Here is a 57671-nt window from a genome sequence, read left to right as displayed (position 1 = left end):
GGCAGCTCGACCAGTATCATGCCGTCTATTGCGCCGGCGGCCGTGGCCCCGAGTACATCCGCACCGACAAGCGTGTGCAGGCGATGGTTCGCCATTTCCACGAGACCAGGAAGCCGATCTTTACCATCTGCCATGGCGTCCAGATCCTGATCGCCGTCGACGGCGTCGTGCGTGGCAAGAAAGTAGGTGCGCTGGCCGCCTGCGAGCCGGAAGTGACGCTGGCCGGTGGAACCTATATCGACCTGTCGCCGACGGAGGCCTATGTCGACGGAACGATGGTCTCGGCAAAGGGCTGGACCGCACTAGCCGCGTTCATCCGCGAGTGCCTGAAGGTGCTGGGAACGGAAATCCGCCACAGCTGAAGTCAATCGTCCGATGCATTCACGACGGGATGCGTCTTGATGCCAGGTCTGTCGCTGTAGTCAGGGCTCGGCAGGCTTGAGATGCGTCACGGCTGCGTCGGCCGCGTGGCGGCCGCCAGTGCGTCGATGTCGTCGTAGAGCGCCTGGCTGTGATGGTAGAGCTGCTCGAAAACCGGTTGGGTGCGGCTGTAGGTCTCGGCCCATCCGGGGTCCGGCAGGATTTCGGCGTCGTAGCTCACAAAGCGCTCGGCCGCCTGGTCGACGCGCGAGAAGCGGCCTGTCGCCGTCGCGGCCATCGCGGCGCAGCCGACAATGCCGCATTCGGGCTCCCGCGGGACCAGGATCGGAATGTTGAAGGCACTGGCCTTGATCTTCAGCCACAGTTCGGTGCGCGCCCCGCCACCGGCGGCGATGACGCGCTCCAGCGGCCTGTTCGACGCCTGTTCCATGATGCGGATGTGGCGCGTCATGGCAAAGGCGATGCCTTCCAGGATCGAGCGGTGCAGATGCTCCATGCCATGCCCGGCGCCCAATCCGAAGAACTGTGCGCGGGCGTTGCGATGACGCCCCAGGCGTTCCCCGGTGAGAAAGGGCATGAAGAGCAGCGCGTCGCAACCGGCCGGCGCCTCGGCGGCGCGGGCGACGATCTCGTCGTAGGACAGCGCGTTGCCGTGGAAGGCACGGCGTGCCCAGCGCATGCCGTCGCCGCCGGTCTCCAGCAGCACGAATTGCGCCCAGTTGCCTTCGACCGTCGCAACGTTCGAGATTTCCGGGTCAAGCAGCGGCTTCTCCGCGATAACAGTGATGATGGCGCCCGTGCCGGTGCTGTCGGAACCCATTCCCGGGCGACAGGCGCCTGAGCCGAGCAGTGCCACCGGATAGTCGGCGCCACCGACCAGCACCGGGGTTCCAGAGCGCAGGCCGGTGTCGAGGGCCGCCTGTTCGGTGACGTGGCCGACGACATCCAGCGGATTGCGGATCGGCGGCAGCTTGGCGGCATCGAGACCCATGCGCTCGATCATCGCCGACGACCAGTCGAGCCGCTCCGGGTTCATCAGGAAGCTGCAGGACGCGTCGCCTGTATCCATGGCGATCTCGCCGGTCAGCCGGTAGTTGATGTAATCCTTCGGCATGATGGCGACTGCGCTGCGGGCGTATGCGGCGGGATCGTTGTCTCGGACCCATTGCAGTTTGAAGCCCGGCCATGCCGGGGTCGGCGTGTTGCCGCTTTCGGGCAGGTAGCTGTCCGGCTGGTTCGCTTGCTCGAAGCGACGGACGAGATCGACGGTGCGCTTGTCGTTCCAGAGCGGTGCCGTGTCGCGCGTCAGCGCTCCGTGCGCGTCGAGCAGGACCAGCCCGTGCATCTGCCCGCAGACGCAGATGGCAGAGATGTTTTCGCGGGCGCCTTCGATGCGGTCCAGCACCGTCTTGACGCTCGCTCGCGCACCTTCCCACCAGTCGAGCGGCCGCTGTTCGGCCCAGCCGAATTCCGGCACGATCTGGTCGTGCTCGCGCGACGCAAGCTCGAGGATCTTGCCGGCGACATCGATCAGTGCGGCGCGGACGCTGCCGGTGCCGACGTCGATGGCGAGGAAAAGCTCGCCGCTCATTTCGGAAGAGTCCTGAGATGGGCAAACATGTGATCCTCTGTCTATCGGTCAGAGCGAGCGCGGCGTGACGAGACGCACGGCATCAGCCTTTCGCCGCTTCGATGGCGATGCGCGACATCGCGTCGAAATCCGGCCCGGACACCGGGATCGCGATGTCGAAGACCTCTGCGATCACCTGCGTCCAGCCATGCAGGAAATATGTCCAACCATCCTCGATCTGCAACTGCTGTCGGGCCTGCTGCCGCCTTGCCTGGTCGAGGAAGATCAGGTCGCCGCGATAGTTGAGATCCCAGGCAATGCCGCGCTTGGGGAACATGCCGTCACCGGTAATCGGCGAGCCGGGCGCGTCCTTGCCAAGTCCGGTCGCGTTGATCGCCAGCGAGCCTGGTTTCAGCGCCGCCAACGTCTCGTCATTGATCTCGGGTCGGTCTGCCAGGACATATTCGATCTCGACCGTCGACATCATGTCTTTGTGGATGCGCTCGATTTCATCGAGACGCGGCTGCCAACGGTCGCTGACAATGATGCGCGAAGGCAAGTCGGCGCCACGCTGCTTGCGCATCAGGTGCCAGGTGATTGCTATCGTCGATCCGCCGGCGCCCATCGACAGGACTTCCGCGCCGGTGTCCGCAAAATATCCCGCCGGAATGAAACCGTCTATCGCAAGGCCCGAAGAGATCGGATCCTTGGCATGGCAGACGAGTTTTCCGCCCCGCTTCGACAGGCAACTGGTCTCGTGCATCAGGCGGGCGTGCGGATCGATCACATCGAACAGGTCGCGCGCTGCGTTGAAAAGATCGATCTTGTGCGTGGTGACCAGCGCGCCAAGCGACTGCGGGTCGGATTTTATGAAGGAGACGACCTCACGGTAGGCCTCCAGATCAGCATGGAGTGGAAAGTCGATGCCCCTGAGAACCGCATCCTTGAGAACCGCTTCCTTCAGCCCGAGGTGGCGCGCCCATGCGGGGAAAACCCGCATGATCGAGCTGCTCCTCGTCGTGACGCCGATAAAGTAGAATGTCGGCTGGGTGGCCGGCCGATAGCGGCTCATTCGCCATTCTCCCGGATTTTCTCCGCGCGCAGTGCAGCAATGCTAAATGAAGCAGCGATCTCGTAGCGAGCCTTCATGCCGGCGCCGTGCCGGATTGTTGCCCATAGAGGGCAGAGATCAGCTTTGCGTCACGCGGTCGCCAATCCGGGTTGTCGACTTGCCTCCAGCCTCCATCGCCGGCGACCACGCGCGAGCGCATGCCTCCCGATCTCGCGATGATCTCGTAGTCCTGCCCTGAATCGGCGGGGTAGCAGAACAGCATCACCAGATCGCCTTCCCCGACATTGATCGAGCGGTGGATCCAGAACGGCGGAACATAACAGACGGTCTGGGCGTCGATCGGCAGGATGCGAACCTCGCCCTCCGGCGACTCCATCAGCATGAGACCGTGCCCTTTCTGGCCATAGTAGATCTCGGGCCGGTCGGCCTGCCTGTGGATGTGACCGCGCGTCATGAAATATTCATCGCCGACCTTGCCTGGCGCCATGTGCGTGACGCCGAAAATCAGGTCGCCCGACTGCTCGGTCGGTCGGAACTCGGAGACCTCGTAGACGATGCGCTCACCCCATGTCACGCGCATGGCTTCGAACGCCGCGGCGTCAGCATAGAGCCCGTCCAGATCGCGGAAGCGCTTCTGGTAGCTGCCGGTTGCATTTGCCATCGCACCAGTCGACAGGTCGACCTTGCATCCAATGGGCTCAAACAGTCTCGTCAAAGGACTACCTCATACTGCATTGCAGGTGGCGTCGGCGCTGATCTGGCCCGCACCTCCTGCTTTCGACGAGACCACTTGCTTTGCAGGGCACGATTTGCTCTCCCTGTGCAGACCAGCCTGGAGGTTGCTGGATTATGGCAGATTTCGACCACGAAGCACACGACAGTGGGTTGGGCGGCATGCCGCATCCGCTGTCTTAAGCAATCCGGGAGAGCCGCCTTGCTCCTCCAAGTCGCCTTCGACAAGCCTGAACACCTGGCCCTGCTCGCGCAGATGAAGGAATTTGCCGACATTATCGAGATCGGCACGCCATTGCTGAAACGCCTCGGCCTCTCGGCCATCACCACAGCGCGCGAGCTCTGCCCTGAAGTCATGGTGTTGGCTGATACCAAAACCGTCGACGCCGGCCGGTTCGAGGCTGATATGGTATTCGGCGCCGGCGCCGGATTCATGACGGTGCTGTCGTGTGCTTCGTCCGCCACGCATGAGGCGGTCGGAAAACGTGCCGCCGCCTTCGGCGCGACGGTCGTCGTCGACACCATCACCGAGGCGGGCAAGGCAGAATTGCTTCCCTTGAATGCTGTCTTCCCCGAAAGCTTCGGCTACGTCGCGGTCCACTCGCCAACCGATGCGCGACTGGCCGGCAACATTTCCACGTCACATATCGACGCCGTCAGAAAGATGCATGATCGTGGCTTTCTGGTTTCGCTCGCCGGCGGGATCGGCCCCGATACGCTGCAAGCGGTGATCGCAGTCGAGCCCGAAATCCTCGTGGTTGGCAGCGCCATCACGGAATCCGCAAACCCGAAAGAGGTAGCCCGATGGATTCGCGACAGATTGCCCAATCCAGGCCGTGGCTGGCCGTGGGACAGGAGATAGCCGACCTTCTCGGCCGGATCGACGCCAACGCCTTTGCAAGGCTGGTGCAGGCGTTCGATGACCCTGATCAGCGATGGTTCTTTGCCGGGCAGGGACGCTCCGGTCTTGTCGCGCAGATGGGTGCGATGCGCTTCATGCATCTTGGCCGAACGGTGCATTTCGTCGGTGAGGCATCGGCGCCATCGATCCGCAGGGGCGATGCGCTGCTGATCATCTCCGGCTCCGGGGAAACGCCGGTCAGTACAGGCTTTGCCCGCATCGCCAAGGCGGAGGGCGCCAAGGTCGTTACGCTGACGCATCAGCCGGCCGGGACCCTGGCCGGCATTGCCGATGTCACGCTGCATGTCCCTGTGGAGAAATCGAAACAGTTTGGCGGTAGCCTGTTCGAGCAATCCTGCCTCATCCTGCTCGACAGCATTGTGCTCTTCATGGCCCAGCAGATACAAAACGCGCACAGACTGATGTTGCACCGCCACACCAACTTGCAGTGACCATGCCGACGGTGGTGAGCATCGGTCACGGGGATTGTCGATGCGGTGGAATATTCCCCAGGCAAGATCGAGCGGTTTTCTGGCGACTCCGCGCTAAAACCGCTGCGCGTTTTTGGGCGACATGCATTAGCCGGGAAGCCCGCGGGGCAGCTCACCTTCCGTCGCGGCAAGGCACTGGACTCGCTGCGCGATGCCGATATTGTGCTTGGCAAGCGTTGGTGCCGTGCTCTGGCGACGGCAACCGACGGGGAGATACCGGCGGCTTGGTTCGCAGGAACATGTCCCGGTCAACACGGGAGGAAGTCTGATGAGAATTGGGGTCTTTCTGGCCGGCTTTTCGGCTTTTGCCGCGCTGGTTGGCGCGCCTGCCTTTGCCCAGGACAAGCCGTTTGCGGGGGTTACCGTGAACGTCATTACGCAGACCGGTGCGATTCAGGAGCCGCTGCAGCGGCGCGCGCCCGAGTTCGAAGCGCTCACCGGCGCCAAGATCAATGTCATCGCGGTGCCCTTCTCGGATCTCTATCAGAAGATTCTCACCGACTGGGCGAGCGGCACCAACTCGGTCGACGCCGGCGTGTTCGCCCCGCAATGGATGGTCGACTACATTGCCGGCGGCTACCTCGAGGACCTGACGCCGCGGGTCGAGGCCGACAAGGACATCCAGCAGGACGATGTGGGCGCGTTCTTCCGGGACTTCTCCGAGAAGTACAGCGGCAAGACCTACATGATCACGCTCGATGGCGACTTCCACATGATGTACTACCGCAAGGACGTGCTCGAAGCGGCCGGCCTGGCGGTGCCGAAAACCTGGGACGAGTATCTCGAGGTCGCCAAGGCCACGCATGGCAAGGACATGAGCGGCGATGGCACGCCGGATTTCGGCTCCTGCATCGCCAAGAAGCGCAACGCGCAGAGCTATTGGTTCGTCACCGATGTGGTCGGCTCGATGACCCAGTCCAAGGGAACCAGCCAGGGCACCTTCTTCAACACCAAGGACATGACGCCGCTCGTCAACAACGACGCCTTCCGCAAGGCGCTCGACTTCCTGTCTGAATCGACCAAGTACGGCCCGCCGGACGAGCTGAACCTCGACGTCAGCGATACAAGGCCGCTCTTCGCTTCCGGTCGCTGCGCGCTGAACCTCGACTGGGGTGATGTGGGTACGATCTCGATCGATCCGAAGCAGTCCAAGGTGATGGGCAAATGGGGCGCGGCGATCATGCCCGGATCCAAGGAGGTCCTGAACTGGGACACCGGCAAGCTAGAGGCCTGCACGGCAGAAAACTGCCCGCACGCGATCGACGGCGTGAACCATGCGCCATTCGCCGCCTTTGGCGGCTGGGGCGGCGGCATCAACGCGGCGGCCGATCCGAAGGTGAAGGACGCCGCCTATGCCTACTTCTCGTTCATGACGCAGCCGGCACAGTCGAATGCCGACGTCACCGTCGGCGGCACCGGCTTCAACCCGTACCGCACCTCGCAGCTCGGCTACAGCGACCTTTGGAAGAAGGCCGGCATGAGCGAGGAGGAGGCCAAAGTCTACCTGGGCGCGATCAACGACAGCATGAGCAGCCCGAACATGATCCTCGACCTGCGCATCCCACAAAATCAGAAATACCAGCAGGTCGTGCTCGACGAAGCGGTCTCGCGCTTCCTCGCCGGCGAAATCGACAAGGAAGCGACCGTCGCGGCGGTCGAGGAAGGCTGGAATGAGCTGAACGAAGAGGTTGGCAAAGACCAGCAGCTCGAACTTTACAAGGCGACCATCGGCGCCAAATAGGCAGCCAAGCAAACGACCCGGCGTGGCATCGGTCCGCGCCGGGCCTGATGCCTGCCCCACTTTCTCAGGGTATGATGACCGCAACCGACACGATGCCAGACGCTGCCGACCGCCGCAGCTGGGCCGAATGGCTGGACGGTCACTCAGGCCGGATCATGGTGCTGCCAGCCGTCGTCGTGCTTCTCTGCTTCGCGATTTTTCCGCTCATCATCTCGGCCTATCTCGCGCTTTCGCGCTTTGCGCTCGCGTCGGGCGGATTCACGCTGAAATTCATCGGACTTTTGAACTTCCGCAAGCTGCTAGTCGGCTCGCAGCAGTATCACCTGCTCGGTAAGTTTGGCACGTTCGGCTTTGTCCAATTCGCTTTGCTGGCCTTGATCGCGGCAGGGCTGTTTTTCCTCCTCGCCCGCTACTTGTTGCGTGGCAGGCCGACCGTCGTCGGCACTGTTGGTCGGCTTCTGGCGACCTCGATGGCGATGGGCCTGGCGGTTCTTGCGCTGGCCACCATGGCGCCGGGCGGCGTGCCGGGGACTGTCGTCAACACGCTTCTCTACGTGTTCGTCGGCGTGTCCGTGCAGTTCGCACTGGGGCTCGGCCTCGCGCTGCTGTGCGGCCAACCGATCCGTGGCCGGAATTTCTTTCGCGTCCTCTTCTTCATCCCGCTGATGGTAACCCCGGTCGGCATCGCCTACACGTTCCGAATGCTCGCCGACATGCAGAAGGGGCCTTTCGCCCCGCTCGTGCGCGCTTTCGGCATCAGCGAGTGGTCGTGGGCGACAGAGGCCTGGTCGGCGCGCCTGATGGTGTTGGTCGGCGACACCTGGCAGTGGACGCCGTTCATGTTCATCGTGCTGCTGGCGGCCATTGAGAACCAGCCGCGCGATCAGGTCGAGGCAGCGCGGCTCGACGGCGCCAACGGTTTCCAGATTTTTCGCGACATTACCTGGCCAGCGATCGCGCCGATTGCCGCTACCGTCGTGCTGATCCGGCTCATCGAGGCTTTCAAGATCATCGACCTGCCGAACGTGCTCACCGGCGGCGGTCCCGGCCTGGCGACGGAATCGATGACGCTCCATTCCTTCATTTCCTGGCGCACCCAGGATCTCGGCGGCTCGGCCGCTATCGGCTACATGCTGCTCTTCATCTCGACCATCGTATGCGTCTCGTTCTTCAACTTCGTGGTCCGGCCGGCGCGCCGGTTCGAAGCATGAGCACCGAGCCGCGCTCGCTGGCGCGCCGGCTGTTCGAGCCGGCCTCGATCGACAGCCAGGCGCCGGTCGCCAGGGTGGTGACCTATGTGCTGCTGTTCCTGTGGACGCTGGTTGTGGTGATTCCTCTCTACTGGGTGTTCATCACGTCCTTCAAGGGGCCTGGCGAGGTCGACAACGGGCCGTTCTATCTCCCGTTCATCGACTTTGCTCCCTCGCTTCAGGCATGGGACTTCATGCTCGTGCAGAATTATACGCTGCGCCCTTACATGAATTCGGTCGTTGTCGCCGTCGCCAGCACGCTGCTCGCAGTCCTGATCGGCTCGCTGGCAGCCTACGCGCTCGTGCGTATCCGCTTCCAGGTGAAACTCGCCGCCGTTGCAATCTTTCTGATCCTGCTCACCGCAATCATCGTGGCGGTGGCCACTTTCGGCGTGCGGTGGGAGATCGCCATTGTCGTGGCGGCAGCCCTCTTCGTCATTGCGCTGTTCACGCTCGCTGGACGCACGAAGCTTGCGGTCGGCAACAGCGACATTGAGTTCTGGATCATCTCGAACCGCATCATGCCGCCGATCGTCGCCGTATTGCCGATCTACGTGATGTTCCAGCAGATGCGCCTGCTTGACACGCAGGTGGCGCTGATCGCCACCTACACCGCCATCAACCTGCCGATCGTGGTGTGGCTGACGCGCGATTTCTTCGCCGGCATCCCGCTCGACCTCGAGGAGAGCGCACAAATAGACGGCGCCTCCAAGTTCCGCGTTTTCTTCACCATCGCGCTGCCGCTGGTGCGGTCCGGCCTGGTCGCGACCTTCCTGCTGGTGCTGATCCTTGCCTGGAACGAGTATCTGCTGGCCCTCTTCCTCTCCAATGCCGATGCGCAGACCATGCCGGTGCTGGTATCGGCACAGAACACGACCCGCGGGCCGCAATGGTGGAACATGTCGGTGTTGATCACCGTGATGATCGCCCCCGTGATCATCATCTCCAGCATCCTGCAGAAGCACATCGCGCGCGGGCTGCTGGTCGGCGCAGTGAAGGGCTAGTCAATATGCGGGTCACCCTGTCCGATATCTACAAGTCCTTCGGCGCGGTCGAGGTGGTCAAAGGGCTCGACCTGGAGATCGAGGACGGCGAGTTCCTGGTGCTGCTCGGCCCTTCAGGCTGCGGCAAGACGACAGCGCTGCGCATGGTGGCCGGGCTTGAATCGGTGAGTTCCGGCCGCGTCCTCATCGGCGACCGCGACGTCACCCACGTGCTGCCCAAATATCGCGACGTGGCGATGGTGTTCCAGTCCTACGCGCTCTATCCGCACATGACGGTTGCGGAGAACATCGCATATCCGCTGAAGCTTCGTGGCGTGCCGCGCACTGAGCGCGACGCCGCCGTGCGCAGCGCCGCCGTCAAGGTGCATCTCGAGGAGTTCCTCGACCGCTATCCACGGCAGCTTTCCGGCGGTCAGCGGCAACGCATCGCGCTCGCCCGCGCCATGGTGCGGCGGCCGAGCGTGTTCCTGATGGACGAGCCGCTCTCCAATCTCGACGCCAAGCTGCGCGGCCACATGCGCTCGGAACTGAAACGCTTGCAGGCCGATCTGGGCGTGACGACGATCTACGTCACTCACGATCAGATCGAGGCCATGACCCTGGCTCACCGCGTTGCCATCATGAACCGCGGCGTCGTGCAGCAGATCGCGACGCCCCGTCAGATCTACGACGATCCGGCGAACCTGTTCGTCGCCGGCTTCATCGGCTCGCCGCCGATGAATTTTCTCCACGGCGAGCTGGTCGAGGGTAGCTTCGCCTGCGCGGAAGGGCGATTTGCGACCAGCGTTGCCGAAAGCCGGAAAAAGGTCACTGCCGGCCTCCGGCCCGAAGATTGCCGGGTCACGGCGCCATCGGAGGGCAAGATTGCGGCGCGGGTCTATGCCGTGGAACTGATCGGCGATCATACCTTGATCACCTGCCAGTTCGGTGGGGCCACCGTAACCGTCAAGGCCGATAAATTGGCGCACTACGACATGGATGAGCCGATCGGCATCACCTTCCAGGATACCGCCGTCTTTCTGTTCGATGCGGAAACCGGAGCCCGCATCGGCGGCCGCGCCGGTAGACAGGCGGCCGCGTGACTTTTCGCTAATTCTCCTCCACGAACACCTCTTCGCGCTTCTTCTTGACCGCCGGCAGGAAGACGATGACGAGCACGGCGAAGGCGATGAACAGCAGGCCGGCGCTGATCGGCCTCGTCACGAAGGTGGTCGGGTCGCCGCGCGCGAGAATCATGGCGCGGCGCAGGTTTTCCTCGAGCAGCGGGCCGAGCACGAAGCCGAGCAGCAGCGGCGCCGGTTCGCAGCGCAGCTTGGTCAGGAGATAGCCGAGCAAGCCGAAGAAGGCGACGGCGTAGAGATCGTAGATGTTGGTGTTGACGCTGTAAACGCCGATCGAGCAGAACGCCATGATGATCGGGAAGAGCACGTAGTAGGGGATCGTCAGGAGTTTCACCCAAAGCCCGATCAGCGGCAGGTTCAAGATGATCAGCATCAGATTGCCGATCCACATCGAGGCGATGATGCCCCAAAACAGCGCCGGCTGTTCGATCGCGACATTGGGGCCGGGCACGATGCCCTGGATGATCATCGCGCCGATCATCAGCGCCATGACCGGGTTGGCCGGAATGCCGAGCGTCAGCATCGGGATGAAGGAGGTCTGCGCACCGGCATTGTTGGCCGATTCCGGTCCGGCGACGCCTTCGATGGCGCCCTTGCCGAATTCCCCGGGGTTTTTCGAGATGCGTTTTTCGACCGTGTAGGAGGCAAAGGCCGCAAGGATCGCGCCGCCTCCCGGCAGGATGCCGAGCGCCGAACCGATGACGGTTCCGCGCACGATCGGCGCCGCCATGCGGCGAAAGTCGTCGCGGGTCGGCATCAGGCCGGAGACGCTTCGGATCATCACCGAGCGCTCGTGCTCGTTTTCGAGGTTGCGCAGGATCTCGGCGACGCCGAAGACGCCGACCGCCACCGCGACGAAATTCAGCCCGTCGGCATATTCGCGGATGCCGAGCGTGAAGCGCGGCGTGCCGGTGTAGATGTCGGTGCCGACGATGCCGAGCAGCAGGCCAAGCACGACCATCGCCAGCGCCTTGACGATCGAGCCGTGGGCGAGCGCGACGGACGAGACGAGGCCGACGATCATCAGCGAAAAATACTCGGCCGCGCCGAATTCCAGCGCGATCGCCGTCAGCGGCGGGGCAAAGACGGCGACGAGGAAGGTCGACACCGTGCCGGCGAAGAACGAGCCTATCGCTGCGATGGCGAGTGCCGCCCCGGCGCGGCCGTTCTTGGCCATCTGGTAGCCGTCGATGGCGGTGACGGCCGACGAGGATTCGCCGGGCATGTTGATGAGGATGGCGGTGGTCGAGCCGCCATATTGCGCGCCGTAATAGATGCCGGCGAGCATGATAAGGGAGGAAACCGGGTCGCCGATCTGGAAGGTGATCGGCAACAGCATGGCGATGGTGGCGGTGGCGCCGATACCGGGCAAAACGCCGATCAGTGTGCCGAGAAGGACGCCGATCAGGCAGAAACCGAGATTTGCCAGCGACGAGGCCGTCGAAAAACCGAGCGCGAGGTTGTCGAGGAGTTCCATGTTCATCTCCTCAAAACTGCAGCCACGGGCCGAAGCGCCGGAACGGCAGGCCGAGCGCATAGCTGAAGACGAGGAACGCAAACAGCGTCAGGCCGGCGGAGAGCACGAGCGCGGTCAGCGGCCTCATGCGACCGCTGGCAAAGGATGCGATCAGCGCCGTCAGGAAGATCGAGGGGAGGAAGCCGAGGCCGCGCACGGTCAGGCCGAAGAAGATCGGGGCAGGCAGGATGAACAGCATGCCGCGCCAGGCTACATGGCCGATCGGCTCGCTCTCGAAGCGCACCGCTTCGACGAGGATGACGGCGCCAAGCAGGATCAAAACGATTGCCAGGACCAGCGGGAAATAGCCCGGTCCCATGCGGAAGGCGGTGCCGATTTCGAGGTCGAGCGACTGCAGCGCGAAAAATCCGCCGAGGAAGATGAACAGCGCGGCGCATATGCCGTTGGTCGTGTCGATTGTGAAGGGTTTCATGACGTCCTCCCAGGCCCGCGCCGCGGGCGCGCCAATGCCGGTGTGAAAATGGGGCCGGTGTGAAAAAAACGGGGCGCTGGTGGGCGCCCCGTTCAAAATCTCAGTCGGCGTACTGGCCGGCGGCTTCGATGATCGGCTTCCAGCGCGCGATCTCGCCCTCCAGCTTGGCCTTCAGCGCGGCCGGCGTTGCATCAGCTTCAGGCGATGGCTTGGTACCGAGCTCGGCGAAGCGGGCGACGACATTCGGGTCCTTCAGCGCGACCTGAAGCGACTTCGACAGGCGTTCGGTGACCTCGGCCGGCGTGCCCTTGGGCGCGTAGAGGCCGTGCCAGATGCCGACCTGCACCTCCGGGAGACCGGCTTCCGTAGTCGTCGGGACGTCCGGCAGAACATCGAGACGTTCAGCCGAGGTGACGGCGTAAACCTTGATCGTGCCGCCCTGGATCTGCTTGGTGGTGTTGGTCGACTGATCGCACATGATGTCGACCTGGCCGCCGAGAAGATCGGTCATGGCCGGCCCGGTGCCCTTGTAGGGCACGGTGACCAGCGGCGTGCCGATCGCGCTCATGAACAGCATGCCGCACAGATGCGAGGCCGCGCCGATGCCGGCATTGGCGACGGTGACGGTATCCTTGTTGGCCTTGGCGTAGTCGACCAGTCCCTTCAGGTCGGTCGGCTCGAGGTCCTTGCGGCCGACGATGGTCATCGGCACCTCGGTGACGAGGCCGACATATTCGAAGCTGTTCAACGTGTCGTATGCGAGCTTTCGGTACAGCGTGGCGCTGGTTGCCATGCCGATATGATGGAGCAGCAGCGTATAGCCGTCGGCCTCGGCCTGCGCGACGCGCCCGGCGCCCAGCGTGCCGCCCGCGCCGCCGACATTCTCGGTGATGATCTGCTGGCCGAGATCCTTCGACATGGCTTCCGCGACGAGGCGCGTGACCGTGTCGGTCGGGCCGCCGGCCGAAAACGGCACCACCACGGTGATGGTGCGTTCGGGATAGGTTTGCGCGCCCGCGGCGAACGAATAGAGCGTGACGGCGGCGGCGGCGGCCAGAGCGGCGGCGAATCTTCTCATCTCAATTTCCTCCCAGGATATGAATTCCCAACCGCCTCCAGGAGTTCTTCTCAACACCGGCTGCGGGTGGACCAATAACTAGCGTAACCTAGCGGATTGCAATCGGACTCAAGCCGCATGGTGTTATTATACACAAGTCCGCGCAAATGGGTGAAAAGGTGCCGTCAGGCCGGAGGCGGACTGCCGGACGCCCAGCGGTCGAAGATGGCATGTTTAACGAGCACAGGTCGCGGACCGGCCTGTGGCATTTCCCTCTGGATTATGCGGTGTAAGTGGAGATCGGCTCTCCTGATGTCGACCTGCGAATGGCATGTTCGACGCCGCGGAGCTCGGCCAATCCCTTGAGCCGACCGATGGCCGGATAGCCGGGCTGCGCCCCGCGCGTCAGGTCATCGAGGATATCCTGGCCGTGGTCGGGGCGCATCGGGATGATGGCGTCCTGGCGTCCTTCCACTTTGCGCCGCACTTCCTCGCGAAGCAGCGCCGCCACCACCGCCACCATGTCGGTGTCGCCGGCAAGGTGCTCGTCCTCGTGGAACGAGCAGGGGGTGCCGGCCGCTTCCTTGCGCACATTGCGCAGATGGGCGAAATGGATTTTTGGCCCCATCCGCTCGATCATGCCGGGCAGATCATTATCGGGTCTTGCGCCGAGCGATCCGGTGCACAGCGTCGCGCCGTTGGCCGGGCTGTCGACTGCGTCCAGAACGTAGCTGTAGTCGGCCTCAGTCGACATGATGCGCGGCAGGCCGAGCAGCGGAAACGGCGGATCATCGGGGTGGCAGCAGAGTCGCAGGCCGAGGCGTTCGGCCGTGGGCACGACCTCCGCCAGGAAATCGACGAAATGCCGGCGCAGGGTTGTTGCGTCGATGCGGTCATAGTTTGACAGTTGAGCCGCGAGCCCGTCGAGAGACGTGTCTTCGGTCGAGCCGGGCAGGCCGGAATTGACGCTTTTTGCCAGAACCTTGCGTGCATGGTCATCCATTTGCGCATATCGGCGCTCCGCCTCGGCGGCGATCTCCGGTGTGTAGTCGCCGAGCGCCGCCTGGCGTTTCAGGATATGGATGTCGAATGCGGCGAAGTCGATCAGATCGAAGCGCATGGTGGTGCCGCCATGCGGCAGGCGCCAGGCAAGATCGGTGCGGGTCCAATCGAGCACGGGCATGAAATTGTAGCAGATGACCGAAATGCCGGCTCGCGCCAGGTTTTCCAGCGATGTCCTGTAGTTGGCTAGATGGCTGCGCCATTCGCCGACCTGCGTCTTGATCGCTTCGGAAACCGGCAGGCTTTCGACAATCTCCCAGCTCAGTTCGCTTGCGCTTCCATCCGGCAAGGATGCGACTTCGCGCTGACGCCTTTCGATTTCGGCGGGCAGCCAGACGGCGCCGTGAGGAACGTGGTGAAGGGCCGTGACGATGCCTTGCGCCCCGGCTTGACGCGCGTCCGCGATGGTCACCTTGTCGACCGGGCCGAACCAACGCCACACATGTCTCATTCAAGCACTCCGTTAAAAACCGCTGCGCACCCTCGGGTCAGGCCCGGGGCATGCTTTTGGGCGACATGCATTAGAGCAGTGCTTCGTACAGATCGCCGATCTTTTCAACTTCGAAATCCGCTGCCCTGCTTTTCAGGGTGGTGGCAGAAGTGGGGTTGTCCAGCATATCAGCAATCGCCTTTGCCATAGCCGCGGCATTGCCGACCGGCACCAGGGCGCCGAAACGACCGTCACCGAGAATCTCGCGCGGGCCATGTGGCGCATCTGTGGAGACTACCGGGACTCCCGCAGCCATGGCCTCGACCAGCACATTGCCAAAGCCTTCGCTCGTCGAGGAAAGCACGAACAGATCGGCTGCGGCATAACAGGCGGCTGGGTCGTTGACGTAGCCAGCAAAGAGCACGTCCGCGCCGATACCGGTTTCCTCGGCATAGGCGCGCAACTCGGCAGCCAGCGGACCTTCGCCGAAGATGACAAGTCGAGCGCGGCGGCCGGCGCGCAGGATAGCGAAAGCCCGCAGCAGGGTCCGATGGTCCTTGACCGGCACCAGGCGCCCGGCGGTGGCGATGACCGGGCCATCGCTCATCGTCGCCAGCTGTGCCTGCCATGCACGGGAATCTTGTTCGAGCGTCGCAACCGGCGGCAGCGGATTGTTGATGACGACAATTTTGGATTTGGGAAAGCCGCGGGCCGCAATGTCGCGGCCGACACCCGCTGAGACGGCGATGGCTTTGGTTGCGCGCGCTGCAACCAGCGCGGAAAGCCAGACCGCTATTCTCGCGCCGAGACTGCTGGAAGGCAGTGAGGCGGCTGCGTGGAAGCTTGGAAAGAACCGCGCCCGGCTTCGCGCCAGGAGAAGCGCCAGCGCCACGACCAGATTGGCAAATTCCGGGGCGCTGTAGACCGCATGCGGAGCAAGGCGGCTGAACAAACCTGCGCTTCGCACGATGCCTTTCAGCGTCTCCCACTTGCCGTAACCCTCGCCCCGGATGGGAAGGTCGAAATCGACCAGATGCACGGCGGGGGAGCGCAGCGCGGCGTTGGGTCCTTGCGCGTTCCAGGTAAAAAGGGTGACATCGTGCCCACGCGATGCCAATTCGTTTGCCATGAGGACGAAGACACGCTCGGCGCCGCCGCCCCTGAGACTGGCGATGTGAAAGACAATGCGCTTCGCCATGCCTGGATTTCAGGCTCGGCTGACGCCGATGCCTGATCGGTTCGGCGGCTGGCGCATGTCGCGAACGATACCCATGGCAATGGCCAGCAGCATGCCCAGAGCAAAGCCGGCGAAAGCTCCCAGGCCTGCCGTCACAGGGGTGCGGGGCGGCCACGAGCGCCCCGGTGGCGGCACCGCGGTGGAAATCACCTGCACATTTGTGGTGTCGATCTGCTCGCGCTCGGTGATTTGGCGCGCGCGAGACAGGAAGCTTTCATAAACCGCCCTTCTCGAGGCGGCGTCGCGTTCAAGCTCACGCAGGGCGACCTGGGACTCGCTGTCGGTGAAAACGTTGTTCTTCAGATCGTTCATCCTGGCGGTGAGAGAAGCCAACGAGGCGTTGGCCTTGTCCAGGTTGGCTTTTGCCGTGCCGACCGTGCGCGAGAACTCCGCCCTGAGTTGAGAACTGACGGTTTCGAATTCTGTCCTGAGCCGGACGATCGTCGGGTGGCGCGGACCATAGGTCATGGACTGAGAATCGATCTGCTGCCGCAAGCCATTCGCCTTGTCGCGCAACACTGAGAGTGCTGCCGAAACCGCGGGGTCAGGATTGGCCCCATTGACACCGGAAGCAACCAAGGCGTCGTAACTTGCCTGCGCCGCGATGACGCGCGATTGCGCCTCGCCAATTTCGCTATTGAGCTGCGTCATCGTCTGCGAACTGACAAGCTGGCCATTGCTGGCCGACAAATTGTGGCTGCGCCTGTAGCTCTCGACCTTCTCTTCGGCTGCCTGCACGTCGCGCTTGAGTTGGCCGAGCCGGCCCTCAAGAGCAGCTGCGGCACGGCCGGCGCCAGCAGCTTCGGACTTGGCCAGTTCTTCCTGGAAAGCCTTCACCATGGCTTGCGAGATCAGGATCGCCTTGCCGGTGGTTTCTGCCGATACCGCAAGGGTTGTGACGAACGAGGTTTCATCTGCAGCGACGCTGACCCGCTGCGCCAGGCTTTTCTGGGCGATAAGCTTCGGATCGGACTTGCCGCCACTCGCTGCAGCACCAGAGGTGGAAGCGGTCTGGTCCGGATCGAAAAACTCCGGATCATTGGCGAGACCGAGTTCGTCCACCACACGTGCAAGCACGTTGCCGGAGGTCAAGATGCGCTGCTTGCTGCGCGCGTTCAGTATTTGGCTGTCGACCTGGCCCGGTTGCGAGTAGACATCGTTTTCCACAACCTGCAAATTGGCAGGATTGATGAGGATTTCCGTCGTAACGGTATAACGCTGTTTGCTCAGCAACCCGTAGGCGGCGCCGATGACGCCGCCGGCTACTGCCAGCATCAATGCCCAGACGAGCCCGGCACGCAGCCAGACAAACAGGCGTCGAAAATCGAGCTCGAGGAAATCGCCGATCTTGTCGAGCGTCACCGTTGGGACAGGCTCGGGCGTGGGCGGAGTGACAGGGGCAGGGGGGCGTGCCATGACCGGAGCATCCTGTTGCAGCCTTGCCCTGCTGGCGCGCCGCGCATTGGCGATCCGCTCGAACGCGCTGACGTCGGAACCCGCTGCAGAGGGAGGGGTTGTGCCGGAAGCGGCGGACATGGTGCTAACTCTGGTTATTCGCTACGCGGACCAGCACTACAGAAAGATCGTTAACATGTCATTTTCCAAGTTGGCATATTTTGCCGAGTCACGCACCACGTCCGTTCAGCCGTCCCTTGAATGGATCTCGTTGGCCAGAATGGCGTTTGAATACCTTCACTTGGATCGGCCATGAGCTATCCCGCTGCCGTATCGGAACGATCCAGCCAGGCGCGCCGTCAGAACGCGCTGTCGCTGCTGTTTTTCCTGTGCGCTGCGTTGGCGTTCTTGCTCCGCTTCACGGTCTCACCGCAGATCATGAACATGGTCGTCGACTATACCGCCGACGGCGGTTCGTTCTACGAGAAACTGCATGTCGGCACCTATGCTATCTTCCTGCTGCTTCCTGTCGTCCTTTTCAGCCGACCGTTTCTGCTGCAAGGCGACGAAATTGGAATCTTCAAGGCTTTGCTGCTCTATTCTGCAGTGATTTTCGCGCTGGTGCCGTATCTGTTCATCACTGGCCGTGCCGGCTCCTCCGGGTTTATCATCGATACCTATCTGGTGGCGGGCGCCGCAGGCCTGTTGATGCTGGCCCTGAACGCGCAAGTGCGGCGTGCCTTGGGCGACCTCGTGCTTGGGATGGTGGTCCTCAGCGCTGTGATGGGCACGATCGAAGCGGTGACTCAACATCGATTTCTGCCCTACGGTCTCAACGAACTGCAGTTCAGGCCGATCGGCCTATCGGCGCACCCGCTGGCCCTGGGCGCGCTCTGCGCCACAGTCATCGGGTTCGTACCGCTGACGAACTGGCGCATATGGGTGCGGGTGCTGGCGATCTTCGTATTGCTCGTCGGCTGTGCTGCATCAGGCGCCCGGGCCGCCCTGTTGCTCGCTGCCGCAGAAACCCTCATCCTGCTGATGTTCGTGCCCTGGCCGCGCCTGTCGCTCAAGCATCAGCGGCAGGCCAAGTCTGTCGTGCTGCTGTTCGCCGTGGCGGGCGGCGCAGTGCTGGTGGCCCTACTGTTTTCGGGCGGGCTGCTGAACCGATTCGGCAACACGATCTTTGACGAAAACTTCATGGCGCGGGTGACGATCTACCAGGTATTCGGACTTGTCAGCTGGAAAGACATCCTGTTCGGCATGAACGTCGACGACCTGTTGGCAATCGTCAACGAGAAGTTGCATCTACCCTATATCGAGAGCGCGCCGGTGGTCATCATCATGCTGTTCGGCTTGCCGATAGCCGTGCTCTTCATCGGGCTGGTGTTCTGGTTCATTTTCCGGTTGCTGCGCGGGGCGCCGCTGCCGGCATGGATCGGCACCATGACGTTCCTGCTTGCTGCGCTGTCGAACAACGCGCTCTCGTCAAAATCGCCGGAGATCACCATTATCGTGGTGTTGCTGCTTGCCTATAGAAACGCCCCGTTTCGAAGCGGGCCGGCGAGCATACTGTCGGCCGCGGCGGCATCCGAGCCAAAACTGAATCGGCGTGGATAGCGCATGCTCCAGACGCGTCAGCCGGCGCTATCCACAACCTCGAGATTGCCTGCGCGGTTGAGCGTGTGAATGCCCGCGCGGCCCCATGCCGGCCCCGGGCCGATCGGGCGGGGCGGCGCAAAACCGACGTCGAAATCGTCAAGCCGGTCCAGACGCATCAACCCGAGACCGCCGCCGTAAGCTCTCGATCCGTTTTGCACCGGCAGCACCACGGCGCCACCGTGGTGGATAAAGGCGCCGCCGGGGCGAGCGGCCGAGTGATCGACGGCGATGGGATTGAGCGCGTGCGCAACCCACGGCCCGCGCAGCGAGGGTGCGGAATAGACCGCCATCGTGTCCGACGCGCTGCCATAACCGAACCGCTCCGTCCCCAACAGCCAGAAGCGGCCGTCCGATTCGAGCAGCGTGGCATCATTGAAATCCTTGTCCGTCAACAGCACTGTGTCGCGTACCCAGCGATCTGGAAATTGCGCGGCGCGGTAGAGCACAAGCTCGCGCGCCGCCGCACTTTCAGGAATCATGAAAATCTCGCCGGCCTGAGCGAACACCTGCGGATACGACAGGTGGTGCTTTTCCTCCAGCACCACCCTCGGCACGCCGAAGCTGCCGTCGTCACCCAGTTCGGCGACAGAAATCACGCCGCGACCCGTAGCGTAGGGAAATTCCTCGACAAACAGATAGTGGCGGCCATCCCGCTCGAGGACGAACGGATCGGCATAGAATCGCTGGCCATCGTCCGGCAGGACGGTGAACGGCTTACCGTCGAGCCGCCCGGTTTCGGCGACACCTGGCCCGTCGATCAGCCGATAGGCAACCTGCCAATAGAAGGGACGCCGTCCAAGCCTGAGTTTTTGCACGGCGCGATCGACCAACCCCTTGCAGAAAAAAGGCAGATAGTGTCGGACAAATCTGCCGTTCCTCAGCATCGGCGCCGGGCTATCGGCTATCGGCGCAAGTTCGCCCGCGGCAACACGGGCGACGCTTTGCGCGACCAGCGAGATGGCCCCAGCGAGCAGGTCGTTGCAGCTGCGAGACAGCCAGAGCCGGTCGCCGAGCATCGGTCGGCCCCGGGCAACTGTGACGCCGTCGAGGCGAACGGCAAGTTCGGGCAATCGCCCGCTCGCCAGCATCTCGGCCACACCGGCGGGGAACGTGCTGCGGCCGCAAAATTCGAGCGTCAGAACCGGCGCGTCACGTCGTGCGGCAGTGCCGGTGAGATCGATTATGAGGTCGGCCGGACCAGAACCGCCAGACGGCAACGGCTCGGAGCGGCTTGCCAATGAGGGACCGAAGCGCCGGCTCTCGATCGCCAGCACAACATCCAGGCCGCGTGCAATCGGCGCAGGCGTCGGCGCGCGGCCGCTCGAAACCACGTGACCGGCTGCGCTCAACCGCACCAGAAGCGCATTTTCCCAGCGCCGAGATCCGACCGTGTGGCCGATAATTAAAACATTAGTCAATCGAATATATTCTTTTTCAAGACTACTCTGCCAGGATACCTATCGGTTCAGGCTTTCATAAGAGTTACCGGTGAGGACGTGGGCTTGGCTGTTAATCATATATTAAGATTTAAGGTCACGGAGGCGGCTTCTGCCGCTATTATAGCTCGTGGCGAATAATCGGCAGGTCGCGACGCCTTCTGGCGACCAGGATCAGCAATGAACATCCTTTCACATCCAAAACTGCCGTCCAGGCAAAAACTGCTGATCGTGTTCGGCACCAGGCCTGAGGCGCTCAAATGCTTTCCGGTGGTGCGTGCCGCGCTTGCCCATCCAGGTTTCATCACCGAGACATGCATCACCGGCCAGCATCGCGAGATGGTCGACCAGGTCATCGAACTGACCGGCCTGCCGGTCCATCATGATCTCAACATCATGCAGCCCGGCCAGACATTGTTCGACGTGACCTCGCGCGTGCTGCTGGGCATGGCCGAAGTGCTGGAGCAGGCGAAGCCTGATATCGTCCTCGTGCAAGGCGACACGACGACGGCGATGACTGCGGCTTTGGCTGCCTTCTACAAGCGCATCCCGGTCGCCCATATCGAGGCCGGATTGCGCAGCCACAATATCAACTCTCCGTTTCCAGAGGAACTGAACCGCAAGATTGCCGGCGATATCGCGACCTGGCATTTCGCGCCGACCATCCAGGCGCGCGACAATCTCATCGCCGAAGGAAAGGCTGCGAGCACCATCTTCGTGACCGGCAACACGGTGATAGACACGCTGTTGCATTTTTCCGGCGCGATCGACGCCGACAGTCTGATGAGCGCAAAACTCGCCGCCGGTTTCCCGTTCCTCGATCCGGCCAAGAAAATGGTGCTCGTCACCGGTCATCGTCGTGAGAATTTCGACGGCGGCATCCATCGTATCTGCACGGCGCTGAAGGGGCTGGCAATGCGCGAGGACGTGCAGATCGTCTATCCGGTCCATCCCAACCCCAATGTGCGCTCGGTGGTCAACGCAGAACTGGGCGGCGTGCCCAACATCCACCTGGTCGACCCGCAGGACTATCTGCCGTTCCTGTTCCTGCAGAAGCAGAGCTATCTGGTGCTGACCGATAGCGGCGGCGTGCAGGAAGAAGCGCCTTCGCTCGGCAAGCCGGTGCTGGTGATGCGTGAGAATACCGAACGGCCCGAGGGGATCGCGGCGGGCACCGCCCGTCTCGTCGGCACCGATATCCAAAAGATCCTGTTGAATGCCAACAGCCTGCTCGACGATCAGGCGGCCTATCGCGGCATGGCAGAACGACACAACCCATATGGCGATGGCCGGGCCAGTAACCGGATCGTTGAGGAACTGCTGCATCATGGCTGAGATCAAGACCGTTTCCGTTATCGGCATGGGCTATATCGGCCTTCCGACCTGTGCCATCTTCGCCAGTCGCGGGCTCGACGTCATTGGCGTCGACGTCAACGAAGCGGTGGTCGAGAAGGTCAATCGCGGCGAAATCCATATCGTCGAGCCGGACCTCGATGGTTTGATCCAGAAGGTCGTAGCCAACGGCAAGCTCAGGGCTTTCAGCACGCCGCAGCCAGCGGACGCCTTTGTCATCGCCGTGCCGACCCCGATGACCGAGGACCACAAGCCTGACGTGAGCTATGTGCTCGCGGCGGCACGAAGCATCGCCTCGGTGCTGAAGCGGGGAGATCTTGTGGTGCTGGAGTCGACATCGCCGGTCGGCACGACGCGCATCATGACCGGACTGCTTGCCGAGTTGCGGCCCGACCTCAAATTTCCTCTCGCGCATGGCGAACAGGCCGATGTCCTGGTCGCCTACTCGCCCGAGCGGGTGTTGCCGGGAAAGGTCCTTACCGAGCTGATCAACAACGATCGCTCGATCGGCGGCCTGTCGCGCAAGTCGGCCGAACGCACCGCCGCACTCTATTCGACCTTTGTTGCCGGCGACCTGTTCACGACCCAGGCCGAAAGCGCGGAACTGGTGAAGCTGACCGAGAACGCGTTCCGCGACGTCAACATCGCCTTTGCCAACGAGCTTGCGGCGGTGTGCCAGGATTTGTCGCTCAACGTCTGGGAGGTGATCGATCTCGCCAACCGGCACCCCCGCGTGAACATCCTGCAGCCGAGCCCTGGCGTCGGTGGCCACTGTATTGCCGTCGATCCGTATTTTATCATCGATGCCGCGCCCAATAGCACGCGGCTGATGGCTTCGGCGCGCCGGATCAATTCCGAGCGTCCCTTGTCGGTGGTCAGGGATATACAAGCCTTGCTCGACCCGTCCCGCAAGCAGACGATCGCTTGTCTTGGCCTCAGCTTCAAACCCAACATCGACGATATGCGCGAGAGCCCGGCTGTCGAGGTGGTGAAGCTTTTGTCGGATATCCCCAACCTGAGGATCATTGCGGCTGAACCCAACGCACACAGGCTGCCCCATGAGCTCGAGGGCAAGGGCATCGTCTTCACCGATGCGCTTTCCGCCATCGACCAGTGCGATATCGTCGTCCTGCTGGTCGACCATCGGCAGTTCAATCTGGTCGATCCCGAAGCGCTCAAGGACAAGAAGCTCATCGACACCAGGGGTTTGTGGACCTGGCGCAAGGCACGCAAGCCCGACGCCCGCATCGAAGGCAAGAAATCAGCGCTCGAGGCGCTTCCTGCAAGTGCAGAGGAAGCCGCATGAACGCGCACGACCCTGCATGGGCGCAGCATCGCCTGTTGGCATCGCGGCGCCGGGAATTCCTCGGCGCGCCGATCCATGCGCTGACCATGGCCGAGACGCTGGCCATCGCCGATGAGGCGATGACCCTGCGGCGGCCGCTGCATCATGTGGTGGTGAATGTCGCCAAGCTTGTGAACATGCGCAACAATAGCGAGTTGCGGGAGGATGTGGCGACGGCGGATGTGATCAACGTCGACGGCATCGGCGTGCTTTGGGGGGCGCGTCTTTGCGGCGTCGCGCTGCCGGAGCGGGTGGCGGGCGTCGACGTCATGATCAATCTGCTGAGCCTCTGCGCGAAGCGTGGCTTCAGGCCCTTCCTCCTGGGCGCCGAACAATCCGTTCTCGATGCCGTTGGAATGCGACTTGCCAGGGATTATCCGGGTCTCGTTGTCGCCGGCATGCGCAATGGCTATTTCAAGCCGGAAGACGAGGCCGGCATCGTCGAGGCGATCAACGCCTCGGGGGCCAACTGCCTGTTGGTGGCGATGCCGACGCCGCGCAAGGAGCGCTTTATCAAGCGCTATCGTGACGAACTCACCCCGAGTTTCGTCATGGGCGTGGGCGGCAGTTTCGATGTCTATGGCGGCAAGGTTGCGCGGGCGCCAAAACTGGTTCAAGCGGCCGGTCTGGAGTGGTTGTTTCGCGTGGCACAGGAGCCGCGACGCTTGTGGCGCCGCTACTATGACACCAACACCGCCTACGCGGCGCTGCTGTGCCGGGAGTTATGGGGCCGTCGGGGACGCCGGAAGGTCGATCCATAAATAGCTTTACCAGCCGACGACCCTGGGCTGCTGCATCAGTCCGAAGTCGGAGCCGCTTTTTCCAGGACTATGGAACGACAATTCGGCAAATGCCGTTGCGGCCTATGCGAGCCGCAGCCGCGCCCTCAGCTTGGCTACGAATTGCATCGCGGCGGCGGGATAAAACAGCCAGGTCAGCCCGAAGAAAACCACTGCGCCAGCGGCACCGCCGGCAACGAGCGAGAAGATGGCCGGCATATTGCCGAGCAGAGCGCTGGCAAGGCTGGCGGCCAGCCCGGTGCTGAGCGAGATGACGACCGACATGCCGATGTCGCGCCATGGCACCGGCACCGGCGTCAGCCGTTCGCTGATGATGATGCAGGCTAAAAGGCCTGCCAGCGATCCGCCCGCCAGCGCCAAGGCAGCGCCGACCTCCGCCATCGGCGGGATCAACAGGACGGACAGCGCGATTGTCGCCACCGAGCCGAAGGAATTGGCGATGATCAGCAGCCACGGCCGCTTGTGCGCGTGCACCACGGTGCCATAGACGAAGCTGGCGAGATTGGCACACAGCACGCTGAAGGCGATGATCGGAAAGAGCAGGCCGAAACGGCCGTGATACTCGGCGGGCAGCAGGAGTTGCGTGATATCGCTGCTGAGTGCGACCAGCATCGCTGCAACCGGCAGGCAAAGGCGCATCATCAAGGCCATCAATTGCGACAGCAGCCGGCCCGATGCCGCGGGCCCGTCGTCGTCGAACCGGCTGACCACCTCGGGAAAGGCGCCCATGTTGATGGAATTGGCGACCATATCGATCGGCTGGCGGGCCAGTGCATAGGCTGCGGCGAAGATCGCCACCGCGCCGGCATCGTAATAGATCTTGAGGAACACACGCTCGGCGCTGTGCAGGCCGAAGCCGACCAGCGCCATGATGACCAGGGGCACGCCGAGGACGAAGAACTCCTTTTGGGTGAAGCGTGGCGGACCGGCAACGACGCGTCGGGATGCCATGACGCCCGCCACGATGCCGGCGATCAGTACACCGAGGCTGGAGCCGAGCGATACCGTCAGAAAGGAATCTTGAAACATGACGATGGCGCCGATCGGCAGCGCCAGCTGCAGCACGGCGCGCAGGAACTCGAGCATCGAATAGACCGAATGACGCTGCTGCATCTGCAGCACCGTCAACGCGTAGCGGCCGATGGAACCGGCGATCAGGTAGCTGCAGACGGCGATCGCGAACTCGACCCAGCGCTCCGGCACGATCACTGCAGAGGCGACCACGGATATGATCAGCGCCAGTGCCGTGCTGGCAAGCAACACCCGCCCGGCCAGCATCAGGCTGCCGCGGCTGACGTCGCCTTTGCCGCCAAGCCTGAGCAAAGCGATGCGCAGCCAGTTGGTGACCGCAATGTCGGTCATTTCGCCGATGGTCACCACCAGGGTCAGCAGCCCATACTCGGTCTGGTCGACCAGCCGCGTCACGATGACCAGCAGGAGCAGAGCGGAAATCCGCGTCAGCAGGATCGCCGGGGCGTAGATGAGCGTGGAGCGCAGCAGCAAAGGGTTGTCCCCGGAAAATTCCGCATCGACTAACCGTCGACCGGCGGAAAATCCAGCGCGACAGCGGCGAAGGGTGAACAGATTCAGTTTGAACTAAAAGATTTGCCGTAAACTTACCGGGAACGTTTGCTTTGTGGTTACGCGGTCCGTGCTATCGAGAATACCATGCTGCAAAGTCTCTTACCCGATCGAAAAATACATGTCTTGGTCGCGACCCCGTCGGGTGTGTCGGGGCAGGGCGGCATCGACCGCATCATGGCGGCGCTCGATCGAGAACTCCAACGGCAGGGAGACGGAAAGGTCGAAGCGCGGTTCCTTCCCAGTCGCGGTTCGGGCTCGGTCGCGCTGTCGGTCCTCTACATGATTGGCTTTTGCCTTCGGATGGTGGTCGCGCGTGTTGCCGGCCGTGCCGACGTCGTTCACATCAACGTATCGAGCTTTGGCAGTACCTACCGCAAGATGGTCATCGCGAGGTGCGCGCGATTGCTCGGCATCCCCTATGTGCTGCATTTGCATGGAGCTCAATACCAGACGTTCTGGAAGGAAAACCGCAGCTTCATGAGCCGCCGCATCCGGCATATGTTCGAGCATGCCGATCGGATCGTGGTTCTGGGCCGTATCTGGCGCGACTTCGTCACTGCACGGGCGCCAGGCGCGGCCACGAACATCGTGATTGTGCCCAATGCCACCGAAGTCCCGTCCCTGGCCCATGTCGGTGGTGGAGACAGCGTTCACATCCTGTTCCTGGGCCGTATCGGCGACCGCAAGGGCGTGCCGCAATTGTTGGACGCACTGCATCGCATGAAGCCTGTCAGGCAGTGGCGCGCCACAATCGCCGGCGATGGTGACGTCGAGGCCGTACGGGCAAGATCGGCCGGGCTGGGGCTTGCCGGATGTATCGCCTTTCCAGGCTGGGTGGGTCCGAACGAGGTTGCATCGCTGATCGCTTCGGCCGACATTCTGGCGCTCCCCTCATTCGCCGAAAACCTCCCGGTCTCGGTCATCGAGGGAATGGCCTCCGGCCTCGCAGTGGTCACCACGCCTGTCGGCGCGGTAGAGGACATCATCATCGACAGGAAAACCGGGTTGCTGGTGCCTCCCGGCGATGTGGCGGCGCTGACCGAGGCACTGACAGAACTGGTTGACGACACGGCGTTGCGCGCCCGTCTTGGCTCGGCTGCCATGGCGGTGCACCGGGAACGGCTGGAGCTTTCTTCGTTCGCGGCATCGATATGCCGTGTGTGGCATGAGGCGGCAAACGGCAGGTCCGGTGCAAAATCATGAATTTTCTTGACGTAGCGCGCGGTGCCTATGTGCGAAGCCCGCCAGCGGTCAGGCGGCTGCTGGCGCCCATGCTGGCGCTGGCGCCAACGCGGGTAAAATTTGGTGCGACCTATCGGTCGTGGCGGAGCCGGATCGCCATGGCCGCCGAGGATCCTGTCTATGCCGGGCAATTTCATCTGGCCGCGCTGCGCGCGCTGTTGCGGAAAGCCCATGCCGGCAGTCCGTTCTATCGCGAGTCGATCGACCGGGCCCTCGGTCCTGGCTTCGATCTGTCGACGCTGGGACTTGCCGACCTGCGCCGCCTCCCGGTCCTGTCCAAGGACATCCTGCGGGCGGCTGGAACTGCAGCGTTGGCGGTGCCGATTGCCCAACTGGATGAGGCCTCCGGCAACGGCTCCAGCACCGACAAGCCATTTCGCTTCTATCTCGACAAGGATCGGAGCGCCCGCGAGATGGCGTTTGTCTACCACGTCTGGTCGCGGATCGGTTACGATGAAGACACGGCGCGCGTCTGCTTCCGCGGGTTCAGCCTCGATGCCACCGGCAAGCGACTGCATGAATGGGACCCGGCACTTCGCGAGCTAAGGCTCTCTGTCTTTCCAATGACGGTCGACGACGCCGATGCCTATCTCGACCTGATCGACGCACGGGGCATCACGTATTTTTATGGCTATCCCTCGGCCATAGAGCTGTTTTGCCGGCATATGCGCGTGCTTGACCGAGTACCAAAACGGCCCGTCAAGGGCATGATGATGATCTCGGAGCCAGTCCATCCCCATCAACGGGAGATCATCCGAAGCGTTCTTGGCAACGTGCCGCTGTCCTGCTTCTATGGGCTCAGCGAAAAGGTGCTGTTCGCCGAAGAAACGCCCGGAGCCCCCGGCAGCTACGAGTTCAATCCTCTCTACGGCCTCGCCGAATTGGTCGACGCGGCAGGCGAGCCGGTAACAGAGACAGGCAAGGAGGGAAGGCTCGTCGGCACTGGCTTCCTGTCGACCGGCATGCCTTTCATCCGCTACGATACCGGCGACTCTGCCCGGTTGGTGGAATTGCCGAATGAGGCAAACGGCCAGCGGCTTAGAGTCGAGGCTGTCATGCCGCGCCGAAACGTCGACTATCTGGTGACCGCCGACGGCGGCCGGGTGGTGACGACGCACCTGGTGCCCGACGGCCCCGCATTCTTCGACGGCATAGAGGAGCTGCAATTCTACCAGGACCAGCCCGGCGAGGCATTGATTCGCTATATCCCGACCGCCGGGGCGGCACCTGCCTGCGCCGCGCGACTCGTCGAGACGTTGGTCAACCGCACAAACGGTCGTATCCGGTTTTGCCTGAAAGCCGTGGACCGCATTGCCGCCGGGCGGGGCGGCAAGCGGGCGCTCATCAACCAGCAACTCGACATGTCGCGTTACTGAAGCGCAAGACCCAGCGCTCGCACCAGTCCGCCATCAGCTACGGGCGGTCCGTCGGGGAGGATCAGCGACATCCCATGCGGATTGGCGAATTCCCAGACGGACCAAGGTATCGCGAAGCGTTCCGCCTGCTGGCGCACCGATTCGAGATAGCGCAGACGGTCAGCGTCGAACGCGCCCATGCGGCCGTCCGCCGACATGAGGATGACGCCGAATTCGCCCATGAACAGTCGCCGGCCTGGAATGCCATGCGCCTCGGCCCAGTCGACCGCTTGACGGAAGCTCGCCTCGAGTTGGCTCGGCCCCCAATTCTGCTCGAAATACCGGGCGATTGCTTGACGCGCCGCGACCATGTTCATCACCTGCTCGACCGGGCTCAAGCCGGCGGCGTCCATCCGGGCCTTAAGGGTTTCGGTCACCTTTTCGGGCGTGCTGCTGTCGGCCGGCCAAGGCAGCCCCGAGGCGAAAGCGCCTGTCCCGTCAGACCGCTGGTGCGTGAAACTGTGCGGCTCGTACATATGGAAGCTGTAGTAGACATTCGGATCGTCAAAGCCGGGGGCGAGATTGACCAGTCCGGCAATGCTGCCGCCACAGGCGCCTGTTGCGACGATGGTGAGTTCACTGCTGACTGCGCGAATATCGCGGACCGTGTCTGCCATGATCCGTTGCCAGTCATCGCTGCCGCTCGAATTACAGGGGTAGTATGCCGGCTCGTTGTAAGGCTCGAGGGCTACCTTGTCGGTGCCAACCCTGGCCAGCATGGCGGCGACCGCCACAACCATTTGGCGATAGCTGGCGACGCCTTCGCTGTCGGCACCGTCATAGATCATCTCCATGCTGTAGGCCGGAACCTGGGTGACGCCGTGCAGGTCGAAAACCACCTTGAGGCCGGCCGACGTGACCCGCTCGACCGCGGCGGCAAGTATGTCGAGCGCCTGCTGGCGTTTGGCGCCCCGGCTGGCAAGCAGAGGGCCGGGGTCGACGCTCAGCCGGACGAAGTCGAAGCCCATCGACCGAATGTGCGTAAACGCGTCGCCGGGCCAATCGGTGAGCGGCCTATGTCCAGCGCGCCACTCCTGCTCGCTGCGATAGGGCGGCCAACGGTAGGATCCATCCTCCTCCACCGGCGACCAGTTGAGCCATTCATGCACGCCAACGCCGCGCTGCAGCGGGATCGGCGCAGCGCTGGCGGCTATCGCCATGCCGAGCATCCACGCTGCAACAAACGCCGTCCTTCTCATCGCCACTCTTTCCGTTTCATGATTGGAGATATTAACCGCAGGATCGGAAAAGAGGATTGCGGTCGCTCGGCTTTTCGACAGCATGGTATACAAGAATCGAAACCCTGGCGGGGCGGTATGAGAATCGGCTGGTACATCAACCGGTTGCGCAGCATGGAGCCGGCTGAGGTGTTGCACCGGCTGGGCGAGCAGCGTCGAAGGATCGCTTCGCGCCGCCGCGACGGCGGTTGGCAGCGTTATGCTTCGCCCCGGTTGCATCCGGTGCTGCGTGGATTGCGCGATGCTGTGCTGGCTGCGACACCGGCACAACGGCAAGCCATAGCGGCGGCGGCGCAAAAGGCGCTTGGCGGCGAGTTTTCCGCACTTGGGCGGACATGGCCACGGCGCGATCCCGATCGGCTGTTTCCTCCCGAGCTTTGGCGCCTTGATCCGGTGACCGGCGGGCTTTGGCCGGGTGCCGAGGCCCATACTTTCGATATCGATTTTCGCCATGGCGGCGGCCGCGGCGATGTAAAATACGTGTGGGAGATCAACCGGCTGCAGCAGTTGCCGCCACTGGCCGCCCACCTGCTTCTCGCCGGCGACGACCAGTCCCGGAGGGCCATAGAGGCGGCGATCGACAGCTGGCATTCAGCCAACCCGCCGTTTCGGGGGGTCGGCTGGGCCTCCGGCATCGAAGTCGCGCTGCGAGCCATCAGCCTGATTGTCACCATGGACCTGGTCGGCGACCGACTTGGCGCGGCGACACGGCAGCACGTGGGCGAAATACTGGCGGCAAGCGCCTATTGGCTGCCGCGGTTCCCCTCCCGTTTTTCCTCCGCCAACAATCATCTCGTCGCAGAACTGGCTGGCGAGTATCTGATCGGCCTGGCATTGGGGGCCGCACCCGACGCTGCACGCGAAGCCCTCCTGGGTGAGGCGCGCAAGCAGATTCTCGCCGATGGCGCCGGTGCCGAGCAGACCCCGACTTACGCGGCCTTCACCGCCGAACTGATCTTGCTGTGCGTCGCAGCGGCACGCCAGGCCGGAACGCCGTTTGCCTCGCCCGTTGAAGCGCGCCTGGCCGCTTTTGCCAATTTCGTCGCCTGGCTGCCACCAGCCGCCGGCTTTGGCGACAATGACGAAGGTCGCGTGCTGACGCTCGGTGACGAGCCGGACTATGTCCGATCCGTCGCCGCCGCCATCCATGGCTTTCTACAGATGCCGGGCAACGCTGCTGAGCCCGACGATTTTCGGGCGCTTGTCTTTGGCACGCCGTCGGAGCCGGCACCGGTGTCGCGTGGGCTGCAAACGTTCACGCAGAGCGGGCTCTCGGTCTGGCGCGGCGAGATGAACGGCCGCAGCATCGATCTGACATTCGACCACGGCCCGCTCGGCTATCTCTCGATAGCGGCTCACGGCCATGCCGACGCGCTGTCGCTCACCTTGTGCATCGATGGCGAGCCGGTGCTGGTCGATCCCGGCACCTGGCTCTACGGTTCGGGAGGCGTCTGGCGCGACTGGTTTCGCTCGACACCGGCGCATAACACGCTGAATATCGAGGGCAAAAGCCAAAGCATCATCGCCGGGATGTTCAACTGGTCGCACAAGGCGGTTGCGGAGTTGGTGGAGAGCGAGCCGGGAACGCACTGGAAGCTGCGCGCCCGCCATGACGGCTATAAAAGCCGCTTCGGCGTCATGCATCAGCGCACCGTGATGCACCGGGCCGACGGCATCGTCCTGACCGACCAACTGCTCGGCGGCAGGCGTGTGGCCGAGATCGTCTTTCAACTCGCAGCCGGCCTCGGCACCGACCGGGACGAAAACACGGTCACGGTATTGCGCGGCGATGAGCCGCTGATAGCCATGCGCTTTCCGGACGCTGCGGTCGACATCCGTGCCGGCGGCGACGCACCGGGGCAGGGCGGCTGGGTTTCGCCGCGTTTTGGCGTCAGGCAGCCGGCCGAACGCATCGCCTGGCGTGGCGAAGTGGGCGAAGACGGAATTGAGATACAGCTCGCAGCAATCGCCCCGCCGCCGCTATGATAGCGACCGGCGCTGCAGCGGAGCGGCCTCTCCGGTGTTTCGGCATGTTCGAGATTAATTGCGTTCGAACTTTTAGCGTTTTGTTACGGTTGAACTGCTAGTCTGGCGCAAATCCGGCATGCTTATGCTTGTTGCAGCCGCAATAGCCATTTGGTTGCCGGCAACATGCAGTGGGTTTGGCAAGTTTCTTGCTTCGCAATTCGCCGGACGGCCATTTTACGGCCCAGGAGCCACCGCACCGATGTTTTCTGAATTCGCCGGATTGATTGTGGAAAAGCTTTCGAACGTCGATCTGGTGACGCTCGGCCTCCTGCTTTTCACCGCACTGGGGAGCGCGGTGGTCGCTTACTGGCGGACTGTCGAGCATAAATCCCTCAGGGACTTTTTCGATTTCGCTTTCCCGGCGGAAGTCATCCTGCACCCGTCGGCGCGAGCGGATGTCCTATTTTGGGTCACCAAACGGGCGATAATGCCATTCCTGCTCATCCCTGCCGGCGTCACCTTCGTTGCCGCCGTCGGCTATGGGACGCACCACGCAATCGGCTGGCTGCTGGGTATCCAGGCGCCGCTCATCGATGGCGCGGCCGGACCGGTGACGATCGTCGTCTTCACCGCAACCATGCTGATCGCCTACGACATTTCATACTATCTCTACCATGTCGCCCAGCACCACTTCCCGTTCCTGTGGGAATTGCACAAAGTGCATCATTCGGCCGAGGTGATGGTGGGAATCACCAAGGATAGGGTTCACCCGCTGGACGACCTGATGAACCGTATCTGGGATGGCGTCATCCCGGGGATCTGCTTCGGCATCTGGAGCCTGATCGCGCTCGATCCAGTCGAGATCGCCATCTTCGGCATCAACGTCTATGTCATCCGCAACATCCTGATGATGGACTTTGTTCGTCATACCCATTTCAAGATTTCCTTCGGCCCATTGAACAACGTCATCTTGTGTCCGCACTGGCACCAGGTGCACCACAGCATCGACCCTCGCCACTACGACAAGAATTTTGGCCTGCTGTTTTCGTTCTGGGATCGCCTCTTCGGGACGCAGTTTGTCCCGGATCCGGATGAAGACCTCAAATTTGGCCTGATTGATCGCGATGTGCGCGACTATCAATCGCTCTTTGGGCTTTACATCCTGCCGCTCAGGAAGATGGGAGGGCATGTCCGCAGACTGTTCCAGAGGCGTCCGGATGCCATCGCAGAGGATCGTTCCCCTTCATGAACACCATTGTTTCGATTGACGCCTCGAGCGCAGAGCGCCTGGAAGTTGTCCGTTCGGCGGATCGCCTGGCTGCGATCGAAGCCGATTGGGCGCATCTCTGGCATCGCACCGATGGGCTGGTCTTTCAGAGTCATGCCTGGATTTCGGCCTGGTGGAATACCGTAGCGGACCGTGACCAGCGCGCGCTGCGGATCGGCCTGGTCTGGAATGGTGACAGGCTCGTTGCTGTCGTTCCCATGGCGATCCGCAAGCGCAAGGGCCTGCGGTTTCTCGAATGGGCGGCCAGCAGCTATACCGATTACGGCGATATTCTCGTTGCTCCGGAATGCTCGTTATCGGCCCTGCAGGGAGTATGGGCCCGGATCTGTGACGCCGGTGGCTTCGATATTGCCTTTCTCAATCGTCTCTTGCCGGGTGCGGCGGCCCGCAAAATTCTCACTCCGGATACCTCCAGCGGGATCAGACTTCGCCCCAATCACAGGGAGGAAGTCAGTTATCGCGTCGCCGGACAGTGGGCGAGCGGAGGGGCGTGGTTCGCGGAGCAGTCGAAAAAGACACGGCAGAATTATCGGCGCGGCGTCAAGACGTTGGAAGAAGCCGGCGAAATGAAATTTCGCCTGCTTGCGCCAGACGAGCCACTGCAGCCGGTACTCGACCGGCTCTCTGCCCTGAAGCGCAGATGGCTGGTCGAGCGCAAGCGTGAATCGCAACTTTTCGAAGAGGGAGCGCCGGTACTGGCCGCACTTGTTGACGCGCTGGCGCGTGCCGGCGTGCTGCACATTTTCGTACTTGAATGCAATGGCGCAATGGTCGCGGTTTCCATCAACTTCGTCCAGCACCACACCATGATGGCGTTCGTGACCACTTTCGATCCGGATTTCAGCCAAGCGTCGCCGGGCATGATCCTGATGATGGACTACATACAGTGGTCGTTCGATCACGGCTTGAGCACGGTCGATTTCCTGTGCGGCGCAGAGGCGTTCAAGCATAAATTCGCAACGCAGGGCGTTGTCCTGCAATCCGTCCTTGGGACGCGCACGGCGCAAGGCTCGCTCGCTTCCCTTGCCGATCGTATGCGTCAAAGGGTCCGGCACGCACGCGGGCGCGGATTGGCAACGACAGCTTGATTTTCGGCTTTGATCGGCGCCGGAACGCCGTGTCCGACCGGCAATGGCAAGCGGTGCCATATCGCTTCCGGGCCGCCGGCAGCACGAACTGCTCAAAGTGCCGATTGCGTCTGAGCTGGAACGACCCGCCAGATCTTGTTGCCGACATCATCCGCCACCAGCAGGGCGCCGCGCCGGTCTATCGCCACGCCCACGGGACGGCCAAAAGCCTTGTCGTCCTCGCTCAGGAAGCCGGTGAGGATGTCCTGGGGCGGGCCGGAGGGCCTGCCGCCTGAAAACGGCACGAAAATCACCTTGTAGCCGCTGTGCGGGCTGCGGTTCCACGAGCCATGCTGCCCGACGAAAGCGCCATTCCTGTATTGAGGACCGAACAGGTCGCCTGTGTTGAAGGTCAGTCCCAATGAAGCCGTGTGCGCCCCGAGCGCATAGTCCGGCTTGATCGCCTGGGCGACGAGGTCGGGCCGCTGCGGCTTGACGCGATTATCGACGTGCTGGCCAAAATAGCTGTAAGGCCAGCCATAGAAGCCGCCATCCTTCACCGAAGTCATGTAATCCGGCACCAGGTCGCTGCCGATCTCGTCGCGCTCGTTGACGACGACCCAGAGCTCACCGCTTTGCGGATGCCACGACAGGCCGTTCGGATTGCGCAGGCCGGAGGCGAAGAGACGCGTCTGCTTCGAGGCGAGATCGATCTCCAGCACGGCGGCGCGGTTTTGCTCTGCCTCCAGGCCGTTCTCGCCGACATTGGAATTGGATCCGACCGTCGCATAGAGCTTCTTCCCGTCTTGCGAGGCGGTCACGTCCTTGGTCCAGTGGTGGTTCCTCCCCGCAGGCAGGTCGACGATCTTCTCCGCCGGTGCGGTGATCTCGGTCGCACCCTCCTGGTAGGGAAAGGCCACGATTGCATTGGCGTTGGCGACGTAGAGCTTGCCGTTGAGCAGGGTCATGCCGAATGGCGAGAACAGCCCGGTGAGAAAGGCGGTTCTGGTTTCTGCCACCCCGTCGCCGTCCTGATCGCGCAGCAGCGTGATGCGATTGGCGCTATGCGTCCCCGCGCCGGCCTGGCTCTGGAAGAAATTGACGAAGAAGCGCCGTATGCTGAAGCCCTCCTCCGGCCTGGGCGGCGCATTGCTCTCGGCCACCAGCACGTCGCCGTTTGGCAACACATACAGCCAGCGCGGATGGTCGAGCCCGCGGGCATATTCGTTGACTGCAAATCCCTGGGCCGCTGTCGGCTTGGTGCCCTGCGGCCATGGCATGGCCTTAGCGACATGGACGGTCGGCAGCCAGGTCGGATTGGGCTCCGGCAGGGTCGGGTTGGGGCCATAGGTCTCGGCGATCGGAACGGTCGCCTCTTCGCGCGACAGGAAGAAGATCGCTCCTGCGGCGGTTACGAGAACAATGATCAGTATGAGAAGGGCGGTGGCCAAGTTTTTCACCAGAACCTCGAAAAACGTCGAAAGAACGCAAACGCGCTTATCGCGTTGCGGTTGCCGACGCAGCGGCCGATCGGGAGAAGTAGGCCGCAAGCGCGCGGACGTCGTCGTCCGTCAGACCCTTCGCGGCATTTGCCATGAGATGGCCGAAGCGCGTTCCACCCCGCTTTCCCGCCCTGAACAACCCAAGCTGCGTCTCGATGTAGGGCGCCGGCTGGCCGGCGATCGAGGGATAGAGCGGGCTGCGGTCCTGTCTTCCGTGACAGCCGAGACAGGCGGGCACATTGGCCTGCCTGACGCCGCTCTCGGCGATTTCCTTGCCGCGCCGGACAAGTGCTGGATCGCCGCCGCCGCCGGGGTGCATCGCCGGCAGGGCAGCGAAATGCCTGGCCAGGTCCGGCCAGAGTTGAGGCCCTGCCGCAATGGCGGGCAGGCTCATCAACCCACTTGCCCGGCCTTCCTCGGCATAGGCACGCAGGCTTTCAAGCAGATACGCCTCGCTCTGCCCGGCCAGAACGGGTATCGCGGGACCGCGTCCAAAACCGTCCTCGCCGTGGCAGCGGGCGCAATCCGCCAGCGCTTGCGGCAGGGTTTCGGCAGCGCCTGCGGGAGGCGCAAGCCTTTCGCCATAGGCGAGATCGCGATAGGCGGCCTCGTCCAGCGACGGCAGTTCGCGCAGGAAGGCGACCATCGCCCAGACCTCGTCGTCGCGTTCCTGCGTCGGCCAGGCCGGCATGCCGGTGAAACGCACGCCGTGCTTGACGATACGAAAAAGCTCCGCGTCCGACCATTCGCCGACGGCCCCGGCAAGGTCAGGCGGCTGCGGCAGTATTCTCATGACGACAGGAGATCGCGGCTCGCCCGGCGCGCCGTGACAGATGGCGCAGCCGCGTGCGAAATGCCCGGCGGCCGGCTGAATCGCATGGCGCGGCAGAGCCTCTGGAGCGTCGACCGCCAGGGCATAGGTGCGCACAGCCGATCGCATGGCGAAATGGAGGAACCATTCCGTGATCTTCCAGTGGCCGCTCGAGGCACCGACATTGAAAAAGCCGATCCAGGCCCCCAGCACCACGACGAAGGGCAGAATGGTAAGCGCTATGGCGAGCTTCTTCCAGCTGATATGCATCAGACCGTCTTCCGCGGTGGTGTGGCGAGGATGCGCGCGAAAAGCGTCACGCCGCCGGCCAGGTAGACCGCGGCGCCGACCAGAAGCATGATGACGCCGCCAAGTTCCTGATCCTGCTGGGCGGAAAGCGCGATGCCGAAGCAGCTTGTCTCGCCGGTCCCATAAAGCGGCCGCGGGGTCAGCGCCAGCAGCGCGCCGAGCAAGGTCATGTGGATGGACGTCAGAAGCAGGGCGAAGGCGCCGGCGGCATAGCCTGTGGTGTCCGAGCCGCGGCGCGGCAGGCAGGCCAGCCACAGGAACAGCCCGGCGGCAAGGAACGTGACCTGCTCGACAGCGGTGACAAACAGCGAGCTTTGCGCCAGAGCCCGCAAGGCCGGTGCGTGCCAGGACCAGACGACGATGAGTTCGACGAGGGAGGCGGGGAGGGCGAGGGTGAACGCCCGGCTCGCACCTGGTGTCGGGCCGAGCGGGACCCCAATCGCCATCAGCGGCGCGGCGATCGCCACCACTCCCATATGCGCCAGCATGTGCGCCGAAAACGAATCCCGCAAGCCATCGAGCAGCGGCCCGAGCCAGACCAGGGCAAGGACGAGGATGCCGAGGATGAGGCAGGCGCGTCTCACCGGATACACTCCGTCAGGAACAATGCAGGCATCGCGGTGAAGATCACGGCGATGAAGCTGAGACCCGAGAGCAGCAGCGTCGCAAAGCCCTGGAACAGGGTCCGGTCGCGTCTCGTCGGATCGTCGTGCGGCGGATCGTCTGTGCCGAAGCCCCATTGCCGCCAGGCGAGCCATGCTGACAGCGCGATCAGCGAGAGGGCGATCACGGTGGCGGCGGCGATGCCGGCGCGCACAGCGCTGAAACTCAGCCCGACAAGCTCGGGCTTGGCGCAATAGATCGCTGCGCCGATGTAGCAAACAAGGAAATGCGCAGCCCACACCACCGGCGCAGTGAACAGCGTCCACAGTGTCTCGATCTGTTTTGGGACAAGCCACATCGGCGCCTCACATCGCTGCCGGAAAGAGGCCGATGATGGCGAAGGTGGTGACGGCGGCAATCAGCAGGAAATGCCAGTAGAGCACCACATTGCCTAGATCCAGGTCATGCTTCGGCGTCAGTCGGCCGGCCAGCGAGCGGGCCAGGCAATAGGCCTGCATGACTGTGCCGAGCGCTGCATGGGCGAGCACCCAGATCACCAGGATCCAGACGATTGCGGGATAGACGTGGCGCGTCGGGTCCATGCCTGGAGACAATGGCGCGGCCAGGCCTGTGGCGGACGCAGCAACAGTCGTTAGCAGGGACAGCACCAGCAAGCCGCGCATAGTGGCCGTAGCGCCGCGCCTGTTGACCGTGCGTGCCGCCACCATCAGGCCCCACGCCGCAGCGAACAGGCTGGCAGCGACCAGCGACCAGACCGCATCGGGCCCGGCAATCCCCGCGGTGAAGTTGGCATGGATCGTCCAGTAGAAGAAATAGCCGAAGACGAGGCTGGCGAACGCGGTGCCATCGCCCACCATGGTGATGAACATCGCCCACCAGCCGACCGAATCGGAGCCGGAGGCATAAAGCGGCAGGCTGAGGCCCAGGCCGACATCCTTTTCCGGCTTCTCGGGGATTTCGCCAGTGCCCGTCCAGAGCCAGTAGATGACTGCGCAAAAGCAGATGATTGCGGCCAGCGCCGTCGCGATCCACCAGTGGAAGGTAAGCGCGATGAAGGCGCCTCCGAGCGAAAGAGCCGAGACGATGGTGACATGGGAGGTGCCGCCGACCCGCAGCACCTGGACGGGTTCGGCGTCGAGCACGGTGGTGACCAGTCCCTCGCGCCATCCCTCTTCCGCGTCGGGCAGATAATAGCGGCCTTCATTGACTTTGCGGGCAAGGTCCTTCTGGTCCCACAAGGGGTAGCGGCTGCGCACGATGGGTATCGAGCGGACGCCCCAGTTCTCCTCCGGCTCGGAAATCCATTCCAGCGTGCCGGCATTCCACGGGTTGAATTCGCCGCGCGGCTGCCGGTGCTTTGGCCTGAGCACGTCGAAGACGACCACCAGCACGCCCGCGGCGAAAATGAAGGCTCCGGCCGTCGAGATCAGGTTCAGCCAGTCCCAGCCGATTTCGGCTGGATAGGTGAAGACGCGACGGGGCATGCCGCGCAAGCCGCTCAGATGCATGGGGAAAAAGGCAATGTTGAAGCCGCAGAACATCAGCCAGAAGGCGAGCCGCCCCAACCCGTCTGAGAGCTTCTTCGCGTCGATCAGCGGGTAATAGTAATAGAGCCCGGCCACGACCGGGAAAAGCATGCCGCCGATCAGCACATAATGGAGATGCGCAACGACAAAATACGTGTCGTGGGCCTGCCAGTCGAAGGGTGCGAGCGCCACCATGACGCCCGTCAGGCCACCAATGACGAAGATGGCCAGCCCTCCGGTGCCGAACAGCATCGGGGTCGAGAAGATCACCCGGCCGGCCAGCATGGTGGCGATGAAGACGAAGATCTGCACGCCCGTCGGGATCGCCACCGCCTCGGAGGCCGCCGAGAAGAAGGCCAGCGAGATCTGCGGCAGGCCTGTGGCAAACATATGGTGCACCCACAGGCCGAAGGAAAGGAACCCTGTCCCCACTGCCGCGAGCACGATCCAGGAGTAACCGACGATCGGACGCTGGGAAAAAGTCGGCACGATCATGGCCATCAGCGCGATCGCCGGCAGGAAGATGATGTAGACTTCCGGATGGCCGAATATCCAGAACAGATGCTGCCACAGCAGCGGGTCGCCGCCGCGCGCTGCGTCGAAGAACGGCCAATCGAACATCCGTTCCATCTCGAACAGGAGGTCGCCGGCGATCAGCGGCGGGAAGGCGAACAGGATCATTCCGGCAACGATCAGCAGGTACCAGGCGAAGAGCGGCATCAGATTGATGCGCATGCCCGGCGCGCGGCATTTCATGATGCCGACGATGAGCTCGACGGCGGCCGCGATCGAGGCGACTTCGATGAAGGAAAGGCCGAGCAGCCAGATGTCGGCGCCAATGCCGGAGAACTCCTTGTCGGTGGCGAGCGGCGGATACATGAACCAGCCTGCCGACGGCGCCGCATTGAAGAAGATCGAGCCGCAGACGAAGATACCGCCGAGCAAAAAGCTCCAAAAACTGAAGGCTCCGAGGCGCGGAAACGGCATTTCGCGGGCGCCCAGCATCGGCGGCAGCAGGAAGATCGCGACCGCCTCGAAGATCGGCACCGCGAACAGGAACATCATCACCGTGCCGTGCAGGGTGAAAGCCTGGTTGAATAAATCGGCCGAGAGGAAGTCGTTGTCGGGCACGGCGAGCTGCAGTCGCATCAGCAGCGCGAGCACGCCGGCAAACAGCATGAAGGCGAAGGCGGCCGAGCCGTACCAGAGGCCGATCTGGTAATTGTTCACCGAGGTCCAGTAGCGCCAACCGGTCGGATTGGCCCACACAGCGCGCAGCCGCTGTTCCTGCGCCTTGTATTCTTCCGGCGAACGCTCCTTGACCGCAGCGCTCATCGCAGGCCTCTCAGCCAGGCGGCTATGGCGCGAATGTCGTCCGGCGGCAACATGTCGAAGGCCGGCATCCTGGAGCCGGGCTTGATCAGCTCGGGCCGGGCGATGAAGCTGGCGACGGCGTCTTCGGTGTTGGGCAGGATTCCGGCTGCGACGGTGGCGCGGGAACCGATATGCGAAAGATCCGGGCCGATCAGGCCGCGCGCATCGGTGCCCGCGACGACATGGCAGGACCCGCAGCCATGGCGCAGGAACAGCGCGCCGCCGCTTGCGCCGGCCCCTTCCGCGGGAATTGCCTGGGCGGCAAGCCAGGACCGGAAGGCTTCGGGCGCCATGGCGACGGCCGAGAGCGCCATCAGCGCGTGAGACGTGCCGCAATATTCCGCGCACGGGCCGCGGAATAGACCAGCTTTGGTGGCCATGATCGAAAGCCTGTTGGTGCGGCCGGGGATCATGTCCATCTTGCCGCCGAGCGGTGGGATCCAGAAGGAATGGATCACATCGGCGCTTTTCAGGGTCAATTCGACCCGCTCGCCGACCGGCAGCCTGATCTCGTTGGCAGACGCGACCGGCGGTCCCAGAGGAGGGTGATAGACAACTTCCCACCAGAACTGCCTGCCGGTGACTTCGATCCGCAGGGCGGCGGGGCTCGCCTGGGCGAAGGGCCGAAGGCCAGGCATCAGCCACAGCGCATAGGCGAGCAGCGCACAAAGCGTGACCGAGGGGAAGACTACGCCGCCCCAAAGGATGATGCTGCTGGCAGACTTTTCGGCCAGCCTGCGGCGATTGACGAGGGCTGAATGAAGAAGCAGGCCGACCACGCCCAGCCAGATGACGGCGCCGCCGCTTAGCATGACCCAAAACAGCATTTCTACCTGCTGCGCTTCCGCTCCCGCGGACTCAAGTGCCGACTGAGTGCTCGTCTGGGCGCCGGCAGAGCCGCTCGCGAGCAATAATGACGCAGCTGACAGGCTGAAATATCGACCCATTTGCAACCCCTCCGCGGTAAACCGGCGAGAGGGGCGGAAGGTTCCGGGCAACTGAGCGTTCGAACTGGTGGAATGAACGTGTCGGTCGAGTCAGTGGACGGTTTTGCGTGTCGGCGGTTTTGCGCGCGAGTCGATGGCTTTCTGCAACAAGACGCGGGCCTCGCGTGTGAAACCTTTGGGCCAGAAGTGGCCGGAGCTCGTGGCGCCGCAGAGGCTACGGATTCTTCACCGACAGCAGTCCTTTTATGACTGGTTCTGTCACCAGAAATCCTTGTGGTCGGTTACGATCTGTTCTTCGAGTTCAGGGAATGGGCCACGGATTGCTACATGGCGCCGTCCGGCGGCGAACACCTGATGACAGCTCAGATCGAGGGTCAGATTCTCCGAATTGTCTCCGGTCAGCTCGGCCAGCCGCCTTTCGCTGAGTCCGTAGACCACGGTGCCGATGCCGGCCCAGTAACAGGCCCCGGCGCACATGCAGCACGGCTCGACCGAGGTCACCAGCGTGCATCGCTCGAGAAAGGTCGGGTCGTATTGCTGCGCAGCCGCGCGGGCCACGTTTGCCTCTGCGTGGCCAACGCCGCGATCCCGCGCGTAGGTGTTGCCCGACGAAAGCAGCACGTCGCCTTCCGGCCCGACCAGGAGCGCCCCGAAAGGATGATTGCCACTCGCCCGGCTCTCGGTGGCGATCTCCACGGCGAGACGTAGATATTCGGTATCGCTCTTCATGGCCGCCTCCTTGGGGTGCCCGTTCGTAACTGTACGCGTAAAGACCTCTTGGACAATTTTCAACGAGTGACGAAACAATTGCGCTCGATCGCCGTTTGCGCGTCATGACGGGCATTTTGGGCGGGTGTTGGATTGCCCAGAGGAGGCGACGATGAGCGCAACCGGCTTGAGATCCGTGTTCAAGGTACTCGCCAGGCATGTCGACCTCGGCCAGTCGGCCAAGGTGCGGGACGCGTTGCCGAAGCAGATCCGGGCGCTTTGGCCCGAAAGTGATGGAGTCTAAAGCGAGTCGCGTTCGACCGACTTCATGCGACGTGTTTTACGTTGTTTTACCGCCTCTGCCCGGGCCGTTTTCCTCGCGATACAGTCGCTCGGTGGCCCGATCGCTTTCTCTGCGCTCTGCAGGCCCCCGGCGTCGCCACGTAAGGAGTGCGTAGGCGAGCAGGATTGCCAGCAGTAGCGGGCCTCCAGCAACGACGATCAACCACATGCTGTTCTCGAACATGGAACATCTCCTTTCCCTCGTTACCTATCAGGAGCGAAACCGTTGCTCCCGGTGCAGGGTTGGACACCGCAGTGCAGCTCTCTTCGCCGAATGGCCAGTGATTCGCCATTCAAGTGCTGAACGCGGGCAACTGCTGAACGCGGGCAACTGCTGAGCGCGGGCAACTGTTGAGCGCGGGCAACCGTTGAGCGCGGGCAACTGCTGAGCGCGGGCGGTTTATTGCTTCAGAAAGGCAACTTGTACCCAGCGGGCTGTTGCGCTCGGCAAGCGCTGGTGGAAGAATGGACTTCCCTCGGAAACGTTCCATTGTGCGAGCCATTCGCTGGCTGACTTCCAGGCGTTCACGATATCTGTCTGGACCCCTAACATCCGGTCGCAGACGCACTACGTGTAATAGGGAACCACAAAGGCTTTCCGACAGTTGAGTGAAGAGGCGACAGCAACCAGACCGGCCGGGGCGAGGAATACCATGCGCGAGAACCACTCCGACGTCTTCGATCTGTTTTCGGAGATTTACACCAATGCGGCGCAGGAGGAGATAAGCATCCAGCAATATCTCCTTGCCTGCCGCGAGGATAAATCGATGTATGCTTCGGCGCCCGAGCGGATGGTCGAGGCGATCGGCGAGCCCACCCTGATCGACACCAGCATGGATGAGCGGCTCGGCCGCATTTTCTCGAACAGGACAATCAAGGTCTATCCCACCTTCGCCGAGTTCTATGGCATGGAGGACACGATCGAGCGCATAGCCGGCTATTTCCGCTATGCCTCTCAGGGGCTCGAGGAGCGCAAGCAGATTCTCTATCTGCTTGGCCCTGTCGGCGGCGGCAAGTCCTCGCTCGCCGAACGGCTGAAGAAGCTGATGGAGGAGCGTCCGATCTATACGCTGAAGGTCGGCGACCAGATCAGTCCGGTTTTCGAATCGCCGCTCGGGCTTTTCAATCCTGACCGCATGGGCGACCTTTTGGAGGACAAATACGGCATCGCGCGGCGCCGGCTGAACGGTCTTATCTCGCCATGGGCGGCCAAGCGCCTCGACGAACTGTCCGGCGACATCTCCAAGTTCAGCGTCGTCAAGCTCATGCCTTCGCGGCTACGCCAGATAGGCATCTCCAAGACCGAGCCAGGCGATGAGAACAACCAGGACGTTTCGGCCCTGGTCGGCAAGGTCGACATAAGACAGCTCGAGCATTTCAGCCAATCCGATCCGGACGCCTATTCCTACAGCGGCGGCCTGAACCGGACCACGCAGGGGCTGCTCGAGTTCGTCGAGATGTTCAAAGCGCCGATCAAGGTCCTGCATCCGTTGCTGACCGCTACCCAGGAAGGCAGCTACAACGGTACGGAAAACTTCGGATCTTTCCCGTATCAGGGCATCGTCGTAGCCCACTCCAACGAATCGGAATGGCTGCAGTTCAAGAACAACAAGAACAACGAGGCATTCCTCGACCGTATCCTGGTGGTCAAGGTGCCGTATTGCCTGCGGGTCACCGAAGAAAGGCAGATCTACGAAAAGCTGCTGCGCGAAAGCGAATTGGCCTCCAGTTCCTGTGCACCGGAGGTTCTCGACATTCTCAGCCGGTTCACCGTTTCGACCCGTCTGGCCGAGCACGACAATTCGCCGCTCTACACCAAGATGCGCGTTTATGACGGCGAGAACCTCAAGGACATAGATCCCAAGGCGAAGTCGGTTCAGGAATACCGCGATGCCGCCGGGGTCGATGAAGGCATGACCGGCGTCAGCACGCGCTTTGCCTTCAAGATCCTGTCGCAGACCTTCAACTACGACACCAAGGAAGTGGCCGCCGATCCCGTGCACCTGATGTACATTCTGGAGGAGGCGATCAAGCGCGAGCAGTTCCCCAAGGAAACGGAAGCCGCCTATCTCGACTTCATAAAGTCGGAACTGGCCACGCGCTATGCCGAGTTCATCGGCCATGAAATTCAGAAGGCCTATCTGGAGTCCTACAGCGAATACGGCCAGAACCTGTTCGACCGCTACATCGCCTATGCCGATGCCTGGATCGAGGACCAGGACTACAAAGACCCCGATACCGGCCAGATCCTCAATCGCGAGGTGCTGGACAACGAACTGTCGCAAGTCGAAAAGCCGGCCGGCATTGCCAACCCCAAGGACTTCCGCAACGAGGTCGTGAAGTTCACGTTGCGCGCAAGGGCGAGGAACCATGGCCGCAACCCGTCGTGGACGAGCTATGAAAAGCTGCGCGAAGTTATCGAGAAGCGGATGTTCGGCCAGGTCGAGGATCTGCTCCCGGTGATCAGCTTCGGCTCCAAGCAGGACAGCGTAACGGAGAAGCGGCATACCGAGTTCGTGCATCGGATGGTCGGACGCGGTTACACCGAACGCCAGGTCCGCCGGCTGGTGGACTGGTACATGCGGGTGAACAAGGCGGGCTGAGTCCGGCCGGGATGGTTCCATGCCGATCTTTGTCGATCGCCGACTGAACCCAAAGGACAAGAGCCTCGGCAACCGCCAGCGCTTCCTGAAGCGTGCGCGCGAAGAGCTGAAGCGAAGCATCCGGGATCGGATCCGTACCGGCAAGATCGCCGATGTCGACAGCGAGCACACCGTCTCGATGCCGGCGAGGGGCACAGCAGAGCCGAGCTTCAGCGATGCCAAGGACAGCGGCAGGCGGCAGCACATCCTGCCGGGCAACAAGCATTTCGCCCCGGGCGACCGGGTTCCGAAGCCCGGCCAGGGCGGCGGCGGCTCATCTCCCGGGAAAACGGTCTCGGAGGACGATTTTCGTTTCGTGCTCTCGCGCGAGGAGGTGCTCGACCTCTTTTTCGAGGATCTCGAACTTCCCGACATGGTCAAGCTCAACCTCAAGGAGATACTATCCTTCAAACCGCGCCGCGCCGGGTTCGCGGCGACCGGTTCGCCGACCAACATCAATGTCGGGCGCACGATGCGAAACAGCCATGGTCGCCGGATTGCGCTAAGGCGCCCCAAGCAGGAGGAACTCGATGCGATTGCGGAGCAACTCGCAATGCTGGAGGCCGAGCCGCAGATCGCGGCGCCGGCACGCCAGCGCATTGCAGCGCTGCGGGAGGAGCTTGAGCGACTTGAGCGCCGCCGCAAGCGGATCGCCTATGTCGATCCCGTCGACATCCGCTTCAACCGTTTCGACGCCCAGCCCGTACCGAACGCCAATGCGGTCATGTTCTGTCTCATGGACGTATCCGGCTCGATGGGCGAACGCGAGAAGGATCTGGCCAAGCGCTTCTTCGTGCTGCTGCACCTGTTCCTGAAACGGCGCTACGACCGCACCGAAATCGTCTTCATCCGCCATACGCACGAGGCGCAGGAGGTGGACGAGGAAACCTTCTTCTACAATACGCAAAGCGGCGGCACGGTTGTTTCCACGGCACTCGAGGAAATGCACCGCATCATCGCGCAACGCTATCCCAGCAACGAGTGGAACATCTATGCCGCCCAGGCGTCGGACGGCGACAATTTCGTCACCGATTCTGAGCGCTGCATCGGCCTGATGGACGGCCAGATCATGCGCCTGTGCCAGTATTTCGCCTATGTCGAGATCATCGACGAACGTGAGAGCCATATTTTCGGCACCACCGACAATGGAACCTCGCTCTGGCGCGCCTACAGCGTTGTCAACCAGCGATGGCCGAATTTCCAGATGAGCCGTATCGCCAACGCAGCCGACATCTATCCGGTCTTTCGCCAGCTCTTTGCCAGGCAGCCGGTCTTGCAGAAAAGCGCTTGAGGGGAGCCGATGGCGAACCAGACCATCAAGTCGGGCCAGACCAGCAAGTCGGGCCAAACCAGCAAATCAGGCCAAACCGGCAAACCAGGCCAAACCAGCAAATCAGGTTTGCTCTTTTCGGGGTCCGACTGGGATTTCAAGACACTGTCGCGCGCCTACGAAGCGATCGAGGCGATCGCCATCGAAGAGCTTCATCTCGACATCTATCCGGTGCAGATGGAGATCATCTCGTCCCAGCAGATGCTCGACGCCTATTCCTCGGTCGGCATGCCGCTGATGTATCGCCACTGGTCCTTCGGCAAGCATTTTCTCTACCAGGAATTGCTCTACCGCAAGGGCGGGCGGGGGCTCGCCTATGAGCTGGTGATCAATTCCAATCCTTGCATCGTCTACCTGATGGAGGAAAACACCATGGCCCTGCAGGCCCTGGTGACAGCTCATGCAGCGCTTGGCCATAATCATTTTTTCAAGAACAATCATCTGTTCCGGCAATGGACGGACGCCAGCGCGATCCTGAGTTATCTGGACTTTGCCAAGGGTTACATTGCCCGTTGCGAGGAGCGGCACGGCGTTGCCGCGGTGGAGGCGATCCTCGATGCGGCCCACGCGCTGATGGAACAGGGGGTCTTCAGATATCGCCGGCCGCCGAAGCTGTCGTCGGAGCGGCAGCGTGTAGGCGTTCGTGAGCGCCTGGAGTACGAAGAGCGTTCTTACAACGATCTGTGGCGCACGCTGCCGCCTTCGAAGGGTGGAGACAATGTTGGGGAAAAGAATTCCGACATCGCGGAGCGAAAGAAAACGCTCAAGTTGCCCGAGGAGAACCTGCTTTACTTCCTGGAAAAAAACAGCCTGGTCCTGGAGCCCTGGCAGCGTGAAATCGTCAGGATCGTCCGCGTCGTCGCGCAATACTTTTATCCGCAGCGGCAAACGCAGGTGATGAACGAAGGCTGCGCCACCTTCGTGCACTACACGCTGATGAACATGCTGTTCGATCGTGGCCTGATCAGCGAAGGCGCGATGCTGGAAATCCTGCGCAACCATTCGAACGTGATCTTTCAGCCGGGCTTCGACGACCCGCGGTTTTCCGGCATCAATCCTTATGCGTTGGGCCTCGACATGATGCAGGACATCCAGCGCATAGCGACCGAGCCGACTGCCGAGGATCGTGACTGGTTCCCCGATATCGCCGGCAACGGCGATTGGCGCGAAACCCTGCTCGACGCGTGGGCGAACCATCGCGACGAATCTTTCATCCGCCAGTATCTGAGCCCCGCTCTGATGCGGAAATGGCGGTTCTTTGTCCTCGCCGACGCCGCCAGCGAGCCGCATTACGAAGTCGCGTCGATACACAATGAGCGTGGCTACGAAAAGATACGCGCCGGGCTCGCCCAGAGCTACGACATCGGCGCGAGCCGGCCGGATATCCAGGTTGTGGATGTCGATCTGCTCGGCGACCGGCAGTTGCGACTGGAGCACAAGGTGAAGAACGGCATCATGCTGGAGGAGGGCGGTCGCGACGCGACGCTGCGCCATATCCGGACCCTGTGGGGCTATGAGGTCAGCCTGGCGGCGATCGATGCGCAAACCGGCGCGACGCTCAACGAACGTTCGACCAGCCAAATCGGGGAATGACCAAAACCGGAATGGCCGGCGACGGCGTCGTTCTACCGCCGGGTTTTTACTCCTGGGTCCAATGCTCCGGGTCCAATGCCCTGGCGGTCGGACCCGGGAAGGTCGGTTCCGTGGGGATCTCCGGTGGTATATCGGGAGGAATTTCGACGGGCTGCCTTTCGGGGCTGGGAACGGGATCAGGCGAAGGCGGAGGAACGCCCGGAGGCTCACCAGGCGGAGTCTCCGGCGGAGCAGGCGGCCGGGCCGGCTCAGGATTGGGATTATCCGGTATCGGCACGGGATTGTTCGGGTCTGGATCAGGATCGGTCATCGGAGACTCCCCGAAGCTTGCTTCACATCTCCTCGGCGCCAATGTGTTTCCACTCAACAGCTCCGGCGCCAATGAATAGCTCGTTTCTCGCTGTCGACCCCGGCCTAGACGTGGGTCGTTCACAGCGGCATGTGTCTCCTTCCATTTGCTCGGAGGAGGATCATCCAGGGTGACAACCATCGCGCCGAACGATGGTTCCATGCCTTGGCGGTGGGGCTCTATGCCAGCGGCGTTGAATAATGGAGCGGCGGCTCCACCTTCGTCACCTTTACCGTGTCGGCGAGCACGCTATGTACGCCGCGTATTGCCAAGACGGTTCAGGGAGGAACAGCATGCGCGCGTTCATGATTGTCACCCTTCTTCTGGTCGCAACCACGATGGCGCTGTCGCTTGCGCACGCTTTGGAGTTGCCCGGCAAGTTGCGCCTCAAGGAGGCCACCTACAAATCTGTGCAGACCATCTACTATCCCGGTTTCACGATCGGCGGGTTTGCCGAGATCGGCGGCATCGTTGCACTCGCCACCCTGCTTTACCTCACGCCTTATCCTGGCGCTAGATTCTGGTGGACCTTGGCGGCCCTTGTCTTCCTCGTGGCGGAACATGCGGTCTATTGGCTGGTCACGCATCCCGTCAACAATTTCTGGGTGCAGGATGTCGCTGTCTCTAAGCCAGCCGCGACGTTTTTTTCAATGCTCCGTCGGAAGCAAAGCGGCGACTGGACAGACCTGCGCGACGTTTGGGAAGCCTCGCACATCGCCAGGGCAGGCCTGGCGATGCTAAGCCTGGTCTCAATTGCCGCTGCCGCGACGTTTTTTGCTGGGGAGTGAACAACGCGCAGGGATGCGCAGCGGCGCTACTTGTTCGTCCGCATCTTTTGCCTTGGATTGATGCCGCCAAGGGCGTTGGTGTCGTTCTCGACGTCGCCTTCGATGGTGTTTTCGCCTTCGAGCAAGACTTCGTCGCCTTCCTTGATCGTGCCTTTGGAGCTCCCGATACCGGGATTGTTCCTCAGATCGGCATCGCTCGGTTTTTTCCACTTTGGATGTTTGGTTCCGCTCATGGCATAGCTCCTTCGAAAAGGGTTCCTGTTCTAAAGCGCATCGCGTTGAAACGGATTCAATCGACGCGCTTTAAATCTTTGTTTTTATGCATGTCGTTGTCCCAAAACCGCTGCGCACTTTTGGGCGACATGCACTAGAAACAGCACGGCGCGATGAATGTTCCGCCGAAACTCACCTCGACGCGGCCTTGTCCGAGAGGCGGCTAAAGCCCGAACGGATAGGTGTCGGGAACGCCGGTTCCGACATGCTCCGGCCCAAGCGGCGTCACCGCGACGGTTTCGTCAAACCAGACGAACGCGTCAAACTGCTGGGCAAGAGAGGCATCCGCGTAATGGCTGCGCAGTTCGGTTTCCGGCCGATAGATCACGCCGATGAAGCGCTCCAGCCGACGCTCCAGAAGCCGCTCGCGCAACGTATCGTCGCGCTTGATATCGAGCAGGAAACGCGAGACGCCGCTATCATGGCAAAGCCGCTCGTAACTATCGCTATGGGAAGGCCGCACCCGCTTGATTTCCATCTCGCTGTCCCAGTCGGAGGCCGCGGCGACTGTCCCGGAATGCGTGCCGAGCCCGATCAAGGCTGCCTCGTCGCCGAAGCGCTGGCGGCAGAACTGGCCGATATTCACTTCGTCCCTGACATTCCCCATTTCGGTGTAGCGGGCATCGCCGATATGGGAATTATGCGCCCACACGACCGCCTTGGCGTTCGGCCCGCGAGCTTCCAGCAGATGCTCGAGCGTCTCGAACATATGGGTGTCGCGTAAATTCCAGGACTGCGCGCCGCCATAATACATGATCCGGTAGTAGCGTTCCGCGGAAGCGATCAGCCGGGCATTCTGGGTCGCATCCATGAAATCGACGTCGTCCTGCTGGGCATAGTCGAGCTGCCTGGCAAGCAGTTCGCGGCATTGTTCGAGCACGGCCTGCTCGCATTTCTCGAAACCCGATGTGAGTGCGACACGGCCGTAGGTGGATGGTTCATGTTGCCAAGGCGTCAGGCAGCCATAGCGTTCACGCGCGATCTTTGCTGCCTGCGGATCGACCCGATCGAGATATTGTAGAACCGCGGCGATCGATCCGCTCATATTGTAGATGTCGAGGCCATAGAACCCCGCCAGTCGGGACGATAGCCTGATGCGTTCATTGTGATGTCGCATCCAGTCGACGAACGCCGCAACGTCGGTGTTGCGCCACATCCAGGTGGGAAACCGCTGGAACGGCGGATCGGCGTTGGCGCGTGGCGGCCGATGGCGGACGTAGCGATCGATCGCCGCTGCATCAGGCCAGTCGGCCTCGACGGCGACGATGGTGAAGCCGTGCTTCTCGATGAGCCTGCGGGTGATCGCGGCGCGGGCCCGGTAGAACTCCGACGTGCCGTGGCTCGCTTCACCGAGCAGGACGACGCGCCGGTCGCCAAACCGGTCGAACAATGCGCCGAACGCCGGATCGTCGAAGTCCGGCAGCGGTTCGGCCGCCGCCGCGATCATCTCGGGCAGGCTGCGCGTGCGTGCGCGTCCGGACGGACGATCATTCGCGATACGGTTGCCGCTCTCGGGCCAGCCCTGCTCGCCGATGAGCGGGACAAACCGCACGCCGCCGAAATCCTCCTCGCTGTAAGTCGCAGCGCCGGTTCGGGTGACCTTGAGAAGGCGCTGATCATGCGGATCGTCGCCGACCGGGATGACGAGCCTGCCGCCGACGTCGAGCTGTTCCTGAAGCGCAAGCGGCGCACCGGGTCCGCCGGCGGCGACCAGAATGGTGTCGAAGGGCGCCGCGTCGGGCCAGCCTTTGGTGCCATCGCCGGTGCGGACTTCGATATTGTCGTAGCCAAGCTCTTGGAACCGCTGTCTCGCCGTTTCGGCCAACCCGGCGTGGCGCTCGATCGTGTAGACGCGTTCGACGAGCCGGCTCATCACGGCAGCCGCGTAGCCCGAACCGGTGCCAACCTCGAGGACATGGTCGCCCGGTCCGATTTCCGCCATCTCGATCATCAAGGCTACGATGTAGGGCTGCGATATCGTCTGACCCTCGGCAATCGGCAGCGGCCCGTCCTCATAGGCGAATTCTTCAAAGCCGGGAGCGACGAATGCCTCGCGCGGAACCTCGCGCATCGCTTCCAGCACCTCGCGGTCATGGATGCCACGGCGGCTGAGATGGATTTCGACCATTCGGTTGCGTGCGCGGGAAAGATCGAGCATCTTTTTGCTCCTCTTGCGAACTGACAGCCCCCGATTGTCCCCTGATCGTGCCCGACGGCTTCTCGGGTAGGCGCTCGGCCTCGGCAACTCATATCGGGCGGCTAGTCTCCTTAACCGCTGGCGAGCTTCCAGGTTCCTGCAAAAGAGCGATTGGCGGGCGCAAATGGCGGCTCCAGCCGAACTTATTTCCGTGAAATCCTTTCTCCAGAGCGATGTCACTCCAGATATCGACGGGCGAACGCATTCTGGAGAATTTTCGATGAACGACGAGGCTCAGAAAGCTGCGACCACAACGGGCCTTTATCAGGTCGATCTCATGGACCGCTATTGGCGGGCCGCGAACTACATTTCGGTTGGCCAGATCTATCTGATGGATAATCCGCTGCTGCGCGAGCCGCTGAAAGCCGAACACGTCAAGCCGCGGCTGCTTGGCCATTGGGGCACGACGCCTGGCCTCAACTTCATCTACGTCCACCTGAACCGCGTCATCCGTCAACGCGGTCTCGACGTTCTGTTTATCTGCGGCCCGGGTCATGGCGGCCCGGCGATGGTGGCGAACACCTGGCTTGAGGGCAGCTACAGCGAAATCTATCCCGAAATCGGCCAGGGCGAAGACGGCCTGAGGAAACTTTTTCGGCAATTCTCGTTCCCCGGCGGAGTGCCGAGCCACGCTGCTCCGGAAACGCCCGGCTCGATCCATGAAGGCGGGGAACTGGGATATGCGCTGGTCCATGCTTTCGGCGCGGCCTTCGACAATCCCGATCTGGTGGTCGCCTGCGTCGTCGGCGACGGCGAAGCGGAAACCGGTCCGCTCGCGGCGGCATGGCACTCCAACAAGTTCCTCAACCCGTCATCCGACGGCGCTGTCCTGCCGATCCTGCATCTCAACGGCTACAAGATCGCCAACCCGACGATCCTTGCCCGCATGGATGACGTGGAATTGCGAGCCCTGTTCGCCGGCTATGGCTACGAACCTTTTTTCGTCGAAGGTCACGAGCCGGTTCCCATGCATCGGTTGATGGCCATCAAGCTGGACACCGTGCTCGACAGAATCCGCTCGATCCAGGAGCGCGCCCGTACGCCGTTCTGGCAAGGAGAGCGTCCGCTGTGGCCGATGATCGTGCTGCGCAGCCCGAAGGGGTGGACCGGCCCGAAGGAGGTCGATGGCGAGAAGGTCGAGGATTTCTGGCGCTCGCATCAAGTGCCGGTGTCGAACGCCCGCAGCAATGCGGGACACCGCAAGATCCTCGAAGACTGGATGCGGAGCTACGAACCGGAAAAGCTGTTCGACGACAGCGGGCATCTTCTTCCAGAGCTGGCGGCGCTTGCGCCAACCGGATCCAAGCGCATGGGCGCAACCCCGTATGCCAACGGCGGACTGCTGAAGCGCGACCTCGTGCTTCCCGATTGGAAAAGCCTGGCGCTTGATGTGCCGCGTCCGGGTGGCGCCAAGGCCGAGGCGACGCGGGTTCTCGGGGGCTATCTTCGCGACGTCATGAGCCTGAATGCGCAGGCCGGGAATTTCCGGCTGATGGGGCCGGACGAGACATCCTCCAACCGGCTTGACGAGGTATTCGAGGTTACCGACCGGGTCTGGATGCAGCGGATAGAGCCCTATGACGCAAAACTCTCCCGGGACGGCCGCGTCATGGAAGTGCTCAGCGAGCATCTCTGCCAGGGATGGCTGGAGGGCTATTTGCTGACCGGCCGCCATGGCCTGTTCTCCTGTTACGAGGCGTTCATCCACATCGTCGATTCCATGGTCAACCAGCATGCGAAATGGCTGAAGACATCCCGCGAGCTTGCCTGGCGCGAGCCGATCGGTTCCCTCAATTACCTGCTGACCTCGCATGTCTGGCGGCAGGATCACAATGGCTTCAGCCACCAGGATCCGGGCTTTGCCGATTTCGTCGCCAACAAGAAGGCCGACACGGTCAGGCTCTATTTCCCGCCGGATGCCAACACGCTGCTGTGGATCACCGACCATTGCCTGAGAACCTATAACCGCATCAACGTCATCACCGCCGGCAAGCAGCCGGCGCCGCAATGGCTGTCCGTCGACGCCGCGGAGGCCCACTGCAGGGCGGGGGCGGGAATCTGGGGGTGGGCCGGGACGGTTGCGGAGCGCGAGGATCCGGATGTGGTCATGGCCTGCGCCGGCGACGTGCCGACACTGGAGACGCTCGCGGCCGCCGATATTCTGCGTTCGGCGCTTCCTGACCTGAAGGTTCGCGTCGTCAACGTGGTCGACCTGATGACGCTGCAGTCGAATTCAGAGCATCCGCATGGCTTGGCGGACGAGGATTTCGACGCGCTGTTCACGAAGGCCAGGCCGGTCATCTTCGCCTATCATGGCTATCCCTATCTCATCCACCGCCTGACCTACCGACGCGCCAACCATGACAACATGCACGTGCACGGCTTTCGTGAGGAAGGCACCACGACGACGCCGTTCGACATGGTCGTGCTCAATGAGCTCGACCGCTACCACCTGGCGCTCGCCGCGATCGAACGCGTGCCTGGGCTCGCCGAACGGGCGAAAGACCTTGCCGCCGAACTTCACGGGAAGCTTGCCGAACACAAGGCCTATGTTCGCAAGCACGGCGAAGACATGCCCGAGATCCAGGAGTGGAACTGGCCCGAGAACAGCGCGGCGAAGGCTGGCGATTGATGCGACAGGCAATTCTGGCACTGAACGCCGGCTCCTCCAGCATCAAGTTCGGACTATACGATCTGGAACCCTCCGCCGAACTGCAGCTTGTCTCGCGTGGCACGCTGGATCTGGGCGATGCGCCGAGGCTCAGCGCGAAAGCGGCCGACGGAACAGTGCAGTGTGATCGGCGGCTTGCCGCAGACGCACGCGATACGGGCATCGGCGACTTGCTGCGCTGGATCGAGAGCGAACTTGGCGGCAGGAAACTGGTCTGCGCCGGTCACCGCATCGTGCATGGTGGGCGCGAGTTCGTCGAACCCGTCCGCCTGACGCCGGTCGTGATCGAGGCCCTGGACAGGCTGACGCCGCTTGCGCCGCTGCACCAGCCCCGCAGTCTCGCGCCGATCCGCACACTTGCGGCGCTGCGGCCGGATCTGCCGCAGGTCGGCTGCTTCGACACAGCCTTCCATCAGACGATCGATCCGATCGTCAGCCGCTTCGCGCTGCCGCGCAAATACGATGCGGACGGAATCCGCCGCTACGGGTTTCACGGACTTTCCTACGAGTACATCGCCGGGCGGCTCAAGGCGATGTCGCCGGCGCTTGCAGCGAAGCGGACGATCGTCGCCCATCTCGGCAACGGGGCGAGCCTGTGCGCCATGCGCGACGGGAGAAGCTTCGACACGACGATGGGCTTTTCCGCGCTCGACGGGCTGGTCATGGGCACGCGTTGCGGCGCCATCGATCCGGGCGTGCTTTTGTACTTCGTCCTGGAACGAGGCATCGCCGGAGAGGCTCTGCAGCATATGCTCTATGAGCAATCCGGGCTGCTTGGAATATCCGGCATCTCGGGCGACATGCGCACGCTGGAAGCGAGCGACGGCCCCCACGCCCGCGAAGCGGTAGAGCTTTTTGCCTTCAGGGCGGCACGGGAAGCTGCCGCGCTCGCCAACACGCTGGGCGGCCTCGAATGCCTGGTGTTCACCGCCGGCATCGGCGAGCGCTCGGCGCCGGTCCGCAAGGCAATATGCGAAAGGCTTGATTGGCTTGGCGTGGCGATCGACGAGCCATCCAATGCCGCCCATGCCGGGATCATAAGCCGACCCGACAGCAAGGTCGAAATACGCGTCGTCGCGACCGACGAGGAGAGCATCATTGCCCGCCACGCGCGGGTGCAAGGGGATGCTTGATAACGCAATCAGCGGCGCGTTTTCTGGGGCAAGGAACCCTGCGCGTCCGCGACCGTTTCCGCTATCTGATGACCTTGGGGGATATGATTACCAAAGGGAGAAATCCAATGGCGGAGACCACCAATATGGCAGGCACCTCAAAGGCGGCAAACGACGCGCAGGAAGTGATGAAGAAACAGATCGCCGAGCTTCGTCGCGAAATCGCCAAAATAAACCGGACCCTTTCCGACCGTGCCGAGGAGGCACAGGGCTGGTACGAGAGCGCCGCCGAACGAGCCTCGCGCGCAGCCCGGCAATTGCGTAGCCAGGCACACACCGTGACCGAAACCGTCCAGCAGAATCCAGGCACGATCTCTACGGCGATGATGCTTGGCGGCGTGCTCGGCGTTCTCTTGGGAATTGTGATTGCAAAGAGCTCCGAGCCTGAACGGCGGTGGTTCTAGGGCATTTTGCAGCCAAAAATCTTGGTTTGGCGTCCGACAAAATGCGTAAAACAAGGAGTTAGAGCGCGGTTTTAGTCCACCAAAACGCAAAGCGCTCTAGCGGCAGATCACCACCCGCGCGATGCCGAGGCTGCCTTCGGGGTCGCGCGCGCCTGTTCCCTCAGGCAGGCCGTAAAGCACCTACGATACGTCGCCGCTGCCTGTTGCCTCCTCGTAAGCGCGTCGAAGGAGCTTTAGTCCTCTGTGGATCTGGCTCTCGGTCAGACTTGCGTATCCCATCACCAGGCCGAGGCAGCTGCGATCCAATGTCTGGTCGAAATAATGCGGCGATATGGAATAGATGCCGACCCCAAGCGAGGCGGCTTTCTCGATGAATGATGTCGCCATGGAGGGCGGCGTGTCGTGAAACCAGACGACGACGTGCAGACCGGCCTCTGCGCCTTCGACCCGAACAAGATCGCGGAATTCCGCCTGCAGAGCGTCGAGGAGCGCTGCACGTCGGCGGGCATTTTGACGCCGGGCCTTGCGCACGTGGCTTTCGTAGGCGCCGGATTCCAGCAGGGTCGCAAGCGCCTCCTGTTCGAGGCTGGGGGCATGCCTGTCCGTCAGGCGCTTGGCATGGACAAAAACCTCCTGCAACTCACGCGGAACGACGACGTAGCCGATCCGCAGCAACGGCGACAGTGTCTTCGAAACCGTACCGATATAGATGACGTTCGACGCGCCTCCCAGCGCGCGAAGCGGCGGTATCGGGTTCATGTCGAAACGATATTCGCTGTCGTAGTCGTCCTCGACGATGTAGGCCCTCTTCTCTTTCGCCCATCCTAGCAGTTGCTGGCGTCGCCCCATCGACATTACGCTTCCCAGGGGAAACTGATGTGAAGGCGTGACGTAAGCCAGCCGCGCGCCAACATCCGCCAACAGGTCCGCCCTGATGCCTTCGGCGTCGACCTCCACCGGGGCGGCGATGGCTCCGGTCATCTCGAAGACGCTCCGTGCCATCGGGTAGCAGGGCTCTTCGATGGCGAAGCCGTCGCCCTCATCGAGAAGCAGGCGGGCGCAGAGATCCAGTCCCTGCTGAGAGCCGTTGACGACGACGATCTCACCCACCTCGCAGCGGATGCTGCGCGCTCGCCATAGATAGCCCTGCAGGGCGGCACGCAGGCGGATCAAGCCACAGGGGTCGCCATAGGACAGCTTGAGCGGCCGTCCCAGCGCAGCATCGTTCATGGCCTTTCGCCAGGCAAGGGTCGGGAAGTCAGAGGCCGACATGTCGCCGTAGCGGAAGTCGGCTACGAGCTTCTCCGACGCAACCCGCATCGGGATGGTCCGGGATCGAAGCCTTTCTGCGAAAGCGGAGAGGCTGTGTGGCTCTGCGGCTGTATCAACGAGGTCTCCCGGCTCGCTGTGCGTGACCGTGATGGCCACCCGTGGCCGCGCGCCATGTCGAATGACCACGAACCCCTCGGCGGCGAGCTGTTCGTAAGCGGACGTCACAGTCGTTCGTGAGACGCCAAGCTCGACCGCCAGCGCACGAGCCGACGGGAGCACGTCCCCACGGCCGTATACTTCTGCCACGATCTGTTCCCGCAGGTTCTCATAGATCCCGCGGGCGCCCAATCCCGACGACGAACTTCCCGACGACGAATTCTGCTTGCGGGACTGGATCATTCGCGATTACCCAAATGAAGACGTTTCGTTGATCCAGACATTACCGGGAAAATCAGCAAGACAAAGGCCTGAGGCCAACTGGACCAGCGCTTTTTATTCAAAACTGGTTCTAGGTTAGGGCCAGTTGTGCTTGTATTGATGACGCCAGATTGCATCTCCTGGGAAGTAAAATGCTGGCCGAGTTCCACCAATTCATCATCGTCTTTACCGCCTACGTCATCGCTGCCGGCAGTCCCGGGCCGAGCAATATGCGTATCATGGCCGTTGCCATGAACGACGGCCGCGGGGCCGCGCTGGCAATCGCATTCGGCGTCGTCAGCGGCTCGATCTTTTGGGGCCTGATGGCGGCGTCAGGTGTCTCGGCGATCCTCAGCCGATACGCGCAGGCACTCGTGGTCCTGCAGCTGGTTGGAGGCCTGTATCTTCTCTATCTCGCCTTCAAGGCGGGCAAGGCTGCGCTTTCTTCAGGCAAGGGTCAGCTTCGCCCGACCAACGAACGGAAGGCGACGGCGGCCACTCTCTACAAGCGCGGACTGCTGATGCATCTCACCAATCCGAAATCGATCCTGGCATGGATCGCGCTGATGACGCTGGGACTCGGGCCCGGGTCGTCGTCGCATACGGTTCTGGTGATCCTCGCGGGCTGC

General features: G+C 62.5%; 49 protein-coding genes (2 of these 49 cut by a window edge). 26 read left to right on the top strand and 23 right to left on the bottom strand.

The features are described 5' to 3' along the window. A protein-coding gene (locus tag AC0L2V_RS19345; RefSeq protein ID WP_023797753.1) for a DJ-1/PfpI family protein crosses the window boundary here: on the top strand, positions 1-362 show its 3' portion. It extends 232 nt beyond the left edge of the window; only the last 362 of its 594 coding nucleotides appear in the window; its start codon lies off the left edge, out of view; its stop codon occupies positions 360-362. Between the two features lie 86 nt (positions 363-448). On the opposite strand, the gene AC0L2V_RS19340 is transcribed toward AC0L2V_RS19345, so the two are convergent. The 3 genes from AC0L2V_RS19340 to AC0L2V_RS19330 form a co-directional block, all read right to left on the bottom strand. Continuing rightward, positions 449-1972, bottom strand: a complete 1524-nt coding sequence (locus tag AC0L2V_RS19340; protein WP_473520928.1) for a xylulokinase — start codon at positions 1970-1972, stop codon at positions 449-451. 82 nt (positions 1973-2054) lie between these two features. Beyond that, positions 2055-3023: a shikimate dehydrogenase gene (locus tag AC0L2V_RS19335; protein WP_473520927.1), complete on the bottom strand. Its 969-nt coding sequence runs from the start codon at positions 3021-3023 to the stop codon at positions 2055-2057. 73 nt (positions 3024-3096) lie between these two features. After that, the gene (locus tag AC0L2V_RS19330) at positions 3097-3738 is read right to left on the bottom strand and encodes a glucose-6-phosphate isomerase (RefSeq protein ID WP_473520926.1); all 642 of its coding nucleotides are present in this window, start codon (positions 3736-3738) and stop codon (positions 3097-3099) included. 105 nt (positions 3739-3843) lie between these two features. On the opposite strand from AC0L2V_RS19330, the gene AC0L2V_RS19325 reads away from it, so the two are divergent. The 6 genes from AC0L2V_RS19325 to AC0L2V_RS19300 all read left to right on the top strand — a co-directional run bounded on the left by AC0L2V_RS19325 (position 3844) and on the right by AC0L2V_RS19300 (position 10224). Further along, positions 3844-4617 carry an orotidine 5'-phosphate decarboxylase / HUMPS family protein gene (locus AC0L2V_RS19325; protein ID WP_473520925.1) on the top strand — a complete coding sequence of 258 codons (774 nt, stop codon included), beginning with the start codon at positions 3844-3846 and terminating at the stop codon, positions 4615-4617. Further along, on the top strand, positions 4602-5108 hold the full coding sequence (locus tag AC0L2V_RS19320) for an SIS domain-containing protein (protein ID WP_473520924.1): 507 nt from the start codon (positions 4602-4604) through the stop codon (positions 5106-5108). The genes AC0L2V_RS19325 and AC0L2V_RS19320 overlap by 16 nt, the downstream gene beginning before the upstream one ends. Positions 5109-5415: 307 nt before the next feature. Further along, positions 5416-6888, top strand: coding sequence for an ABC transporter substrate-binding protein (locus AC0L2V_RS19315; protein ID WP_473520923.1), 1473 nt, complete (start codon positions 5416-5418; stop codon positions 6886-6888). A 74-nt stretch (positions 6889-6962) separates the two neighbouring features. Then, a complete protein-coding gene (locus AC0L2V_RS19310; RefSeq protein WP_473490764.1) occupies positions 6963-8099 on the top strand; it encodes a carbohydrate ABC transporter permease in 1137 nt (378 codons plus the stop codon). Beyond that, complete coding sequence (locus AC0L2V_RS19305) at positions 8096-9142, top strand: carbohydrate ABC transporter permease (RefSeq protein ID WP_473520922.1); 1047 nt, start codon at positions 8096-8098, stop codon at positions 9140-9142. The genes AC0L2V_RS19310 and AC0L2V_RS19305 overlap by 4 nt, the downstream gene beginning before the upstream one ends. A gap of 5 nt (positions 9143-9147) precedes the next feature. Beyond that, a complete protein-coding gene (locus AC0L2V_RS19300; RefSeq protein ID WP_473520921.1) occupies positions 9148-10224 on the top strand; it encodes an ABC transporter ATP-binding protein in 1077 nt (358 codons plus the stop codon). Positions 10225-10231: 7 nt separating this feature from the next. Here AC0L2V_RS19300 and AC0L2V_RS19295 read toward each other — a convergent pair whose 3' ends face one another. From AC0L2V_RS19295 to AC0L2V_RS19270, 6 genes are all read right to left on the bottom strand, one after another. After that, positions 10232-11740 (bottom strand): tripartite tricarboxylate transporter permease, encoded by a 1509-nt coding sequence (locus AC0L2V_RS19295; RefSeq protein ID WP_473520920.1) that lies wholly within the window; start codon positions 11738-11740, stop codon positions 10232-10234. A 10-nt stretch (positions 11741-11750) separates the two neighbouring features. Beyond that, a complete protein-coding gene (locus AC0L2V_RS19290) occupies positions 11751-12212 on the bottom strand; it encodes a tripartite tricarboxylate transporter TctB family protein (protein WP_023797766.1) in 462 nt (153 codons plus the stop codon). Positions 12213-12312: 100 nt separating this feature from the next. Further along, the gene (locus AC0L2V_RS19285; RefSeq protein ID WP_473520919.1) at positions 12313-13290 is read right to left on the bottom strand and encodes a tripartite tricarboxylate transporter substrate-binding protein; all 978 of its coding nucleotides are present in this window, start codon (positions 13288-13290) and stop codon (positions 12313-12315) included. A gap of 259 nt (positions 13291-13549) precedes the next feature. Beyond that, positions 13550-14782, bottom strand: a complete 1233-nt coding sequence (gene uxuA / locus AC0L2V_RS19280; protein ID WP_473520918.1) for a mannonate dehydratase — start codon at positions 14780-14782, stop codon at positions 13550-13552. A gap of 70 nt (positions 14783-14852) precedes the next feature. Beyond that, positions 14853-15959 (bottom strand): glycosyltransferase, encoded by a 1107-nt coding sequence (locus AC0L2V_RS19275; RefSeq protein WP_473520917.1) that lies wholly within the window; start codon positions 15957-15959, stop codon positions 14853-14855. A gap of 9 nt (positions 15960-15968) precedes the next feature. Beyond that, positions 15969-17414, bottom strand: a complete 1446-nt coding sequence (locus AC0L2V_RS19270; RefSeq protein WP_473515554.1) for a GumC family protein — start codon at positions 17412-17414, stop codon at positions 15969-15971. On the opposite strand from AC0L2V_RS19270, the gene AC0L2V_RS19265 reads away from it, so the two are divergent. Further along, entirely contained in the window at positions 17413-17709 is a 297-nt protein-coding gene (locus AC0L2V_RS19265; protein WP_473520916.1) for a hypothetical protein, read from the top strand. The genes AC0L2V_RS19270 and AC0L2V_RS19265 overlap by 2 nt on opposite strands. Beyond that, the gene (locus AC0L2V_RS19260; RefSeq protein WP_473520915.1) at positions 17706-19013 is read left to right on the top strand and encodes a VpsF family polysaccharide biosynthesis protein; all 1308 of its coding nucleotides are present in this window, start codon (positions 17706-17708) and stop codon (positions 19011-19013) included. Before AC0L2V_RS19265 ends, AC0L2V_RS19260 begins: the two co-directional genes overlap by 4 nt. Before the next feature lie 17 nt (positions 19014-19030). Here the strand turns inward: AC0L2V_RS19260 and AC0L2V_RS19255 are convergent, their stop codons facing one another. Continuing rightward, the gene (locus tag AC0L2V_RS19255; RefSeq protein ID WP_473513394.1) at positions 19031-20473 is read right to left on the bottom strand and encodes a glucosamine inositolphosphorylceramide transferase family protein; all 1443 of its coding nucleotides are present in this window, start codon (positions 20471-20473) and stop codon (positions 19031-19033) included. 198 nt (positions 20474-20671) lie between these two features. On the opposite strand from AC0L2V_RS19255, the gene wecB reads away from it, so the two are divergent. From wecB to AC0L2V_RS19240, 3 genes are read left to right on the top strand one after another with little or no spacing between them, the layout of a single operon-like run. Next, a complete protein-coding gene (wecB, locus tag AC0L2V_RS19250; protein WP_091596635.1) occupies positions 20672-21826 on the top strand; it encodes a non-hydrolyzing UDP-N-acetylglucosamine 2-epimerase in 1155 nt (384 codons plus the stop codon). Then, on the top strand, positions 21819-23150 hold the full coding sequence (gene wecC, locus AC0L2V_RS19245; protein ID WP_473520914.1) for a UDP-N-acetyl-D-mannosamine dehydrogenase: 1332 nt from the start codon (positions 21819-21821) through the stop codon (positions 23148-23150). The genes wecB and wecC overlap by 8 nt, the downstream gene beginning before the upstream one ends. Then, positions 23147-23950: a WecB/TagA/CpsF family glycosyltransferase gene (locus tag AC0L2V_RS19240; RefSeq protein ID WP_473513391.1), complete on the top strand. Its 804-nt coding sequence runs from the start codon at positions 23147-23149 to the stop codon at positions 23948-23950. The genes wecC and AC0L2V_RS19240 overlap by 4 nt, the downstream gene beginning before the upstream one ends. A gap of 102 nt (positions 23951-24052) precedes the next feature. Here AC0L2V_RS19240 and AC0L2V_RS19235 read toward each other — a convergent pair whose 3' ends face one another. Further along, the gene (locus AC0L2V_RS19235; RefSeq protein WP_091596626.1) at positions 24053-25492 is read right to left on the bottom strand and encodes a lipopolysaccharide biosynthesis protein; all 1440 of its coding nucleotides are present in this window, start codon (positions 25490-25492) and stop codon (positions 24053-24055) included. Between the two features lie 165 nt (positions 25493-25657). Between AC0L2V_RS19235 and AC0L2V_RS19230 the strand changes: the two genes are divergently transcribed. After that, a complete protein-coding gene (locus tag AC0L2V_RS19230) occupies positions 25658-26776 on the top strand; it encodes a glycosyltransferase family 4 protein (protein ID WP_473513387.1) in 1119 nt (372 codons plus the stop codon). After that, the gene (locus tag AC0L2V_RS19225) at positions 26773-28191 is read left to right on the top strand and encodes a phenylacetate--CoA ligase family protein (protein WP_473513385.1); all 1419 of its coding nucleotides are present in this window, start codon (positions 26773-26775) and stop codon (positions 28189-28191) included. The genes AC0L2V_RS19230 and AC0L2V_RS19225 overlap by 4 nt, the downstream gene beginning before the upstream one ends. On the opposite strand, the gene AC0L2V_RS19220 is transcribed toward AC0L2V_RS19225, so the two are convergent. Then, positions 28185-29429, bottom strand: coding sequence for a glycoside hydrolase family 5 protein (locus AC0L2V_RS19220; RefSeq protein WP_473513383.1), 1245 nt, complete (start codon positions 29427-29429; stop codon positions 28185-28187). The genes AC0L2V_RS19225 and AC0L2V_RS19220 overlap by 7 nt on opposite strands. A 117-nt stretch (positions 29430-29546) precedes the next feature. On the opposite strand from AC0L2V_RS19220, the gene AC0L2V_RS19215 reads away from it, so the two are divergent. The 3 genes from AC0L2V_RS19215 to AC0L2V_RS19205 all read left to right on the top strand — a co-directional run bounded on the left by AC0L2V_RS19215 (position 29547) and on the right by AC0L2V_RS19205 (position 33812). Continuing rightward, entirely contained in the window at positions 29547-31454 is a 1908-nt protein-coding gene (locus AC0L2V_RS19215) for a heparinase II/III family protein (protein ID WP_473513381.1), read from the top strand. Between the two features lie 241 nt (positions 31455-31695). After that, entirely contained in the window at positions 31696-32685 is a 990-nt protein-coding gene (locus AC0L2V_RS19210; RefSeq protein ID WP_473513379.1) for a sterol desaturase family protein, read from the top strand. Next, the gene (locus AC0L2V_RS19205; protein WP_473513378.1) at positions 32682-33812 is read left to right on the top strand and encodes a GNAT family N-acetyltransferase; all 1131 of its coding nucleotides are present in this window, start codon (positions 32682-32684) and stop codon (positions 33810-33812) included. Before AC0L2V_RS19210 ends, AC0L2V_RS19205 begins: the two co-directional genes overlap by 4 nt. 92 nt (positions 33813-33904) lie before the next feature. Here AC0L2V_RS19205 and AC0L2V_RS19200 read toward each other — a convergent pair whose 3' ends face one another. The 7 genes from AC0L2V_RS19200 to AC0L2V_RS19170 form a co-directional block, all read right to left on the bottom strand. Beyond that, complete coding sequence (locus AC0L2V_RS19200) at positions 33905-35251, bottom strand: PQQ-dependent sugar dehydrogenase (protein ID WP_473520913.1); 1347 nt, start codon at positions 35249-35251, stop codon at positions 33905-33907. 37 nt (positions 35252-35288) lie between these two features. After that, complete coding sequence (locus AC0L2V_RS19195) at positions 35289-36374, bottom strand: c-type cytochrome (RefSeq protein ID WP_473513376.1); 1086 nt, start codon at positions 36372-36374, stop codon at positions 35289-35291. Beyond that, positions 36374-36997: a cytochrome c oxidase assembly protein gene (locus AC0L2V_RS19190; RefSeq protein WP_023797787.1), complete on the bottom strand. Its 624-nt coding sequence runs from the start codon at positions 36995-36997 to the stop codon at positions 36374-36376. Before AC0L2V_RS19190 ends, AC0L2V_RS19195 begins: the two co-directional genes overlap by 1 nt. Next, on the bottom strand, positions 36994-37374 hold the full coding sequence (locus AC0L2V_RS19185; RefSeq protein ID WP_128166553.1) for a hypothetical protein: 381 nt from the start codon (positions 37372-37374) through the stop codon (positions 36994-36996). Before AC0L2V_RS19185 ends, AC0L2V_RS19190 begins: the two co-directional genes overlap by 4 nt. Positions 37375-37381: 7 nt before the next feature. Further along, positions 37382-39898 (bottom strand): cytochrome c oxidase subunit I, encoded by a 2517-nt coding sequence (gene ctaD, locus AC0L2V_RS19180; protein WP_473513374.1) that lies wholly within the window; start codon positions 39896-39898, stop codon positions 37382-37384. After that, positions 39895-40764, bottom strand: coding sequence for a cytochrome c oxidase subunit II (locus AC0L2V_RS19175; RefSeq protein WP_473520912.1), 870 nt, complete (start codon positions 40762-40764; stop codon positions 39895-39897). The genes ctaD and AC0L2V_RS19175 overlap by 4 nt, the downstream gene beginning before the upstream one ends. Positions 40765-41142: 378 nt before the next feature. Then, on the bottom strand, positions 41143-41613 hold the full coding sequence (locus AC0L2V_RS19170; RefSeq protein ID WP_473513370.1) for a nucleoside deaminase: 471 nt from the start codon (positions 41611-41613) through the stop codon (positions 41143-41145). A gap of 151 nt (positions 41614-41764) precedes the next feature. Here AC0L2V_RS19170 and AC0L2V_RS19165 point away from each other — a divergent pair, with 151 nt between their 5' ends. Then, on the top strand, positions 41765-41896 hold the full coding sequence (locus tag AC0L2V_RS19165; RefSeq protein ID WP_473513369.1) for a hypothetical protein: 132 nt from the start codon (positions 41765-41767) through the stop codon (positions 41894-41896). A 36-nt stretch (positions 41897-41932) separates the two neighbouring features. Here AC0L2V_RS19165 and AC0L2V_RS19160 read toward each other — a convergent pair whose 3' ends face one another. Then, on the bottom strand, positions 41933-42118 hold the full coding sequence (locus AC0L2V_RS19160; RefSeq protein ID WP_091596600.1) for a hypothetical protein: 186 nt from the start codon (positions 42116-42118) through the stop codon (positions 41933-41935). A gap of 469 nt (positions 42119-42587) precedes the next feature. Here AC0L2V_RS19160 and AC0L2V_RS19155 point away from each other — a divergent pair, with 469 nt between their 5' ends. From AC0L2V_RS19155 to AC0L2V_RS19140, 4 genes are all read left to right on the top strand, one after another. Continuing rightward, entirely contained in the window at positions 42588-44537 is a 1950-nt protein-coding gene (locus AC0L2V_RS19155; protein ID WP_027151391.1) for a PrkA family serine protein kinase, read from the top strand. 19 nt (positions 44538-44556) lie between these two features. Further along, complete coding sequence (locus AC0L2V_RS19150; RefSeq protein WP_473513365.1) at positions 44557-45867, top strand: YeaH/YhbH family protein; 1311 nt, start codon at positions 44557-44559, stop codon at positions 45865-45867. 9 nt (positions 45868-45876) lie between these two features. After that, positions 45877-47499 (top strand): SpoVR family protein, encoded by a 1623-nt coding sequence (locus AC0L2V_RS19145; protein ID WP_473513364.1) that lies wholly within the window; start codon positions 45877-45879, stop codon positions 47497-47499. A gap of 642 nt (positions 47500-48141) precedes the next feature. Continuing rightward, positions 48142-48636, top strand: coding sequence for a DUF1772 domain-containing protein (locus AC0L2V_RS19140; protein WP_473513362.1), 495 nt, complete (start codon positions 48142-48144; stop codon positions 48634-48636). Positions 48637-48662: 26 nt separating this feature from the next. On the opposite strand, the gene AC0L2V_RS19135 is transcribed toward AC0L2V_RS19140, so the two are convergent. Together AC0L2V_RS19135 and AC0L2V_RS19130 are read right to left on the bottom strand one after the other, a co-directional pair. After that, positions 48663-48869: a hypothetical protein gene (locus AC0L2V_RS19135; RefSeq protein ID WP_292549974.1), complete on the bottom strand. Its 207-nt coding sequence runs from the start codon at positions 48867-48869 to the stop codon at positions 48663-48665. A 203-nt stretch (positions 48870-49072) separates the two neighbouring features. After that, positions 49073-51067 (bottom strand): protein-L-isoaspartate(D-aspartate) O-methyltransferase, encoded by a 1995-nt coding sequence (locus AC0L2V_RS19130; protein WP_473513360.1) that lies wholly within the window; start codon positions 51065-51067, stop codon positions 49073-49075. 259 nt (positions 51068-51326) lie between these two features. On the opposite strand from AC0L2V_RS19130, the gene AC0L2V_RS19125 reads away from it, so the two are divergent. The 3 genes from AC0L2V_RS19125 to AC0L2V_RS19115 all read left to right on the top strand — a co-directional run bounded on the left by AC0L2V_RS19125 (position 51327) and on the right by AC0L2V_RS19115 (position 55353). Further along, positions 51327-53738, top strand: a complete 2412-nt coding sequence (locus AC0L2V_RS19125; protein WP_473520911.1) for a phosphoketolase family protein — start codon at positions 51327-51329, stop codon at positions 53736-53738. After that, positions 53738-54910, top strand: a complete 1173-nt coding sequence (locus AC0L2V_RS19120) for an acetate/propionate family kinase (RefSeq protein ID WP_473510376.1) — start codon at positions 53738-53740, stop codon at positions 54908-54910. The genes AC0L2V_RS19125 and AC0L2V_RS19120 overlap by 1 nt, the downstream gene beginning before the upstream one ends. Positions 54911-55017: 107 nt before the next feature. Continuing rightward, a complete protein-coding gene (locus AC0L2V_RS19115) occupies positions 55018-55353 on the top strand; it encodes a hypothetical protein (protein WP_473510378.1) in 336 nt (111 codons plus the stop codon). A gap of 180 nt (positions 55354-55533) precedes the next feature. Here AC0L2V_RS19115 and pdxR read toward each other — a convergent pair whose 3' ends face one another. After that, positions 55534-57024: a MocR-like pyridoxine biosynthesis transcription factor PdxR gene (gene pdxR, locus AC0L2V_RS19110; protein ID WP_473520910.1), complete on the bottom strand. Its 1491-nt coding sequence runs from the start codon at positions 57022-57024 to the stop codon at positions 55534-55536. Positions 57025-57194: 170 nt separating this feature from the next. On the opposite strand from pdxR, the gene AC0L2V_RS19105 reads away from it, so the two are divergent. After that, a protein-coding gene (locus AC0L2V_RS19105) for a LysE family translocator (protein WP_473520909.1) crosses the window boundary here: on the top strand, positions 57195-57671 show its 5' portion. Its footprint extends 156 nt past the window's final position; 477 of the gene's 633 nt are visible here — the first part of the coding sequence; it begins with the start codon at positions 57195-57197; its stop codon lies beyond the right edge, outside the window.

It is taken from the genome of Mesorhizobium sp. WSM4814, assembly GCF_055811595.1.
The sequence above is the reverse complement of the archived record's forward strand: the minus strand, read 5'-3'. Positions and strand labels throughout refer to the sequence as shown.

Excerpts from the sequence above, each read along its gene's own strand:
- AC0L2V_RS19340 (WP_473520928.1), bottom strand. The coding sequence starts at position 1,972 with ATGAGCGGCGAGCTTTTCCTCGCCATCGACGTCGGCACCGGCAGCGTC.
- AC0L2V_RS19335 (WP_473520927.1), bottom strand. The coding sequence starts at position 3,023 with ATGAGCCGCTATCGGCCGGCCACCCAGCCGACATTCTACTTTATCGGC.
- AC0L2V_RS19315 (WP_473520923.1), top strand. The coding sequence starts at position 5,416 with ATGAGAATTGGGGTCTTTCTGGCCGGCTTTTCGGCTTTTGCCGCGCTG.
- AC0L2V_RS19310 (WP_473490764.1), top strand. The coding sequence starts at position 6,963 with ATGACCGCAACCGACACGATGCCAGACGCTGCCGACCGCCGCAGCTGG.
- AC0L2V_RS19305 (WP_473520922.1), top strand. The coding sequence starts at position 8,096 with ATGAGCACCGAGCCGCGCTCGCTGGCGCGCCGGCTGTTCGAGCCGGCC.
- AC0L2V_RS19300 (WP_473520921.1), top strand. The coding sequence starts at position 9,148 with ATGCGGGTCACCCTGTCCGATATCTACAAGTCCTTCGGCGCGGTCGAG.
- AC0L2V_RS19295 (WP_473520920.1), bottom strand. The coding sequence starts at position 11,740 with ATGGAACTCCTCGACAACCTCGCGCTCGGTTTTTCGACGGCCTCGTCG.
- AC0L2V_RS19290 (WP_023797766.1), bottom strand. The coding sequence starts at position 12,212 with ATGAAACCCTTCACAATCGACACGACCAACGGCATATGCGCCGCGCTG.
- AC0L2V_RS19285 (WP_473520919.1), bottom strand. The coding sequence starts at position 13,290 with ATGAGAAGATTCGCCGCCGCTCTGGCCGCCGCCGCCGCCGTCACGCTC.
- uxuA (WP_473520918.1), bottom strand. The coding sequence starts at position 14,782 with ATGAGACATGTGTGGCGTTGGTTCGGCCCGGTCGACAAGGTGACCATC.
- AC0L2V_RS19275 (WP_473520917.1), bottom strand. The coding sequence starts at position 15,959 with ATGGCGAAGCGCATTGTCTTTCACATCGCCAGTCTCAGGGGCGGCGGC.
- AC0L2V_RS19265 (WP_473520916.1), top strand. The coding sequence starts at position 17,413 with ATGACCGGAGCATCCTGTTGCAGCCTTGCCCTGCTGGCGCGCCGCGCA.
- AC0L2V_RS19270 (WP_473515554.1), bottom strand. The coding sequence starts at position 17,414 with ATGGCACGCCCCCCTGCCCCTGTCACTCCGCCCACGCCCGAGCCTGTC.
- AC0L2V_RS19260 (WP_473520915.1), top strand. The coding sequence starts at position 17,706 with ATGAGCTATCCCGCTGCCGTATCGGAACGATCCAGCCAGGCGCGCCGT.
- wecB (WP_091596635.1), top strand. The coding sequence starts at position 20,672 with ATGAACATCCTTTCACATCCAAAACTGCCGTCCAGGCAAAAACTGCTG.
- wecC (WP_473520914.1), top strand. The coding sequence starts at position 21,819 with ATGGCTGAGATCAAGACCGTTTCCGTTATCGGCATGGGCTATATCGGC.
- AC0L2V_RS19240 (WP_473513391.1), top strand. The coding sequence starts at position 23,147 with ATGAACGCGCACGACCCTGCATGGGCGCAGCATCGCCTGTTGGCATCG.
- AC0L2V_RS19230 (WP_473513387.1), top strand. The coding sequence starts at position 25,658 with ATGCTGCAAAGTCTCTTACCCGATCGAAAAATACATGTCTTGGTCGCG.
- AC0L2V_RS19225 (WP_473513385.1), top strand. The coding sequence starts at position 26,773 with ATGAATTTTCTTGACGTAGCGCGCGGTGCCTATGTGCGAAGCCCGCCA.
- AC0L2V_RS19220 (WP_473513383.1), bottom strand. The coding sequence starts at position 29,429 with ATGAGAAGGACGGCGTTTGTTGCAGCGTGGATGCTCGGCATGGCGATA.
- AC0L2V_RS19215 (WP_473513381.1), top strand. The coding sequence starts at position 29,547 with ATGAGAATCGGCTGGTACATCAACCGGTTGCGCAGCATGGAGCCGGCT.
- AC0L2V_RS19210 (WP_473513379.1), top strand. The coding sequence starts at position 31,696 with ATGTTTTCTGAATTCGCCGGATTGATTGTGGAAAAGCTTTCGAACGTC.
- AC0L2V_RS19205 (WP_473513378.1), top strand. The coding sequence starts at position 32,682 with ATGAACACCATTGTTTCGATTGACGCCTCGAGCGCAGAGCGCCTGGAA.
- AC0L2V_RS19195 (WP_473513376.1), bottom strand. The coding sequence starts at position 36,374 with ATGCATATCAGCTGGAAGAAGCTCGCCATAGCGCTTACCATTCTGCCC.
- AC0L2V_RS19185 (WP_128166553.1), bottom strand. The coding sequence starts at position 37,374 with ATGTGGCTTGTCCCAAAACAGATCGAGACACTGTGGACGCTGTTCACT.
- ctaD (WP_473513374.1), bottom strand. The coding sequence starts at position 39,898 with ATGAGCGCTGCGGTCAAGGAGCGTTCGCCGGAAGAATACAAGGCGCAG.
- AC0L2V_RS19175 (WP_473520912.1), bottom strand. The coding sequence starts at position 40,764 with ATGCTGTTTTGGGTCATGCTAAGCGGCGGCGCCGTCATCTGGCTGGGC.
- AC0L2V_RS19170 (WP_473513370.1), bottom strand. The coding sequence starts at position 41,613 with ATGAAGAGCGATACCGAATATCTACGTCTCGCCGTGGAGATCGCCACC.
- AC0L2V_RS19165 (WP_473513369.1), top strand. The coding sequence starts at position 41,765 with ATGAGCGCAACCGGCTTGAGATCCGTGTTCAAGGTACTCGCCAGGCAT.
- AC0L2V_RS19160 (WP_091596600.1), bottom strand. The coding sequence starts at position 42,118 with ATGTTCGAGAACAGCATGTGGTTGATCGTCGTTGCTGGAGGCCCGCTA.
- AC0L2V_RS19155 (WP_027151391.1), top strand. The coding sequence starts at position 42,588 with ATGCGCGAGAACCACTCCGACGTCTTCGATCTGTTTTCGGAGATTTAC.
- AC0L2V_RS19150 (WP_473513365.1), top strand. The coding sequence starts at position 44,557 with ATGCCGATCTTTGTCGATCGCCGACTGAACCCAAAGGACAAGAGCCTC.
- AC0L2V_RS19145 (WP_473513364.1), top strand. The coding sequence starts at position 45,877 with ATGGCGAACCAGACCATCAAGTCGGGCCAGACCAGCAAGTCGGGCCAA.
- AC0L2V_RS19140 (WP_473513362.1), top strand. The coding sequence starts at position 48,142 with ATGCGCGCGTTCATGATTGTCACCCTTCTTCTGGTCGCAACCACGATG.
- AC0L2V_RS19135 (WP_292549974.1), bottom strand. The coding sequence starts at position 48,869 with ATGAGCGGAACCAAACATCCAAAGTGGAAAAAACCGAGCGATGCCGAT.
- AC0L2V_RS19130 (WP_473513360.1), bottom strand. The coding sequence starts at position 51,067 with ATGCTCGATCTTTCCCGCGCACGCAACCGAATGGTCGAAATCCATCTC.
- AC0L2V_RS19125 (WP_473520911.1), top strand. The coding sequence starts at position 51,327 with ATGAACGACGAGGCTCAGAAAGCTGCGACCACAACGGGCCTTTATCAG.
- AC0L2V_RS19120 (WP_473510376.1), top strand. The coding sequence starts at position 53,738 with ATGCGACAGGCAATTCTGGCACTGAACGCCGGCTCCTCCAGCATCAAG.
- AC0L2V_RS19115 (WP_473510378.1), top strand. The coding sequence starts at position 55,018 with ATGGCGGAGACCACCAATATGGCAGGCACCTCAAAGGCGGCAAACGAC.
- pdxR (WP_473520910.1), bottom strand. The coding sequence starts at position 57,024 with ATGATCCAGTCCCGCAAGCAGAATTCGTCGTCGGGAAGTTCGTCGTCG.